Source organism: Allobosea sp. (assembly GCF_017308015.1).
Taxonomy (GTDB): domain Bacteria; phylum Pseudomonadota; class Alphaproteobacteria; order Rhizobiales; family Beijerinckiaceae; genus Allobosea.
Window position 1 is genome coordinate 279,890 of sequence record NZ_JAFKFW010000002.1, and the last position, 56,379, is coordinate 336,268.

Sequence of the window (56,379 nt, forward strand, 5' to 3'; positions counted from 1 at the left end):
CAGCGCTGTGGACTAAGCTATCTCGCCAAGAAGCTCGACCTTGAGGAGGAGGACTGGGACCGCATCCTCTCCGGCGGCGAGCGCCAGCGCATCGCCTTCGCGCGTCTCCTGCTGCAAAAGCCCGATATCATCGTGATGGACGAGGCGACCTCGGCGCTCGACGAGGAGAGCCAGGCCTCATTGCTCAGCCTGTTCGACGACGAGCTTGCCGCCGCGACCCTGATCAGCGTCGGCCATCGGCCAGGGCTGGAGGATTATCACGACCAGAAGATCACGCTGGAGCGCCGGCCGGCGGGCGCACGCATGACGTCGACGCGCTTGCGCAAATCGCTGTGGCGGCTGTTCAGGAGCCGTAGCGCCGCCAATGAGGACGAGCGCCCGGAGGCCTGAGATCAACCTGAGACGGCGGCGCTCGCGAGGAGCGCCGCCTGCCCCGGTCACTTCTTGGCGCGGGCGACGATCTGCGTCGGGTTGACGAAGCGCAGCGCGATCACGAGCCAGATCAGGGTGGTGACCATGTAGATCACCGCCATGGCGTCGATCGACTGCACCGCGCGGACGCCGGCGGCGAAGACCGCGTAGTAGAGCGCGACGACGAGCGTCTGGCTGGTCGGGCCGGCCGTGAGGAAGGTCAGCTCGAACATGGCGAGCGTCCTGACCAGCACCAGCAGCAGCGCCGCGAGGATGCCGGGCATGAGCAGCGGCAGCAGCACATGCACGAAGAGCTTGAAGGTGTTGGCGCCGAAGACGCGCGCCGCCGCCTCGATCTTGGTGTCGATCTGCTCGATGAACGGGATCATCACCAGGATGACGAAGGGCACGGTCGGCACGAGATTGGCGAGCACCACGCCCGACATCTGGCCGGCGAAGCCGGTCTGATAGAGCACCGTCGCCAACGGGATGCCGAAGGTGATCGGCGGCACGAGCAGCGGCAGCAGGAAGAGCAGCATGACGAGCTTCTTGCCCGGGAAGTCACGCCGCGCCAGCGCATAGGCAGCGGGCACGCCGATCAGGCCGGAGAGCGCCACCACCAGGAAGACGATCTGGAAGGTGACGAAGAGCACGTCGTAGAGCTGGAATTCCGACCAGGCGGCCGCATACCAGCGCGTCGTCCAGCCGGCCGGCAGCCAGGTGCCGAGCCAGCGCGTCGAGAAGGAGGAGGTCACCACCGTCGCGATCATCGCGAAGAGATTGACGACGAAGAAGCCGATCAGCGTCCAGTTGGCGGCAGCCCAGAGCTTCGTCGAGAGACGGGTATCCTTGACCATGGGATCAGCCCTTTCCGCCGCCGGCAGGGCCGCGATACAGCATGCCACGCGCGGCCAGGACCACGACGACGATGGCGAGCTGGACCACGCCCATGATCATCGCGACGGCCGAAGCCATGGAGTAGTCGTATTCCTCGAAGGCCGCCTGATAGGCCGCGATCGAGATGACGCGGGTCGGCCCCGAGGGCGCACCGAGCAGCACGGCCGAGGGGAAGACCGAGAAGGCCTGCACGAAGCTCAGGCAGAAGGTGATCGCAAGCCCCGGCAGCAAGAGCGGGAACAGGATGTGCTTGAAGCGCTCCCACGGACCTGCGCCCAGCGTCGCGCCCGCCTGCTCAAGCGCCGGATCGATGCCGGAAAGGTAGGACAACGTCAGAAGGAAGGTGAAGGGGAAGCCGGTTATCACCAGCGAGAGCATCACACCCCAGTAATTATGCAGCAGCTTCACCGGCGAGGAGATGATACCGAAGGTCATCAGGACGCGATTGAACCAGCCCTGCGGCCCGAGATAGTTCAGCAGGCCCTCGGCGACGAGCACGGTGCCGAGCGTGATCGGGATCACCAGGATCGTGGTCAGCAGGCGCTGGTTTTTCATCAGCCGGACGCGGAACGCGATCGGGATCGCCAGCAGGAGCGTCGCGACCGTCACCGGCAAGGCGAGCCAGAGCGTCGTCGCGATCGTCCCGTAGAGGAAGCGGTCGGAGAAGAAGCGCTGGTAGTTGGCGAACATGCCGCCCTGCTTCGGCTCGAAGGAGAGCACGAGCCCGTAGAGGAACGGGTAGATGAACAGCGCCAGCAGAAACAGGATCGCGGGGAGGACGAGCAGCGTCAGCCCGTCCAGTCCGCGCGCCGCCAGCCGCTGCTTCAGCGGAATGGAGGGGGTTTCCGTGCTCACGCCGCCGCTCCATAGACGAGGACGCGGTCGGGATCGGCGGCAAGCGTCACCGCCTCGCCGGGCGCGAGCTTGTCATGGGCGAGGAAAGACAGGTCGGTGCCATCCGCCATCCGGGCGAAACCGACGAATTCGCGGCCGCGGAACTCGGTCGAGACGACCTGTGCCTTGAGGCCGGGCTGACCGGCCGCGACCGGGTGGAGGTCCTCCGGACGGATCGCCAGATAGCCGTCCGCACCGGCGGACACCGCCTCGCGCGCACGGCCCGAGAGCTGGGCATCGCCGACAGCAACGGTCGCCTTGCCGTCTGTGACGGAGGCCACCTTGCCCTTCACCTTGTTGCGGAAGCCCATGAACTCGGCGACGTCGAGATGGTCCGGGCGCATGAACAGGTCTTCCGGCGTGCCGACCTGACGAACCTGGCCGTCACGCAGCACGACGATCCGGTCGGCGAGCGAGAGCGCCTCCTCCTGATCGTGGGTGACGTAGATCGTGGTGGCGCCGAGCGTGTTGTGGATGCGGCGGATCTCGGCGCGCATCTCCAGGCGCAGCTTGGCGTCGAGGTTCGAAAGCGGCTCGTCCATCAGCACCAGCGGCGGCTCGACGACGATGGCGCGCGCGATGGCGACGCGCTGCTGCTGGCCACCCGAAAGCTGGCCGGGCAGTTTCTCGGTCTGGCCCTGCAGACGCACCAGCGCCGCGGCTTCCGCAACGCGCTTGTCGATCTCGGCCTTCGGTACGCCCCGCATCTTCAGGCCGAAGCCGATATTCCTGTTCACGCTCATATGCGGGAACAGCGCATAGCTCTGGAAGACCATGCCGAAACCGCGCTCCTCCGGCCGCAGCGGATCGATGCGCCTGTCGTCGAGCCAGATCCCGCCGCCGGTCGCAGGCAGCAGGCCAGCGATCAGGTTCAGAGTGGTCGACTTGCCGCAGCCGGACGGACCGAGCAGCGCGATGAACTCGCCCTTGCCGATCGTCAGCGAGACGTCCTTGAGCGCGTTATGGGTGCCGAAGTCACGGCTCAGACGGTCGAGCCGGAGCTCGCGGAACGAGGCTGCGTTGATGGTCATGGCTTCCGGATGGATCTGAGAATGGGGTCGAAACGGCCAGCGGCGGTCTTCGGTCCGATGCCGAAGCCCGCCGCCGCAACCAGTCTTACTTCTTCTTGGCGCCGCCGACCTGCTCGTCCCAGATGCGGAAGGCGATCACCATCTTGTCGGGGTCGAGCGGGGTTTCCATCGGGTTGTCGGCGATCAGCTTCTCGTATTCCGGCCGGCCGAACTCGGCGATGGCCTTCTGGCTGGAGGCCGGCGCCATCGAGAGCGGCACGTCCTTCACCGCCGGGCCCGGATAGAAATAGCCCTCGTCATAGGTGTAGGCCTGCTGCGCCGGCGTCAGCATGTGGCGCATCAGATCGAGCAGAACATTGAGCTTCTCGTCCGAAACGCCCTTCGGGATCATCATGTACTGGGCATCGGTAACCCAGTGGAAGCCCTTGAGCGCCTGGACCTTGGCCTCCTTCGGCACGATGCCGAGCACGCGCGGATTGATGTCCCAGCCGGTGGTCGAAACGATGATGTCGCGCGAGCCGTCGCCGAGTTCCTTCATCGTCTGGCCGGTGCCGGCGGGGTAGTACTCGATGTTCTCGCCGAGCTCCTTGAGATAGGCCCAGGTCTTGTCCCAGCCCTTCTCCGGATCCTTCGGGTCCTTGTCGCCGAGCAGATAGGGCAGGCCCATGATCCAGGTGCGGCCGGGGCCGGAATTGGCGGGGCGGCCGTAGAAGAAGCGGTTCTTGTTCTGCTTGGTCCAGGCCAGCAGTTCCTCGGCCGTGGTCGGCACCTGCTTGACGCGATCCGGCATGTATTCGAGCAGCGGGCCGGAGGGATAATAGACCATCGCCATGGCCTGGCCCTGGCCGAGATTATGCATGGCCAGCGCCGGCTTGAGATAGATCTCCTCCGGCTTCGGCAATTCGGCCTGCAGGCGCGGCAGCAGATCGACCCAGAGCTTCTGGTCGATGCCGGCAGAGAGCACGTCCAGGCCGCCGATGACGAGGTCGATATCGAGACGACCGGCGCTCTGCTGGGCCTTGATCTTCGCTGGCAGCTCGGGCGCCGGGGCCTTGGTGAAGACCATGCGCGAAACCGCCTTGGGATTCGCCTTCGGATAGTTCTCCAGCGGCGTCTGGACGAGGGCAAGCGCCCCGCCGACGTCGATGACGCTGATCGTCAGCGGCGAGGCCGGAAGCTTGAGCTGCTGGGCGAAGACGCCCGGCGCATGCACCGCCGCACCGAGTCCGGCGACACCGCCGATGAAATGACGCCGATTGATGCTGTCGTGAGCCATGATTTCTCCTCCAGATGCGGATGCCCGCTTATCGACTTTTTATGTTGCGCCGGTGCAGCCGCCGCAATCCGGTCCCTGCCATCGACCGCGGAAACCTGCCAAGTTGACGCAGCCCCCGGTTGGTCGGTATCCTAGTATACTAGTCGTCGAGAGCTTGGCAATGGCCCACCCTGCAACCCGTCACAGCACAGACCAGATCTACAGCGTTCTGCGCAGCGATGTGATCAGCGGCGCCCTGAAACCGCGCGAAGCGATGTCGGAGGCTCGGATGGCGATGCGCTTCGGCGTCAGCCGCACGCCGGTACGCGAAGCGTTCAAACGACTGGTCGATGAGGGCTTCCTCGTGGCGGTTCCGCAGGTCGGCACCTTCGTCGCGCCGATCGACCTCGCCGCCGTCCATGACAGCCAGTTCGTGCGTGAGACGCTGGAGTGCCGCACCGTGGTTCTGGCTGCGCAGCGCATCGGCGATACCGATTGCAGCCGGCTGGCGGCGCAGGTCGAGGAACAGGCGGAAGCCGTACGGCGCGGGGATCGGTCAGAGATTTTCCGTCTCGACGAGGTGTTCCACGCCGAAATCTCGCGTATCGCGGGCCACCGCGCCGTCTGGAGCATGATCGAAGGCGTAAAGGCCCAGATGGACAGGGTGCGCTGCCTTTCGCTGGAAACGCCGTCCTGGTCCGAAGTGATCCTGAACGAGCACAGGATCATCGCGTCCTGCGTCATGAAGCATGACGAAAGGGGCGCGGAGACTGCGATGCGCGCCCATCTGCGCACCGTCTTCGCGACGATCGACACCATCGCGAAGGACCATGCGGACGCCTTCGACGATTCCCGCCTCGCGTCCGAAACTGCCTGACGCCCGCATCCCCGACCGCGACATCTACAAGGATATCCCACCATGGAACAATGCTGGCGCTGGTTCGGGCCGGATGACGTCGTGACTCTGGCGCAGGCCCGGCAGGCCGGCGCGACCGGCATCGTCAACGCGCTGCACCAGATCCCCTATGGCGTGGTCTGGAGCGTCGAGGAGATCGAGAAACGCCAGGCGATCGTCCGCGCCGACAAGAGCCTAGGCCTGGAATGGAAGGTGGTCGAGAGCCTGCCGATCCATGAGAGCGTCAAGATCGGCGAAGGCGATCTCGAACCGATCTTCGAGAATTACCGCCAGTCAATGCGCAACCTCGCCGCCTGTGGCCTCGAGGTGATCTGCTACAATTTCATGCCGGTGCTGGACTGGACCCGCACCGAGCTGGCCCACAAGCTCCCGGGCGGCGGCACGGCGCTGCGCTTCAACCTGCACGAATATGTCGCGCTCGACCATTTCATGCTGAAGCGCAAGGGCGCCGACGAAGGCCATTCGGCGGAAGTCATGGACAAGGCCAGGGCGTGGTTCGAGACGTCCTCGCAGGCCGATCGCGACCGGCTGCTCTCCAGCGTCATGGCCGGCCTGCCCGGTGCCTTCGACCGCTACGACCTGCCCGGCCTCGCCCGCATTCTCGAGCGCTATGCCGGCATGACCCATGACAAGCTGCGCGCCAACCTGAAGCGCTTTCTCGAGGCGATCATCCCGACCGCCGAAGAGGTCGGCATCCGCATGTGCATCCATCCGGACGACCCGCCGCGCTCGCTCTTCGGCCTGCCGCGCATCTGCTCGACCGAGGGCGACATCGCCTTCATCCTCGATTCGGTCGACTCGCCGTCAAACGGCCTGACCCTGTGTTCGGGCTCGCTCGGCGCGAACCCGAAAAACGACGTTCCGGGGATTGCGCGGCGCTTCGCCGACAAGATCTGGTTCGCGCATCTGCGCAACGTCGCCAAGGACCCCGACGGCTCGTTCATGGAAGCGGAGCATCTCGGCGGCGATACCGACATGGTCGCGCTGGTCGATGCGCTGATGGCCGAGGAGCAGCGCCGGAAGGCTGCCGGCCTTGCCGCCTGGCAGATCCCGATGCGGCCGGACCATGGCCACGAGCTGCTCGACGATGTGGGCAAGGGCAGCTTCCCGGGCTATCCGGCCGTCGGGCGCCTGCGCGGACTCGCGGAGCTCCGCGGCGTGATGACCGCGCTGGCGCAGGTCAAGGGCTACGCGGCCTGAAACGCGAAAGGCGGGCCAAAGCCCGCCTTTGCAAACTATCGAAGCGCTCGCGGCCTCAGTGATCGTGAGAGTGGCCCTTGTGGCCATGCGCGGCGCCGTGTCCGTGACCATGATCGTGATGACCGTGGCCGTGGTGGTCATGCCCGCAACCGCAGCCCTCGCCATGGGCATGCTGCTGCTTGTGATCATGCTCCTGCTTATCGCCATGCGCATGATCGTGACCGTGGGGCGCATGGTCGTGCCCGTGGCTATGGTCATGGTGGTGATGGTCGTGCCCGCAACCGCAATCGTCGCCATGGGCGTGGTGGTGAACTTCCGCCTCCGGCTGGAACGGGCGCTCGACCACCGTCATCGAACAGCCCTGCCCGCGCACCAGTTCGCCAAGCGCTGCATCGTTCGGAACATAGAGGGCATCGGAGGTCATCTCGGCCGGGACGTGATGGCCGCCGAGATGCCAGGCGAGACGAACCAGCCGCAGCGGTTTCTCGGCGCGGATTTCCAGCAGGCTTTCCGGCGCAGCCTTGATCTGAACCAGCGTGCCGTCTTCGAGCTTCAGCGCGTCGCCGTCGTTCAGCACCGTCGCCTTATCGAGGGAGATCGCGAATTCCAGCCCGCCCGTCGCGCGTGCAGTCACGCCATTGATCGCGCGATCGCGATGGCCCAGCGGCAGCGTATCGACGACGCGCTCGGCCTTGACGGCGGCCTTGCGAAGGACGGAGGTGGCGCGAAGCATCGGCGGCGATCCCATGGCTTGAGGCCAAGGCGCCACGCGCCCGAGCCCGGATCGCAGCTTAGTAGCACAAACCGGCGGCCGTGCTACCAAGCCTGGATGTCACAGATGGCCTCAGCGCGGCAGCGCCTTGACCTCGGTGTCGAACTTCTTGAGCAGGCGTGAACGCTCGGCCGGCGAACCCCAGCGCGGGGTGTCGTAGTCGATCAGCTTCATCTCCGAGAATTTCGGCGCATCCGGCGAGAGCAGCGAATTCTTGTTCGACGGGATCGAGTTGATCTTCAGCTTGGCATTGATGTTCTGGGCATCGGGCGAGAGCGTGAAATCGACGAATTTACGCGCGGCCTCAGGGTTCTTGCCGCCCTTGATGATCGAGACCGAGCCGGTCTCGTAGCCAGTGCCCTCGCAAGGAGCGACCGTCTCGATCGGCGCGCCCTGAAGCTTCTGCGTCAGCATGTCGTGGATGAAGGCGATACCGACCGCAGTCTCGCCGAGCGCCGCGGCCTTGACCGGGGCGATACCGGACTTGGTGTACTGGCTGATGTTCTTGTGCAGGCTCTTGAGGAACTCGAAGCCCTTCTCCTCGCCGAGGCGCTGCACCGTGGTCGCCAGGAAGACATAGGCCGTGCCGGAGGAGCTGGGATCGGCGATCTGAACCTCGTCCCGGAGCTTGGGGTCGAGCAGGTCGGCCCAGCATTTCGGCGCAGCGATACCCTTCTTCTTCAGGACTTCGGTGTTGTAGCCGACGCCGAGCGCGCCGAGATAGATGCCGTTGGTGCGGAATTTCGACTGTTCGGCATGGCGCTGTGCCCAGTCATGCAGCTCCGGCAGCTTCGGCGACTTGTACTCGTCGAGCAGGCCTTCATCGGCCGCCTGGAGATGCGGCTCGCCCGGCCCGCCCCACCAGACGTCGCCGCGCGGATTGCTGGCCTCGGCCTTGACCTGGGCATAGACCTCGCCGGTGCTCTTGCGGACCATCGAGACCTTGATACCGGTCGCCTTCTCGAACATCGCCGCGCCCTCGCGGCACTGCTCCTCGAGGATCGAGCAATAGACCGTGACCTGGCCCTGGGCGAAGGCCGGCTGCGCGGCTGCCGTGAGAGCCAAGCCTGCAAACAGCGCGCCGACAGGCGCAAAACGCGAAGCAACCATCATGATCCTCCCGATCGGATTCGTTTGCCGACGAAAAGACCGACGGGAGGACGGGGAGTCAAGCGACGGACGGCTAGGCGCCGCCTTCCGGCTTGGCGGGCGCAGGAGCAGCGAGCACCTCGACCGGCTTCGCGCGCTTCTTTCTGGCCGCAGGCTTCTTGCGCCGCTTCGCTCGCGCTTTCGGCAACTGCGTTTCCTGCAGCATCTCGAGCTGGACCTGCTGGATCTCGGCGAGGCGCTGCCATTGCCGCGTGACGAGGTGGTCCATCTTCTCGTGGAGATGCCGGATTTCGAGTTCGGCCTTGAGGTTGACCTGGTAATCGTTGAGCGAGCGCAGCCGATCCTTCGTTTCCTGTCGCTTCTGGCTCATCATGATGATCGGCGCCTGCACCGCTGCGATGCAGGACAGCACCAGATTCAACAGGATGAAGGGATAGGGATCGAAGGCCCTCGTATCGCCCATCGCCGCATTGATCGCCATCCACACGACCAACACGATCGCGAAGCTGATCAGGAAAGCCCAGGAGCCGCCGAAGCTAGCGAGATTGTCGGAGAAGCGCTCCCCGAGCGTGCGACGCTCCTCGAAATCGTCCTCGGTGTTCTCGGCGATGGTTTCCTGCCGGGCGATGCTTTCGGCGACCTCGCGGTCGAGATCGGAGTATTCGCCATGCTCCTCGCGGAGGATCTCCTCGACATAGCGGGTGCGATAGCGCGCCAATTCCTTCAGGCTGATCAGCGCATGATCGGGCAGATTGGGGAAATCGACACGGATATGGTCGACCAGCGCCGGACGCAGCGTGCCGATCTCGATCAGGTTCCGGCGCGCCATATCCTGGCCGCTGATGGCGCAGATGCCACGCTTCTTGCCGGCCGTGACAGCGGCGTTCATCAGATCAGCCGGGGTCGCGAGAGCGGCCGGCGCCGTTTCCGCGACCCGATCGTCATCCTGTTCCTGTGTCATTCCCTGTCCGTCATCGCGTCTCGCACCTTCCACAGAGTGCACCTGATCCCGGAGCGGATACCAGCATCGGAAAAAGCCGCGCCGATGGCAGCCACCGAAACGAGTTCGCCCGGAGAGGTGGCCGCCTCTCCGGGCTCATGATCCTCGCAGGACAGCGAGGCCATCTCAGGTGATCTTTCAGCCCTTCGGTCTCTCATCCTCGTCGGACGCCTCGGAATCCTCGTCATCCTCCTCGGATCCGTCGGCTTCCTCATCTTCGTCGTCGTCCCCGTCCTCTTCGTCGAGGTCGAGATATTCGTAGCCGAAGACGATCTCTCCCGTTTCCGGATCGAAGGCGCTGGCCGAGGAATCCTCGAAAGCCTCGATCAGCAGTTCGGCATCCTCGGCGCCGCCGACATCGAAGCGGCGCACGGCGTCCTCGCCATCGGCCCGGAGGACGAGTTCGATCGACCACCCCTTGCCCGTGGTGTCATAGATGCATTTCAGACCCTGGATCGCCAGCATGATGCTCTCTCCTGAGCGCGGCAGCGCGCGCCGGGTCAGATGCCCGACGCGCGTGACGACTGCGCGACGCTGGAGAGCCGGAACCCATGAACGCAGCTTTTGCCGTCATGCTCGGGCCTGACCCGAGCATCTCCTGCCGGAGGAGGCTCCAGCGTCCCACTTTCAAGAGATTCTCGGGTCAGGCCCGAGAATGACGCGTGATCGGGACTGCGGAGGGAGCTAGCGGCCAGCCTGCGCGAGGAAGCGTTCGACCTCGTCGCGCTTCGGGGCACCGCTGCGGCCGCCGAAGCGGGTGCATTTGATCGCGGCCGCTGCCGAGGCGAAGCGGATCGCGGTCGGTTCATCCTGTCCTTCAGCGAGCGCGAGCGCAAAAGCACCATGCCAGACATCGCCCGCACCCAGCGTATCGACCGTCTCGACCACGAAAGCCGGGCTGTGCCGGACTTCGCCGCCCTCGACGAAGAGCACGCCCTCCTTGCCGAGCGTGACCGCAAGCCAGGTCGGGACGCCGGCCGCGACCCTGGCGAGGCCGATGCGGGGGTCCTCCTCGCCCGAGATTTCGCGCAGGGCCTGCTGGCTGAAGGCGACGTGGCTGGCCGTGCCGACGAGATCGGGATGCGGCGGCTTGCGATCACCGTCGAGCACGCCGGGCACACCGGCAGCGCGGGCGAGCTTCAGGGCGGCAAGCGCGCCCTCCCCCCAGCGCGTATCGGCCAGCACGGCATCTGCTCCCTCGGGAAGCTCGGCCGGCAGCCAGGCGACGTCCTCCGGCATGGCCGGATCGGAATAGGAGATCACCATGCGCTCGCCTTCGGCGTCGACCAGGATGGCCGAGACGGGCGAGCGCAGCCCCGCGACGCGGCGCGCAAACCCGGCATCGACACCCTCCGATTCGAGATCGGCGACAATCTGGTCGCCGGTCAGATCATCGGCGAGGCGCGTCGCCAGCCAGCAGGCGCCGCCGAGGCGCGCGATCGCGACCGAGGCATTTCCGGCGCAGCCGCCACCGACGACGGCGAGCCCGCGCGAGCGGTATTTCTCGCCGCGCGTCGGCATGGTCTCGACACTGTAGACATAGTCCAGCGTCGCGATACCGAGGCAGAAAACGCCGGCCAAGGCCTCACCAGTTCCCGGTGTTCTGCATGCTTGCCCATGGCTCGGCCTGCGGCTTCGGCTCGCCCTTCTGGAGCAGTTCGATCGAGATGTTGTCGGGCGAACGGATGAAGGCCATGTTGCCGTCGCGCGGCGGGCGATTGATGGTGATGCCGGCCTTCATCAACTTGTCGCAAGTCGCGTAGATATCGTCGACCTCATAAGCGAGATGACCGAAATTGCGGCCCCCGGTATAGGTCTCCGGGTCCCAGTTATAGGTCAGCTCCAGCGTCGGGCTTCCGCGCGAGGCACCGGCCTTCGCTCCCGCCAGATCATCGGAGGCGGCGAGGAAGACCAGCGTGAAACGGCCCTTCTCGTTCTCGATGCGGCGGGTTTCGACCAGCCCGAACTTGTTGACGTAGAAATCCAGCGCCTGATCCAGATCGGTCACGCGCACCATGGTGTGGAGATATCGCATCGTGTTTCCTCGTTGAGGGGCGGCAGGGTTGATCCGTTTCCTAAATCAGGCAAGAGCATCGGCACTCCAGACCAAATCGCCAAGCCATCTGAACAGGACGCGCCATGACGACAACGCAAGACGGGCCGGCGACGGCACCGGCCGAGCGCGCCACGCCCGCCCAGATCGCGCAGATCAAACAGCGCGCCGCGATCCTCTCGGTGATGGCCACGATCCTGCTCACGGCGGCGAAGATCGTCGGCGCCATCATCTCCGGCTCGCTCGCCCTGCTCACCGACGCCCTGCAGGGACTGGTCGATGTCGGCTCGACTCTATTCACCTGGTTCGCCGTACGGGCCTCCGACAAGCCCGCCGACGACGAGCATCATTACGGCCATGGCAAGGTCGAGGCGCTCGCTGCGCTGGTCGAGACCGCGATCCTGTTCACGCTGGCCGGAGCGATCCTGTGGGAGGCCGGCAACCGGCTCTGGACCAATGTCATCGCGCATGTCGAGGTGACACCGCTCGTCATCGGCGTGCTCGTGCTCTCGATGACCGTCGACGCCATTCGCTGGCGCTCCCTGACCAAGGTCGCCAAGGAAACCGGCAGCGAGGCGCTCGCCGGCGAAGCCACGCATTTCTCGGCGGATTTCGTCGGCTCGGCGCTGGTGCTCATCGGGCTGATCGGCGTCTGGTACGGCTTCGAGCGTGCCGATACCGCTGCCGCCTTCGCGATCGCGGCCTATACCGCCTTCTCGGCCTATCGCCTCGCCCGGCGCGTGCTGGACACGCTGATGGATGCCGCGCCCGAAGGTGTCGGCGAGACCCTGCGCGAGGTCGCGCGCGGCGTGCCGGGCGTCGTCGGCATCAACTGGCTGCGCGTGCGCCCGGCCGGCGGACGCGTCCATGGCGAGATCGGCATCAGCGTCTCGCGGACTCTGCCGCTCGACCGCGTCGTGGCGATCAAGGCCCAGCTCGGCGACGCCCTGACGAAGGCCGAGCCCGGCGCTGAAATCACGATCACTGCCGATCCCGTGCAGGTCGACGACGAGACCGCGCTGGAACGCGTGCTGCTGATTGCGCTCAAGCTCAAGATTCCGGTGCACCATGTCACGGTGCACTCGATCGGCGACAAGCTCTCGGTCAGCCTAGACATGGAAGTCGACCAGAGCCTGCCGCTCGGCGATGCCCATGAGATCGCAACCCGGCTGGAAAGCGCGATCCGCGCCGAATTCGGCGGCGAGACCGAGGTCGAGACCCATATCGAACCGATGGAGACCGGCCAGCCTGCCGGCCACAACGCCGCCTGGGAAACCGTCGAGGACATCGGCAAGGCACTCGCGAGCGAGGCCGCGAAGCTCGCCGGACCGATCCACGACATCCACAGCGTGCGCGTGCGCCAGACGGTCAAGGGACTGGTGGTGAACTACCATTGCCGCGTCGATCCCGTGCTGAACGTTGCAGCAGTGCATGACGCGGTCGATGCGATCGAGCGCGCTGTGCGGATCGCCCGCCCGCAGGTCTGCCGGCTGGTGAGCCATGCCGAGCCGGCGGTTCCGGCGGGGAACTGAGTCCACACCGGACGAGGCTTCCGACGGCGCCCAGCAAAGGTTACATACGCTCCCTGACCTTCGACATCAGGGATTCGATGCGCACCGAAGACGCCCCGCTGATCCGCCTCGAGGATTACCGCCCCAGCGACTGGCTGATCGACACGGTCGATCTCGACGTCGGCCTGCATCCACAGAAGACGCGCGTGCGAGCCCTGCTCGCACTGCGGCCCAACCCGGAAGGGCAGCCAGGCGCGCCGCTGAAGCTCGACGGCGACGAGCTCGCGCTGAAGTCGCTCGCCATCGACGGCAAGCCGCTGAACGCATCCGCCTATACGGCGACGCCCCAGGCGCTGACGATCCCCAACCCGCCGGCGCATGATTTCACACTGACGATCGAGACCGAGCTCGACCCTTCCGCCAATACCAAGCTGATGGGGCTCTATCGCTCCTCGCAGGTCTATTGCACGCAGTGCGAGGCGGACGGCTTCCGCCGCATCACCTATTTCCTCGACCGGCCGGACGTCATGAGCGTCTACACCGTCAGGCTCGAAGCGGCGAAGACCGAGGCGCCGGTACTGCTCTCCAACGGCAATCTCGTCGCGGCTGCCGAACTGCCGGGCGGCGACCGGCATTTCGCCGTCTGGCACGATCCGCACCCCAAGCCGGCCTATCTCTTCGCGCTGGTCGGCGGGGCACTCGACCATGTCCGGCAGGACTACGTCACCGCCGATGGCCACAAGGTCGAGCTTGCCGTCTATGTCGAGCCCGGCAAGGCCGATCGCGCCGGCTGGGCGCTGGATTCGCTGGTGCGTTGCATGCGCTGGGACGAGAAGGTCTTCGGCCGCAACTACGACCTCGACGTGTTCAACGTCGTCGCCGTGTCCGATTTCAACATGGGGGCGATGGAGAACAAGGGCCTCAACATCTTCAACGACAAATATGTGCTGGCCGATCCGCAGACCGCGACGGACGGCGACTACGCGTCGATCGAGGCGATCATCGCTCACGAGTATTTCCATAACTGGACCGGCAACCGCATCACCTGCCGCGACTGGTTCCAGCTCTGCCTGAAAGAGGGCCTCACCGTCTTCCGGGACCAGGAATTCTCCGCCGACGAACGCTCGCGCCCGGTGAAGCGCATCGCCGATGTCCGCACCCTGCGTTCGACCCAGTTCTCGGAGGATGCCGGCCCCCTCGCGCATCCGGTCCGGCCGCGCGCCTACAAGGAAATCAACAACTTCTATACACCGACGGTCTATGAGAAGGGCGCGGAAGTCATCCGCATGCTCAAGGTGCTGATCGGCGACGACGCCTTCAAGCGCGGCATGGACCTCTATTTCGAGCGCTGCGACGGCACGGCCGCGACGATCGAGGAATTCCTCGCCTGCTTCGCCGAAACCTCCGGCCAGAATCTCGACCATTTCGCGAGGTGGTACGAGCAGGCGGGCACGCCGACCATCGTCGCCTCCGGCCGCTACGACGCGGCGGCGAAGCGCTACACGCTCGATCTGGCGCAGAGCACGCCGCCGACGCCCGGCCAGCCCGAGAAGCAACCGGTCGTGCTGCCGATCAAGCTCGGCCTCGTCGGGGCCAAGGGCGACCTGCCGTTGAAGACGGCCTCGAACGCCTATGCCGGCGACGGGCTCGTCGTGCTCGACCAGCCGTCCCTGTCGGTGACCTTCGAGGATGTCGCGGAGGCGCCGATCCCCTCGCTGATGCGCGGCTTCTCGGCCCCGGCGCGACTCGATCTCGATCTGTCCGACAGCGACCTGCTGCGGCTGTTCTCGGCCGACAGCGATTCCTTCAACCGCTGGCAGGCCCTGCAGAGTGTTGCGACACGCGCTCTGGTGACCGCAGGCAAGCCCGGTGCCGATGCCGGCATACTCGCCGCAACCGCCGGAAAGCTCGGCGAAGCCTTGCGCGGCTTCCTCAAGGCCGACGGCCTGTCCGACCCGGCCTTCGCGGCGCAGGTGCTGCGCCTGCCTGCGCCGGCCGACATCGCGCGCGAGATCGGTGGGGATGTCGACCCCGATGCGATCTTCGCCGCCCACCGCAAACTGTCGACCGCGATCGGCAAGGCCCTGCTCGGCGAATTGCCGGGCCTGCGCGGGGCTCTCGCCGCAAGCGGCGCCTATCGCCCCGATGCGGCCTCCGCGGGACGGCGGGCGCTGCGCAACGAGTTGCTGGGGCTGGCAGCGCTAGCCGCGCCTGCCGATACCGCCGATCTCTGCGATAAGCAGTTCGCCGATGGCGACAATCTGACCGATCGCCTCGCGGCGCTCGCCGCCATGACACTGATCCCCGGCGAGCGTCGCGATTCCTTGATCGCCCGCTTCGCCGAGACCTATGCGAGCGAGCCGCTGGTGCTCGACAAATGGCTGATGGCGCAGGCGCTGATCGCCGAGCCCGGCACGCTCGACCGGGTCAAGCACCTGATGCAGCACTCCTCCTTCTCGCTCGGCAATCCCAACCGGGTGCGGGCGCTGATCGGCGGCTTCGCGGCGAACCTGACCCAGTTCAACCGGGCCGATGGCGCAGGCTACGACTTCATCGCCGATATCGTCGTCGCGCTCGACAAGACCAATCCGCAAGTCGCCTCGCGGCTGCTCGGTTCGTTCAAAAGCTGGCGCATGCTGGAGCCCGGGCGCAAGCGCCTCGCTCAGGAGGCTTTGACTACCGTCGCGCGCCTGCCGAACCTGTCGCGGGACGTCGCCGACATCGCCGAAAGAGCACTCGCCTGAAAAACTGACGATACATCTCGGCCCTCATTCCACGGAGCGCCGGAAGACGCGCCGAGAAGGATATTCCAGTGCTCTCCGAGACATCCTTCAGGATGCCACCTCTCGGCTCCTGGGGAAGAGAGCCGAGGTGTAAGGCAGCCTGCCGGACAAGGGCAAAGCGGCTCGCTCCAGGATGGTTAACGCCGACCTGTCCAAAAGATTAACGTTTCATTACCCGCGCAGGATTCATCACAACAAGCCCCACAACCTAAAGGAGAATTCGACACTCCTGACTCAACTCAGGGCTAGACAAACCGAGCCCCTCGGATTCAACTGACAGTGATTCGCGGGGATGCGGCACGTCTCCCGATCTTACTGACGGTAAAGTTCCGAAGGGGGACCGGGCATGTCGCGTGCCAACGCGGGCTGCGCACCTGTGCGCGCCGATACGATTCTGGGTGTAGCGCGCTCGCTGACGCACCCTCTGTATCATCGCTTTGAAAGCTTCGAGCCCGCCTTCCGCACCGCAATCCCTGCGTTTGTGGGGATTTTCCTGATCATTCTCGCCGCCGGCGCGCTGATCCAGACGGCGGCCATGCGCGACGACGCCCTCGTCGACGCAGCCGGTGACATGGACCTGGTTTCGGCCCTGGTCGCCCGGGAACTCGATGCGGCCACGCTGGCAGGCAAGGAGCCGGCAGCGGTGCTGGCCGCACTGACCGCGCGCCACCTTGCCGCCCATGGCCGCTTCGTCCATGTCAGCGGCGCCGATGGCCGGGTCATCGCCAGCGAACCGGTGATCGGCCAGACGCAGCGCACGCTCGTCGACTTCCTCGGCCAGACCCAGCCGCTGACCGTGTTCGGCGACCGCGCGGGCGTGATGCGCATCACCCTGCCGAACGGTGCCGACGTCTTCGCCAGCGTCCGCAATCTCTCCGCCCCCCTCGGACAGGTCGCGGTGCTGCAGCCGGTTTCCCGCGCCCTCTCGACCTGGCAGCTCCGCCGCTCCGGGCTGATCATCCTGTTCGGCGCTGCCGGACTTATCCTCGGCGTCACCACGCTTGCTTTCATGCTCCAGTCCAAGCGGGCAAGCGCTGCCGACCAGGACTGCGACTGCGTGCGCGAGCGCATCGACACGGCGCTAAACCGGGGCCATTGCGGCCTCTGGGACTGGGATCTCGCACGCGGCCGAATCTACTGGTCGGATTCGATGTATGCCCTGCTCGGTTACGACCGCACCGGCGAATACATGTCGTTCGGCGAGGTCTCGAGCTTTATCAACCAGGAGGATGTCGACCTCTATGCGCTGGCCGACGCGGTCAGCCGCGGCGAGGCCGACCATCTCGACCGCGAGTTCCGCGTCCGCGCCGCATCAGGCGAATGGATCTGGCTCAAGGCCCGCGCCGAGCTGGTGATCGACCGGCGCACCCGTTCGCGCCATCTCGTCGGAATCGTCGTCGACATCTCCGAGCAGCGCCGCATGGCCGAACGTACCGCGACCTCCGACGCCCGCCTGCGCGACGCCGTCGAGGCGATCTCGGAAGCCTTCGTGCTGTGGGACGCCGACAACCGCCTCGTGCTCTGCAACGCCAAGTACCAACAGCTTCACCAGCTCCCGGCCGACGTTCTGCAGTCCGGGACCTCCTATGACGAAATCATGGAGCTCTCCGCCCAGCCGCAGATCGACCGCGAGCCGATGCGGGTGCAACGCGGCACCGCCGGCGCCTCCTACGAGGCCCGTCTTTCCGATGGCCGCTGGCTGCAGATCAACGGCCGCCGCACCAAGGATGGCGGCTCTGTCTCGGTCGGCACCGACATCACCAAGCTCAAGCAGCAGGAGGAGCGCCTGACCCAGTCCGAGCACCAGCTCCTGATGCATGTCACCGATCTCAAGGCCTCGCGCCAGAAGCTCGAGGCCCAGGCCCAGCAGCTCGCCGATCTCGCCGAGCGCTATCTCGAGCAGAAGGCCTCCGCCGAGAGCGCCAACCGCGCCAAGTCCGAATTCCTCGCCAATATGAGCCATGAGCTGCGCACGCCGCTCAACGCCATCATCGGCTTCTCCGAGATCATGGAGAACGGTCTGTTCGGCCCGCTCGGCGAAAAATACACCGATTACGTTCGCGACATCCGCTCCAGCGGTGGCTACCTGCTCAGCATCATCGACGACATCCTCGACATGTCCCGCATCGAATCCGGCCGCCTCCGCCTGGAAAAGACCGAGATCGCGCTCGGCCCGGTGCTCGACCAAGCATTGCAGAAGGTCCAACCGGAAGTCGAGCGCAAGCAGCTCGTTCTGGCCATCGAAGGCCCGCTCGATACCCATCTGGAGGCAGACCCGCACGCGCTCTACCAGATCCTCGGCAACCTGCTCGACAACGCCGCCAAGTTCACCCCGGAAGGCGGGCGGATCGCGGTCCGCACCCGCCATGTCCCCGGCGCGCTCAACATCTTCATCGAGGATACCGGCATCGGCATCCCCAAGGAGAAGATCGACCGCGTCGGCCGCCCGTTCGAGCAGGTCGAGGGCGATCTGGTCCGCAGCTACAAGGGCTCGGGTCTCGGGCTCGCCATCGCCCGCTCGCTCACCGAGCTGCATGGCGGCTCGCTGCGCCTGCGCTCGGCCATGGGCGCCGGCACCATCGTCATGGTTCATCTGCCGCTCGACGGCGGCGCCAATCGCGTGACCGCTCAGGCGGCGTGAGGCTCCGGCCTCCACCGCCTCGTCATGGTCGGGCCTGACCCGAGAATGACGCCCTTATCCCTTCCGCGCCCCGCCCAAGATGCGCGTGAAGATCGCCCTCACTGCGCCGCGGACCTCGTCCAGCTCCGCCTTCAGGACCTTAGCATCCGGTCGGCCGACCGCTGTCGCGATCCGGCGCAGCACCCGGGGCGGAACGGCCTTGGGATCGAAGGCTTCCTCGACCGTGAAGCGCTGCCAGAGCTGGACGTCACCGATCAGACGATGCGCCTCCAGCAAGGCCGAGGCATCCCCGTCCGAGAGCAGGCCGGCAGCCTTGGCCGCGGCGAAGACCGAGGCCGTATCGTTGACGATCAGGCTGGAGTGCTCGCTGGCATAGGCCAGCAGCAGGAACTGGGCGAGGAAGTCGAGATCGGTGATACCGCCGGCCGCGAGCTTCAGGTCCCAGGGGTCCTTCTCGCCTTTCTCCTTCGCAATGAGGGCACGCATCTCGGCGACCGCCGCCGCGACCTTGGCCGGCTCGCGCTTGCGCGAGAGGATCGTCCGGATCGAGGCTTCCACGCGCTTCGCCAGCCCGGCGTCCCCCGCGACGATGCGGGCACGGGTCAGCGCCATCTCCTCCCAGATCTCGGCCTCGCCGGAATGATAGGCCTCAAAGCTGGCGAACTGGGTCGCGGCCGGGCTCTTGTTGCCGGTCGGCCGAAGACGCATGTCGACCTGATAGAGCGTGCCGCGCCGCGTCGGCACGGTCAGCGCCGCGACCAGACGCTGGGTGAAGCGGACATGCCATGTGACGGGATCGAGACTCCTGGCTCCGTCACTCGGGCCAGCCTCCTCCGGCCGGTCATAGAGCAGGATCAGGTCGAGATCGGATGAAGGTGTGAGTTCGCCGGCGCCGAGCCGACCAAGGCCCAACACCACGGTCTCCGCCCCCTCGATAGCGCCGTGGTCTTCCGTGAAGGACCGGCGCGTATCGGCGAAGGCGACGCGCAGGCAGGCTTCGGCGACGGCGCAATAGGCCTGCCCTGCTCCCTGAGCCGGATAGACGCCGGAGAGCAGCCGCGCACCGACGAGGAAATTCTCCTGCCGGGCCGCGTCGCGCAGACGGTCGAGCCCGTCCTCGACGCTCGGCGGCGGCGCGCCGACATAATTGCGGATGCGGCGCTCCAGCGCCGCGACATCAAGCACCGCCTGGCCGAAAGCGGGATCAATGACGCCGTCGAGCACATGCGGATGCAGGGCGGCAACCTTGGCGAGGCGCGGCGCGCTGCCAAGGATTTCGGCGAAGAGCGTCAGCAGCGAATCATGCGAGCGCAGCAGCGTCAGCAGCTCGACAGCAGCCGGCATCCGGACGAAAGCATTGTCGAGATGGGCGAGCGCTCCATCAGGATCGGCGGTGCGGCCGAGCGCGACGAGCAGAGCCGGCGTCAGTTCCGTCAAAACCTCGCGGGCACGGGCGCTGGTGACGGCAGCGCGGCGACCGAAATGCCAGCCACGCACCGTTTCCGCAGCCGTCGCGCCGTCGCGGAAGCCGAGCTTGCCCAATGTCTCGATCGTCTCGGGATCGGCCTCCGAGCCGGTGAAGCTCAGCGTGCCCGCCTCGGAAGCAAGGCTCGGCCCCTCCTCGAACAGCAGGGCGTAATGTCCCTCGACACACTTTGCATGCGCCGTCAGCGCCTTGCCGAAGGCGGCCGTCGAAGGATAACCGCAGAAGCGGGCGAAGGCTTCGAGCTCGCTCGCCGCTTTCGGCAGTGTCTGCGTCTGCTCGTCGGCCTGCATCTGCAGGCGGTGCTCGATCGTGCGCAGCCAGCGATAGGATTCCGACAGTTCGTCGCGGGCATGCGGGGTGATCCAGCCCTCTGTCGTCAGCTCGACGAGCATGTCGAGCGTGCGCGGACCGCGCAGGGCCGGACGCCGCCCCCCGAAGACAAGCTGCTGGGTCTGGACGAAGAACTCGATCTCGCGGATGCCGCCGCGGCCGAGCTTCACATTGTGGCCGGCGACCGCGATGGTCTCGTGGCCCTTCACCGTCTGGATCTGGCGCTTCATCGCGTGGATGTCGGCGATGGTCGCGAAGTCGAAATATTTGCGCCAGATGAAGGGCGCGAGGTCCTTCAGAAAACGGCGGCCGAGCTCGATATCGCCCGCGATCGGCCGCGCCTTGATCATGGCGGCGCGTTCCCAGTTCTGGCCGACCGTCTCGTAATAGGAATAGGCCGAGGGCAACGAGACCGCGACATGGGTCGAGGCCGGGTCCGGCCGCAGGCGCAGGTCGACGCGGAAGACGTAGCCGTCCGGCGTGCGCTCCTGGATGATGCGGGCGATCTGCTGGGTCAGCTTGACGAAGAAGCTCGTGGGCTCGCCGACACCGGCCGCTTCCGCCGCCTCGGGATCGAAGAAGACGACGATGTCGATATCGGAGGAATAGTTCAGCTCGCCGGCACCGTGCTTGCCAAGCGCCAGCACCACGAGACCCGAGCCCGGGCCGGGATCTGCGGGGTCGACCAGGTTAATCCGGCCGAGATCGGCAGCCTGGCGCAGGACATGGTTCGTGGCGAGGCGCACCGCCATGTCGGCGGTCGCGGTGAGAGCGGCCGTGACGGTCTCGACATCCCAGGCGCCGCCGATATCGGCGAGCGCTATCAACAGCGCCATGGAACGGCGGAAACGGCGCAGTTCGCGAATCAGGTCGCTGGTTTCGTTTCCCTCTGCCCCAGAGGCCGCGATACCCTTCAGCAGCGCGTCGCGTCGAGCCTCCGGCGCTTCCGTCAGGCTGACGAGCAGACCGGCGGGGTCGAAGCGCATGATCTGCGCCAGGAAGGGCGAATGGGCGAGGATGCCGGCGACCAGCGCGGCACTGCGCGGATGCTCGGCCAGATGAGCGCTCAGCGCCTCGGCCGCCGCCTCGTCATGAAGCCGCTCGAGCAGCTCGCGCTTCAGCAGCGCCTCGGCCTTGGCCTTGGCCGGCAGGACCGGCGCCGCCTCGAGCCTGTCACAGAGCCGTTCCGCCATCGTTCATCGTCCTGCCTCAGTGGGTCGGCACGCCAGCAGGGTTTGGCGTCGGTGTCGAGGCAGCAGACTCTGCGAGGGCCGGCGTGTCCACAGGCTTGGGACTTCCGGCCGGCAGGAGGATGACGACACGCAGGCCCGGCGCATTATCCTCCAGCCTGAGCACGCCACCATGCAGGCGCACCACGCCGGCCACCAGAGACAGGCCGAGACCGAAGCCCGGCTTGCTGCGGCTGGTATCGAGCCGGACGAAACGGTCGAAGACCCGGCCGCGATCGGCCTCCGGAATGCCCGGGCCATGATCGGCGACGGAGAGTTCGACCTGATCGCCGGCCTGCCGGGCTGAGACCGCCACGGTGCCCGCGCCACCCTGCTCGGGCGCGCCGTATTTCAGGGCGTTGTCGATCAGATTGTTCAGGGCCTGCCCGATCAGTTCACGATTGCCGCGGATTTTCAGGCTCGGCGCGACCTCGCAGGTCAGCGAAAGCCCCGCTTCCTCGGCCAAGGGCTCGTAGAGCTCAGCAAGGCCGGAGACGATTTCGGAGATGTCGAGCTCGCTCATGTTGTCGCTGACGCGGCCAGCCTCCAGCCGCGCGATCATCAGGAGCGCGTTGAAGACGCGGATCAGGTTGTCCGCCTCCTCGATCGCGCCATCCAGCGCGGCGCGCAACTCATCCGGCGACCTCGCCGTGCGCAGCGCTTCCTCGGCGCGATTGCGCAGGCGAGTGAGCGGCGTCTTCAAGTCATGGGCGATGTTGTCCGTGACCTGCTGCATGCCTGCCATCAATTCGCCGATGCGGTCGAGCATGGCATTGAGGTTGAGCGCCAGACGGTCGAGTTCGTCGCCCGTGCCGGTGATGGCGATGCGGCCCTCGAGGTCACCCTCCATGATGCCATGGGCGGTCTCGCTCATGCCGTCAATGCGCTTCAAAACGCGCCGGGCCACGAACCAGCTCGCGAAGCAGCCGAGAACGAAGACCAGCGCCAGCGACCACCCGGCGGCGCGGCGGATGACGATGCCCAACCGCTCGCGCTCTTCGAGGTCACGACCGACGAGAAGGCGGAACCCCGCAGGCAGCAGGTAGACACGCACGAGCGCATGACTAGGCTTGTCGACCGTTTCACTGGAGCGGGCATATTCGATCTCGCTCTCGCCGGTGCGGTCGAGCGTACCCGGAGGAATCGCCTCGACATTGCCGGCGATGCGCTCGCCGACCGGCGTGGTGACGAGATAGAGCGAGGCACCCGGCGCCCGCGAACGGCGCTCGATGATGTTGACGAGACGCCGGATACCGCCCTGGCGCTGCTGCTCGGCCAGGCCCTGGATCTCGGCATCGATGGTCGAGCGGATCTGGTCGTCGAGCAGGCGCTTGGCGTTCCAGGCGACATAGCCGAGGACGAAGGCGGCGAAGAGCGCGAAGATGACGAGATAGGCCGCCGTCAGCTTGAAGGCTGTCGTGCGGAACAGCGTCGGCAGGAACTTCTGGCGCTTCCGTGGAATGGCGTCAGCGGCTGTCACGGACCATGTATCCCGCGCCGCGGATAGTATGGATCATCGGCGGCTCGAAACCTTTGTCGACCTTGGCGCGCAGGCGGCTGACATGCACGTCAATGACATTGGTCTGGGGGTCGAAATGATAGTCCCAGACGTTCTCCAGCAGCATGGTGCGGGTGACGACCTGGCCGGCATGCTTCATCAGATATTCGAGCAGGCGGAACTCGCGCGGCTGCAGGACGATCTCCTGCCCTTCGCGGGTGACGCGATGTGCCAGCCGGTCGAGCACCAGATCGCCCACACGATAGGTCGTGGGCTCGGATGCCGGCGCGCCACGACGGCGGGCCAGCACCTCGACGCGCGCGAGCAGCTCGGAGAAGGCATAGGGCTTGGGCAGGTAATCGTCGCCGCCGGCGCGCAGGCCCTTCACCCGGTCGTCGACCTGGGCGAGCGCGGAGAGAATCAGGGCCGGGGTGTCGTCCTTCTGCTCGCGCAACGAGCGGATCAGCGAGAGCCCGTCGAGGCGCGGCAGCATGCGGTCGATAACCAGCACGTCGTAACCGCCGCCTTCGGCCATGGCATAGCCTTCCAGCCCGTCCGCGGCATGGTCGGCGACATGGCCGACCTCGCGAAAAGCCTTGGTCAGATAGGCCGCAGCCTCGGCATCATCTTCGACGATCAGGAGTCTCATGAACGGACCCTATCTCAAGAAACGCGAAAACGGCAGGCCGGAGGATACGCATCCGGCCTGCCGCCGCGACGGCAAAGTCCCTGGGCTGGGGCGACAGGAAACCGAGGGACCTGCCAACTCCGATCAGGCCGCCGGCTGGCGGCCGACCTCGAAGGTCACGTCACGAGACTTGCCTTCGCGGAAGACGGTGATCGTGGTCTTGGTGCCCGGCGCAAAGGTCGCGATCTTGCGCGAGAGTTCGCGGGCATCCTTGATCGCCTCGCCATTGACGGCCGTGATGGTGTCACCGCGGCGGATGCCTGCCTTGGCGGCGGGGCCGTCGCCCTGCGCCTCGGCGACGAGCGCGCCCCTGGCTTCCTTCAGACCGATGGCATCGGCCATCTCGGTCGTGACCGGCTGGATCTGGACGCCGATGAAGCCGCGCGCCACCGAGCCATCCTTCTTCAGGGAGTCCACGACCTGACGCACGGTCGAGGCGGGGATGGCGAAGGCGATACCGACATTGCCGCCGGAGGGCGAATAGATCGCGGTGTTGACGCCGACAACCTCGCCCTTCTGGTTGAAGGTCGGGCCACCCGAATTGCCGCGGTTGATCGGCGCATCGATCTGGATGAAGTCGTCATAGGGACCGGAACCGATATCGCGGCCCTGCGCCGAGACGATGCCGGCCGTGACCGTGCCGCCAAGGCCGAAGGGATTGCCGATGGCCAGCACCCAGTCACCGATGCGCGCCTTGGCATCGGCGAGCTGGACATAGGGGTAGTTGCCACTGTCCTTGACCTTGAGCAGCGCGAGATCGGTGCGCGGATCCGTACCGACAACCTTGGCATCGAGCGTCTTGCCGGTGTCGGTGACGAGCTGGACCTCGACCGCATTCTCGACAACGTGGTTATTGGTCACGACGTAGCCGTCCTGGCTGACGAAGAAGCCGGAGCCCTGGGACATGCCCTGGCGCGGCTGCGGCCGGTTCGGGCCGCGACTCTCGCCATACTCCCGGAAGAAACGCCGGAGCTGCGGAGGAATGTCGTCGAGGCTCTGTCCGTCATTGTCGGCGGCAACCTGCGTCTTGACGCGGACGGAAACGACGGCCGGCTTCACCTTGTCGACGAGGTCGGCGAAGGAGGGCAGCGCCGTCTGTGCGCCGGAAAGCTGGATCGGCTGCGCGATGGCATTGTGGTTCTGCATCAGGGCGCTGTCGGCGATGCCGGCAGCGAGGCCGATGCCGAGGATGGCGGTGCCGGCGAGAAGGGCGCCGCGCTTCAGGATGGACTTGCGATTTTCGGTTTGTGTCGTCATGGCGGGAACCTCTTGGAGCGACAGGGTTCTTCCCTGCTCATGACGAGGACCATGACGCCCGCCGCCTTACGCGGCTTTGGCCTGAAGATGACGATTTCGTAAGATTCGACATAAGGCCAAGCCAAGTCGTCTTGACGCCGGGCCGCGCCCCGATGCCCCCTTGGCACCGGGGTTGGAGGACGATGCCGATGCGCATGATCTGGGGAATTTTATTTGTCGCCGCCTGGCTGAACGAGCCGGCTCTCGCGCAGCAAGGCTCGGCCTACGATGCCGGGCTTCGGGTGGCGCAGAGGCGCGGCTATGCCAATGCGGATTGCTACGCGCGCGTCTTCGCGAAACACGCCGTGGTCATCGAGAGACCCGGTGGCGGGCGCGGCTGGCATGCCAGCTCGACCCCGGCTTACAATGCCGAGCAGCGCTCGCGCTGTGGGATCGACCGGCTGGAGGACCTCGCCGCACGTCGCGAGGCAGGGCGCTTCGCTGCGCCCGGCGCCCCCCGCCCGCGAGGCGGCATCCACGGGCTCGGCATGAAGGTCGCGGCCGAGCGCGGATACAGTGGCAGCCAGGCGACATGCTTTGCTCGCGTCTATGCAACCTACGCCTCGCCACAGCCGGCTCCGAGCGGCAAGGTGACCTATGCGATCGCCGGCGCGTCGATGCACGCCTATACGCAGGACCTGTTCCAGCGCTGCGGGATCAGCCGCTAGACCTGTCTTCCGGCCCGAGAAGCGCGGCGAGCCTCGCCCTCTCCTCGGTTGACAGAGCATTCGGTGCGGCCGCGTCGACCAGGCGCTGGCGCGCGCGGCGCCAGAGAAAAGCGATCGCAAGCAGAAGAATGATGAAAGGCGCGCCCCAGAGCAGCAGGGTCTGCGCATTGAGCGGCGGGCGCAGCAGCACGAAATCGCCATAACGCGCGACAACGAAATCGACCACCGCCTTGTCGTTATCGCCGGCGACGAGACGCTCCCGGACGAGGATGCGCAGGTCGCGGGCGAGCGGCGCGTCGGAATCGTCGATCGACTGATTCTGGCAGACGAGGCAGCGCAGTTCGCCGGAAATCGCGCGCGCGCGCTGCTCCAGCGCCGGATTGGGCAAGATCTCGTCGGGCTGCACGGCATGAGCCGCCGGCGCCACCAGCAGCATCAGGCCGAAGATGAGGGCAGTCCGCCGCATCCGCCTCACTCCGCCGGCTGCACGGCACCGGCAGGCGCCGCGCGCTTCGGCGCCGCCAGCCGGAAGCGTCGGTCGGTCAGCGAGAGCCCGCCGCCGAGCGCCATGACCAGAGAGCCGATCCAGATCAGCAGGATCAACGGCTTGTCGTAGAGGCGCACGGCGACGACGCCATCCTGAGCCTCGCCGAGGCTGACATAGGCCTGGCTCAGACCATCGGTCCGGATCCCGGCCTCGGTCGTCGGCATCGCGCGGGCGGTATAGACGCGCTTGGAAGCTTCGACCGGCGTGAGTTCGCGGTCTCCGGCGAAGAGCTGGAAACGGGCGACCTCGGCCCGGAAATTCGGCCCGGTGCGCGGCGACATCCCTTCCAGGACGATCGTGTAGCGGCCGCTCGTCAGGCGCTCGCCGGGTTTCAGGACCGTGATCGCCTCGGTGCTCCAGGCCTGGGCCGCGATGCCGATGATGCTCAGGCCGATACCGGCATGGGCCAGCGCAGTGCCCCAGGCCGAACGAGGCAGACCGCGCGCCCGCGACAGCATTGCTTGCCAGCCGCTGGCGCGGGTCACGATGCGCTCGGCCAGGTCGAAACCGGCGCCGAGAACGAGGAAGACGCCCAAGCCGACGCCGAGCGGCGCCAGAACCGGCCCGCCGCGGGTGAAGAAGAGCAGCGCAAGCGCCGCCAGCACCGCGAGCCCGAAGGCCACGGCATTGCGCTGGGCCGCACCGAGCAAATCGCCGCGTTTCCAGGCCAGCGACTGGCCGATCGGCAGGAGAAGCAGCAGGGGCACCATCACCGGTACGAACGTCGCGTTGTAGAAGGGCGCGCCAACCGAGATCTTGTCGCCGGTGAGCATTTCCAGCAGCAGCGGATAGAGCGTACCGACGAAGACGGTGGCGCAGGCCGTCGCCAGGAAGACGTTGTTGACGACGAGCGCGCTCTCCCGGGAGACCGGCGCGAACAATCCGCCCTGCCGCAGCAGAGGCGCGCGCCAGGCGAAGAGCGCCAGTGATCCTCCGACGAAGAAGATCAGGATGAGCAGAATGAAGAGGCCGCGCGCCGGGTCGGTCGCGAAGGAATGGACCGAGGTCAGCACGCCCGAGCGGACGATGAAGGTGCCGAGCAGCGAGAGCGAGAAGGTCAGGATCGCGAGCAGGATCGTCCACACCTTCAGGGCGTCGCGCTTCTCCATCACCACGGTCGAGTGGATCAGGGCGGTGCCGGCGAGCCAAGGCATGAAAGAGGCGTTCTCGACCGGGTCCCAGAACCACCAGCCGCCCCAGCCGAGTTCGTAATAGGCCCAGTAGGAGCCCATCGCGATGCCGAGCGTCAGGAAGGTCCAGGCCAGCAGCGTCCAAGGGCGGACAGCGCGCGCCCACATCGCGTCTATGCGCCCGTCGATCAGCGCCGCGACCGCGAAAGCGTATGTGATCGAGAAGCCGACATAGCCGATATAGAGCAGCGGCGGATGGATCGCGAGGCCGAGATCCTGCAGGATCGGATTGAGATCCTGCCCCTCGGCCGGCACCGGTGCAAGCCTCTGGAACGGGTTCGAGGTCAGCAATGTGAAGGCGAGGAACGCGACCGCGACGAGCCCCTGCACAGCGAGCGTTCCGGCCCGCAGGCGCGGCGGCAGCGAGCGGCGCGACAGCGCGACCAGCGCCCCGAAGAGCGTCAGGATCAGCACCCAGAGCAGCATCGAGCCTTCGTGATTGCCCCAGACGGAGGTGAATTTGTAGATCAGCGGCTGCGCCGAGTGGGAATTGGCGACGACGTTGCCGACCGAGAAATCCGAACGGACATAGGACGTCACCAGAGCCGCGAATGAGAGCGCTACCAGCGCGAATGAAACCAGAGCCGCGCTGCTGCCGACCGAAGCCAGCGTCCGATCCTGCCGGAACACGCCCCAGAACGGTACCACCGCCTGGATCACGGAGACGCCGAGCGCGAGCGCGAGCGCGTAATGGCCGATCTCGACGATCATGCTTGGCTCATGGTTTTGCCGGCGCCGCGGCCGGGGAGCCGGAGCTCCCTGCCTGCCAGTGCCCCTGCTTCTTCAGCGCGTCGGCGACCTCGCGCGGCATATAGGTCTCATCGTGCTTCGCCAGCACCGAATCGGCCTTGAAGCGCCCGGCGCCTTCGAAGACGCCTTCGGTGACCACGCCCTGCCCTTCGCGGAAAAGGTCGGGCAACAGGCCATCGTAGCCGACCTTGATGGAGGTCTTGCCGTCGGTGACACTGAAGGAGATGCGCTGACCGGCGCCCCGCTGGACGGAACCGGTCTCGACCAGACCGCCGAGGCGCATGCGGGTGCCCGGCAGCACGCCCTTCTCGGCGATCTCGGTCGGACCGTAGAAGAAGACGATGGTGTCACGCATCGCGAAGAGAACGAGGCCCGCCGCGACGAACAGAACCGCACCGGCCGCCGCGATCAGTGTCAGCCTGCGCTGCTTGCGGGTGAAGCGGCGTTTCGCCGGGAGCGGCCGCGTCGGCTGGGCAATCGTCATGGCACGGCCTCCTTCAAGGCCAATTCATCGGCGAGAGCGTCGATCGCCGCAAGCGCATCCTTGTCTTCAGCCAGTCGCTCACGCGCCGTCTTCACGGCCTGCAACGCTGCGGGCTTGTCGCCGAGGACAACCCGGGCGCGGATCAGGCGGCTCCATTCGGTCAACGTGCCCCCTCCGGCACTCAGACGCTCCGACAGCCCCTCGACCATCGCCTTGATCGCCTGCTGGCGTTCGGCCTCGGGCAAGGCCGCAACCGCCTTGCGACCGGCATCGGCCTGCATCCGCTCCAGACGGGCGCGGACAGCGCCGGCCCAGTCGGCATCGGCGGGCGCTTCAGCGAGGAGCTGGGAGAGGGCTGCCTGTGCACCCTCGCCATCACCATCCTGCTCCTTGGCAAGGGCAAGATAATAGCGCGCCCGGGGGTTTTGGGGATCGCGCTTGACGGTTTCGGCAAGCGCCTCACGCGCCGCCGCCGTTACGACACCGCCGGCTTCCATGATGCGGGCTTCGCCGAGCCCGGCGTAAAGCTCGGGGCCGGGCTTTCCGGAGCGGATGGCGGCGGCGAAGGCTTTCGCGGCCTCGTCATAGCGGCCCTGGCGCAGATAGATCGGCGCGAGCAGCGACCAGCCTTTCGCATCGCCCGGGTTGGCGGCGAGATGCGCTTCCATGCGCGCGAGCACGATGGCGAAATCCTGCTGCTGTCCGGCCTTCTCCAGTCGCGCCGCCAGCGGCTGATCAGGCTGGCCAGGAGAGCCGTAGAGGCCGTAGATCAGGAGGGCGAGCAGCGGAACGACCGAGAGCATCAGGGCCGAACTCGCCCGGCGACGGCGCAGGGAAGGTTCGGTTTCTCCGGCCGGACCGGTTTCATCGCCAGCCGCACGCAGGAGGCGCCGGGCGGCTTCCGTGCGGGCGGCCTGGGCTTCCTCTTCGCCGATCAGCTTGCGCGCGAGATCGCGATCGATCTCCTTGAGCTGAGACCGGTAGAGACTGCGGGCGTCGGCGACGTCGGCGAACCCTTGCGCCCGGCCACGGCTGAGCGGCCAGAGCAAGGCGAAAACCGCCGCCCCCGTCATCGCTGCGAAAATGGCCCAGATCATCATGCGGCGTTCTTAGCCAATCGTCGGCTCGGGTTCATGGTGACAAAGGGTCACGCGGCAAAGAATTCCTTTAAACCGAAGGCAGTTCCAGCCGCGCCCGCAAGCCGCCGAGCGGCGAGCGGTGCAAGGTCAGGCCACCGCCATAGAGCTTGGCGAGGTCGACGACGATGGAGAGGCCGAGGCCGGAGCCCGGCGTGGTCTCATCGAGCCGGCGGCCACGCTTCAGCACCTCTACCATGGCTTCTGCCGGCAGGCCGGGACCGTCATCGTCGATCAGCAGCGCGATCCGCTCGGTATCGGCCACCTTCTCGCCGGCGAGCGAAACCTCCACCGTCGACCCCGCCCATTTGAAGGCATTATCGAGCAGATTGCCGAGCATCTCCTCCAGATCCTGCTTCTCGCCGCGGAAGCGCAGGCCCGGCGGGATCGCCTGCGAGCCGGAGATGCCCCTGCCCTGCGAGATCTTGGTGAAGGTGCGCAGCAATGCATCGAGCGACGGCGCGATCTCGGTGACGCCGCCGAGCGCGCCGGAAAGCGCAGCCGCCCGAGCTCTGTCGAGATAATACTGGACCTGATCGCGCATGATCGCGGCCTGGGCGCGGACGGTTTGAGGCAATTGGCCGTCGCCGCTCGTGCCGGCCTCGTTCATCATCACGCTGAGCGGCGTCTTGAGCGCATGCGCGAGATTGCCGACCTGGGTGCGGGCACGGTCGAGGATTTCGTGATTGGCGTCGATGAGCTGGTTGAGCTCGCTGGCGAGCGGCGCGAGATCGGGTGGATACTGCCCGACGATCCGTGGGCTCTCACCTGTCCTGACCGCGCCAACAGCGGAGCGCAGGCGGACCAACGGACGCAGGCCGAAGCGCACCTGCGCGAGCGTCGAGGCGACCAGGGCGATGCCGAGCAACAGAAAGGTCATCGCCAGCGCGAAGCGGAAATCCTGGATATCGCCCTCGATCTCGTCGGCGGGCGCTGCAACCGCGACGGTGAAGCGCCCATCCTCGCCGACATCGATCTCACGCTCCAGGACGCGCAGCCGGCGATCGTCGGGGCCCGAGACATAGCTCTCACGCAAGCCGCGACTGTTCGGCGTGATCGACTGGTCGAGCAACCTGGGCAACTGCCCGCCGACCAGCGAGCGCGAAGCACGGACGTTGGGGCGCTCGCCGTCGAGCCTGGTGATCTGCCAATACCAGCCGGTGAGCGGCAGGTCGAAGCGCGGCTCCCCGAGATCGCCGACGGTCTGGCGCTCGGTTTCCGGAGGCGCAGCAAGATCCGCGACCAGCTGCTTGATATAGACCGACAACCGCTCGTCGAAGCCGCGCTCAGCCGAACGGCGGTAGAACGTGGTAAGACCGACGCCGGCCAGCACAAGGATGAGCACGCAGCAGACGGCCGCCGAGAAGAACAGCCGCGTTCCCAGCGAGTAGCGATGGGATCTGAGCGGCATCGCCCGCGATCAGACCTTTTCCGGAGAGGCGGCAATATAGCCGAGCCCCCGGACGGTCTCGATCACTTCGACGCCGAGCTTCTTGCGCAGACGGCCGACGAAGACCTCGATCGTGTTCGAATCGCGGTCGAAATCCTGATCGTAGAGATGCTCGACCAGTTCGGTCCGCGACACGACCCGTCCCTGATGATGCATCAGATAGGACAGCAGGCGGTATTCGTGCGAAGTGAGCTTGACCGGATTGCCGTCGACGACGACGCGGCTCGCACGGGTGTCGAGCCGAACGGGACCGCAGACCAATTCCGAGGTCGCATGGCCGGCGGCGCGGCGCAGCAGGGCACGGACGCGCGCCAGCAATTCCTCGATATGGAAGGGCTTGACGACGTAGTCGTCGGCACCGGCATCGAAACCGCTGACCTTGTCGCTCCAGCGATCGCGCGCGGTCAGGATCAGCACCGGCATGGTTTTGCCGGCCCGGCGCCAGCCCTGCAGCACGGCAACGCCGTCGACCTTCGGCAGGCCGAGATCGAGGATCACCGCATCGTAGGGTTCGGACTCGCCGAGATACAGGCCTTCTTCGCCGTCGAAAGCCTTGTCGACGGCATAGCCGGCGTTCTCGAGCGCGGTCACGATCTGGCGGTTGAGGTCCTTGTCGTCCTCGACGACGAGCAATCTCACGGTGGGCGCTCTCCAGTTGGTGGTAGCCGCGATGCGATCAGCGGATGGTGGCAATCTTGCCGGATTGTCCTTCCAGCGTCACCCTCGCAACGCGACCGTCACGCTTCAACGTCGTCACCACATAGACGAATTCCTCGCCCTGGCGACAGAGCCTGATGCGGACGACCTCGCCCGGAGCGGCATGGCGGGCATGGCGCGAGGCTTCCGCCGGCTGCATGACACGCCCTTCGGCAACCGCATCGCGCGTCTCTTCGGAAGACAGGCAGGAAATCGGCGTCGCGTCGTCGACGCGGATGACCGGCATCGGCGAAGACGCAACAAGCGCAAAAGCAAGGATCGGTTCGACCAGCATCGTCGGCATCGCTAGTCCCATCCGCCTGAATGCGCCATGAATGCATCGCCTCGTTCACAAGCTACACTAGATCAGCGCACCGAAATCCGTCCACGCCATTCGCGGCCGCGCCCGACCGTGGCGCTGAGCTGGCGAAGCGACAGCCCGATTTCCTGCTGCGGCGCCCCGAAATCAGCGAGTTCCTGCGCCGCCGGATAGGTCCATTCCGGAACGTTCACGATTTCGGTACGAAGCAGCGCGTCACCAGCGAGCACGCTGAGTTCATAACGCTCTCCCTCTTCTCCAAGAGGAACCTCCACCAGATCCCAGGAATCACCGTCGATTCGCGTCCGCCGGATCCAGTCGAAGACGATGCCGGCGCCGGACCTCACCCCCTTCGGTCGGACAGGCGAGAGCGGGACGAGCGCCTCCCCGGTGATCGGGGCCGCGAATTCCACCATCGTGGCATCGCCGACATCGTCGCGAGCTGGCCCGACACGATAACGCCGCGTCCGGCCGAGATCGGCCAGATCGGCGGTCAGGGAAACCGACGCGCCATCGAGCACGACGACACGGGAACCGGCCGGAAGCGTACGCGCTGCTACGGCTTCGCTGCCGCCGATCCCACGCAGCAGCCCCGCCAGGCGGAACTGCTGCGGTCCGGTCAGCTCGACGTGAGACACCGTCACGATCTCGATCGCCCCATCCGCACCGACCAGGGCCAGAGCATTCGCGCCGGCCAATGCTGCTTCCGGTGAGACGGAGGACAAGACGCCGCCGCGCAACCGGACGTCCAGAACGGCATGTCGGTCCGTTCGCCAGAGCGGTCCCGCCGGCAGCGCCGTCAACGTCTCACCGACGATCGAGGGAACCTCGACAAGACCGTCCAGCGCGAACAGCCCGGCCTCGTCGGCACGCCAGATCGCAAGGCCACCCGGCCAGGGCACGGCGAACGCAGCGAGCGCCAGCAAGGGTGGAGGCTGCACCGTGGCGATCGGCAGGGCCAACGGCACGGCCAGCGGGCGCCCGGGCAACGCGGGAGGCGTTCGCGGCGGACGTGTGCCGCCGCTCGTTCCCGTCGTCATGTAGATCGCCGGCTCGACGGCACGCGCGCTGATCTTCCGCGTCGGGCCGTCCGCGATGCGGGTGACGCGAAACAGGCGGTTGCCGGCTTTGGTCGGGACGGACAGGACATCGCCGGGCTCGATCGCGATGCAGCGTGGGGAAAGCTCGCATTCAAGCGTCTCGCGCCCTGCCCAGGCTTCCTGCAGGCGCTGGTCCGCCAGCCGTCGCCCTTCAGCAGAGCGGGTCACGATCGCGGTTTCGACTGCGACCTCGCGCCGGGCCGCGCCGGCCAGACGGCGCGAGCGTGCGGCAGCGCTGCGATAACCGGCATCGCTGTCGCTGAAGCCGAGGCGCAGTTCGAGCGGCAGTTCCGTCTCCTGGCTGCGCCGCAGCGTGAAGGGCTCGCCATCGCGATCGGGAACCAGATCATCCGGGCCGAGGAGACGCGAGACCTTACCACCCCTCCCCTCGATCCGCAGAGTCCCCGCGCTCATGACTGCGTCGAAGCCGGAGCTTTGGGCCAGCGGCTCCAGCGCCTGCCGCGCCGACATGGGGCGATCCAGCACATAGCCATCGACGAAGCCATCGACGGCGATCCGGTCGGCCGTTGGCAAGCCGAAATCGACCAGCAGCTTGGCGATCAGCCGATCGACCGGCGTGCCTTCCAGGCGCCCGTTCAGCCAATGGCCAGTCTCGAAATTCGCTCCGTCGGCCCAGATGCCGGAAAGGTCCGGAAAGGCAGGGAAAGGCCGCGTATCCCAAGTCCAGACGAAGATCCTGTTGGGATCGACCATGCGGATGCCGCTAACCGGGTGGACCGGGTTGCGCGCCGCATCGAAGCCCGCCCGCGCCGGATCGAAGCCGGAGATGATCGCCTCCAACCCCCGCGCCTGTACAAGATCGTCGCGCGCACCGCTCGAAAACGGCGGATGGCCGCCCTCTTCCGATTTGGGATCGGGAAACATGTTGGGCGCATTGGCGCCCTTGTCTACGGCGGGCACGCCGGTTTCCGTCAGCCAGATCGGCTTCGCGCCCGGCACGAACGATGTCGCTGTCGTCTCGATGCCGCCCACGCGGCGGATGTGGGCCTGGCTCCACCAGCCCCATAGGTCCTTGGGCCGGAAGACCCACGGCTTGCCATAGGCGCCGTCGGTGATCGGCAGGCGCGCCTGCGCGGCCCGGCCGCCCTCGTCGGCATAGTACCAGTCATAGGCTTCGCCCGCGGTCAGGCGCTGCCGCAGATAGGCGAGATCGGCCGGGCCGCGTGCGGTTGCCGCGTCGGCATGGCTGCCGGAATCGCGCCAGTCCGAGAGCGGTGGATAGAAATCGATGCCGATCGCGCCGATGGCGGGAGAGGCCCAAAGCGGATCGAGCGGGAAATCGACGATATCGCCGCCGGCGCGGACATCGGCGCCATATTCGGTCCAGTCGGCAGCATAGGTCGCCAACGCGGCGGGCAGCATCGCCTTGACGTCCTGCGCGATGGCGACGAGGTGGTCGACCATCGGATAGCCGGCCGCTGCGCGCAGATGCGTCAGCCCAACCATCTCGGAGCCGATGACGAAGCCCTCGACGCCGCCGGCCGCCTGTGCCAGCGCAGCGCAGTGCATGACGAGCCGACGATAGGACCACTCGTCCGGCTTGGCGCAGACGACACCGGAGTCCGCCACTGCCATATCGGCCGGCGTAACCGTACCAACGAAAGACGCGACCTGTGCCGCGAGGGCACTACTGCCTTCCGGGCTTCCCGGCTCGCCTGGCGCCGGGTCACAGGTGATGCGGCCACGCCAGGGATAGCGGGACTGGCTCGTTGCGCCCGAATAGGGATCAGGCAGCGCATTGCCAGCCGGGATATCCATCATCACGAAGGGATAGAGCACGACCTCCAGCCCGTAATCGAAACGCAGCCGCCGTATCAGCGCGACAACGCTCTCGTCCGAGGGCGTGCCGCCGAATGCCGGCCGGCCGCCAACCTGGCTGACGACGCGCGCCGAGGGGCGCGACACCCCGGCGACCGACCACTGCGCCCCGACCGTCGGCTTGTGCGGAATCTCGATGCGCGGCGCGACGCTGCAGGCCCCGGCGCGCAGATCGTCGCCGAACCAGGACACGACCAGCGATACGCGGCGCAGATTGGGGCAGAGCGCCACGAGATGGCCGAGTGCGGTATCGACGTCGCCGCCGCCATAGAGCTGGTGGCGCGTAAGGCTTTCGGTGACCCCGGCCTCCGGCTCGTGGCTGACCGGGCGGACGTCATAGACGAACTCGCCGGCGCCGGGCGTCAGCGCCACCGCGCGGATCATGCCGCCTAGCCCCTCCACGGCGCGCACGACCTCGAAATCGAACTGCGGCAAGCGGTTGCCGTAGTCGGCCAACGGAAAGCGCTCTAACACGACATAGGCGAGCCCGCGGTAGGCCGGGGCCTCACCCGCCTCCTTCGCCACGATCAGCGGGTCGGGCTCCTGCGTCTCGTAGCCGTGATGCACGCGCATCTGCACGGTCCGGACATCGAGCTCGCGCCCATCGACCCAGATCCGCCGGATGAAGGCGATCGGCCCCTCGCATAGGCCGATCGCGAGGTTGGCATGGTAGCTATAGGTCGTCTCGAAGGTTTTCTTGGAGCGGCCACCGCCCTTGCCGCCGCTCTTGGTGCGCGTGATCGAGACCGTGACTTCCTCCTCGAAGCGCGTCGCCCAGATCAGTTGCCCGCCAAGGCGCGCGCGACCGTAAAGGCGCGGAATCGCGGCGCCCTCCGTCGCGGCAAGGCCGTTGACCTCCTTGAGGCGCGGGCCGTCGACGATCTTGTTCCCGCCACCAGAATTGCCGAGCCAGGCCTGATCGATGCTGGCGCCGGCGAGCCCGCCGAGCGCCTGGCCGATGACGCCGCCGACCGGCCCGCCCAGGGCCGACCCGAGAGCAGCACCGGCAACCTGGAGAAGAAGCGTCGCCATCAGTCGGTCACTCCCGGAAAGGAAAAGGCATGGCTGAGATGACGCCGCCACCACGGCGTGAACGCGACCTCGGCAACGGCGGCGCCGTCATGGGCATGGATGATGCTGCCGGGCCCCGCGAGAATGGCGCAGTGCTTGGCCGGCAGATGCTCCCGCCAACGGAAGAGCAGCACATCGCCGGCTTGCGCCTCCGACACTGCGATCGGCAGCAGATGCCGCGAGGCTGCCAGCGCCAGCGTCTCCTGCCGCAGGCTTTCTGCCCAGTTAGGCGAATAGGGCGGCGGCTGTTCGGGCTCGGCCCCGCAGAGATCGCGCCAGACGCCGCGCACCAGCCCGAGGCAGTCGCAGCCGATACCGCATAACGAGGCCTGATGATGATAGGGCGTGCCCAGCCAGAGCCGCGCGGCGTCGACAATCTCGTCGCGCCTCATCGGAACAGGCTCCCGCCATCGAGCCCGCCGTCGCCGGGACGGACGCCGCCAATGATGAAATCGGTCGTCGGCATATGCGGGAAGCCGCGGAAATTGACGCCATTGCCAAATTTGGCACGACAGGTCGCGAAGCTCTTGTCGCAGCCCGGCGTGACCCTGAAGCTATCGCCGGCGGTAATCGGCGCAGCCGGCGCCTGCCAGAGCTGGAACAGCGCCTGCGCACCCTCGCGGCCATGTCGCTTCACCTCGGTGGCGAAGCCCGCATTCGCACCGCTGGTGAAGATCAGCCGGCCGCCGGTGAAGTGGCCATCGGCATAGGATTCCATGCCCTCGGCCGACAGCGAGAGGCGGCCGTCGCTCTCGACGACATCGGCTTCCGCCGCGACGAGTGCCAGGCCGCAACGCGCATCGCCGAGATCGGCCGAGCAGGAGCGCATGTAGAGACGGCCGCGCTCTTCGTCGAACGCCTTGGCAAAGCTGCGGATTTCGGCCGTGAAGCTCACCTCGCCACGCTTGATCTCGCCGACGAAGCCCTCCTCCAGCAGCACGCGCTGGTCAGGGGCGGCCCAATTCACCAGCCAGATGCGGACGCGGGCATCATCATAGGACCCGCGCGCCAGATCGCTCTCGTTCAATCCAAAAGCGGCGAAGGCGCCGGCGACCTCGCCGCCACCGATGGCGAAGCCCAGCTCCGCCGCGCTTTCCGCCGCTTCGAGGCCGGTCGTCGCCGCGAAGTCGAGGCCGTCGAAGGACAACGGACGGTCGTGATCGGTGAAACCGAGCACGAGCCCGTCGCGTCGCGTCAGGCTCCAGCAATGGCACAGCGTCGTGGCACCGGCTTCGATATGGGCGGCGAGGCCCGATGGAATGTCACGCATGGAGCAAGCCTCAGGGGATGATCTCGACCACGGGAACGCGCGGGATCTCGCCAGCCGCAAAGGCGGAGAGATCGACCTCGATCGCATCCGTGTCGAAGCGAACAGGCACGTCGAAGGTGAAGCCGGCGGTCAGGACGGCAGCCGGTGGCGGAATCGACTCCGCGGCGATGGTGACCTGCCCGGTCGAGAGGTCGCAGGAGAAGGCGCTGCCCGCCAACTCTACCCCATCCAAAGCGATCCGGACCGTTCCGTCGCAGGGCTTGGTGATCTCCCGGCTATAGGAGGAGGCACCTGCTCCGTAGACCTTGCAGAGCTGGAAGATGGCAGTGATGCCGTCTCCCACTCCGATGACCTGATCGGTCGTGGCAGGCTCCCGCGAGGGCGAGCAACTTTTCCAGTCGAGCTGGTCGCGCCAGCGGAAGCCATAAAGGCGTCCGCGGCGCTCCTCGAAGAAGCTCACCACCGCCGACAGGGCGTCGAGATTGCGGATACCGAGCCCGGCATCGTAGCGGCGGCGCGAATGCGCCCAGCGGCTGTTGCGCACCTCCCGCCCGGAGGCGAGCGTCACGATCTGCGTCTGGCGCTCCGGCCCGCCGCGCGCACCGCGCGCGACATCGAGCGGGAAGCGGACCTCATGGAAATCCGGCACGCTTTCGCTCCCTCACAGCGCCCGTCGCCCACGCGCAACCGCGCGGGCTATGGCGGCGGAGATCTGTGCCTCCGAACGGCGGAAGCTGTCGGCATCGGGCGTCGAGACCTGTACGACGATATTGAGCGGCCGCCCCTGCCCGCCACCGGCGCGCACGCCGAGGCGCCCGTCCGGCCCTCGAGAGAGCGGCATGATCGCCTCGGCGCCGCGCTCGCCCATCAGGCCAAGCCCGCGCCCGGTCGGAAAATAGGAGGGCGAGGCGACGATGCCGCCCTCGGCGAAAGGCGCGACCGGAATGCCGCCGCCGGAGCCTCCGAGGCCGATGCCTCCGAACAGACCGGTCAGGCCCTTGATGCTGCTCCCGAGCAGGCTCGACAGACCAGTCTGCAACGGCTTCAGCGCCGTCTTGAGCAGGCTGTCCGTCATCGAGCGGCCGACGCTGCGCAGTACGTCCTCGAAGCGCTTGCCCTCGACAACGCCGCGCGAGAAGGCGCTGACGATCGATTTGCCGAAGCTCTCCGACGAGCGACTGAGCGACTGGGTCAACCGGTCCATTGTCCTCAGGTCCGAGAGTCGTCCTCCCGACTCGATGCCGTCATCATCCGTCATGACATCTCCTCGATAAGTTGATTGGAATTGCCGCATCACGCGTCAGGAAAGGCGCTCATCAGCGCCGCAAGCGCCGGACGCTCCTGGGCAGAACCACGGGACTGATCCTGATGAGCCCGCAACGCGGCCGCGATCTCCCGCGGCGTCGCGGCCCAGAAGCGATCAGGCGACCAGGCCAGCCGGCCGAGGCCGAAGGCCATCACCTCGCCCCAGGGAAAAGCCGCCGGCGCGCCTATGCCGGCGGCTGCGGAGGGCGGGCTGCGTCGTCCTCCCCGAAAGTCGCCTCGAGCAGTGCGATCGCCGCCTTGATCGCGCCGCTCAGACCGCCGTCGAAGGAGAGTTCGGCGACATCCTCGTCACGGATCACCCGGCCCGCACCGCGCAGGCCGGCGGCGATGATACGGATGATGTCGCGGGCGGAGAGCCTGCCCTCGACGAAACGCTCGCCCAGCGCCGGGAGGCTGTCGACGGCGAAGGCCTGTTCGAGCTCGGCAAGCGCACCAAGCGTCAGGCGCATCGGCAGGGTTTCACCGGAGACCAGGAGCGCGGTCTCGCCGCGATGACGATTGACCATGGCCACGTCCTCAGAGCGCCGCGAAGGCCAGAAGCCCGGCGGATTCCAGCGACAGATCGAAGGTGACCTCGCCGGCATGGTCGCCGCGGTACTCCAGACCCGTGAGCTGGAACGGCCCCGCGATCGTGCCGAAATCGGGCACGACGATCTGCCAGTCGCGGATCGTCCCGTCGAAGAACGTCTGGCGGACAAGGGTGTCGGAGGCGTCGTCCTTGAAGATGCCGGCGCCGCTGATGCTGGCGCGGCGAACCCCGGCGCCGGCCAGCAATTCGCGCCAGCGCCCGGCCGATTCCGAATGCGTCACGTCGACGGTCTCGGCGTTGAAGGCGATCTGTCGCGCCCTCAGGCCCGCAACCGTGACGAAGCCGCCGGCACCATCCCCCGCCTTGAGCAGCAGGTCCTTGCCTTTCTGTGCCGCCATGCGGCTCCTCCTTTTCGACTAGAGCGTTTCAGTGGCGGCGCGAAAACGGATCGTCACCTGCGGCAGTCCATTGCGGGTCTCGCGAGCGAGCCGGCTCGACAGCCAGCGCAGATTGACGAGTGCATGCCCGTCCAGGGCGAGATCGACCTGATCGAGCGCCGCGACGATCAGGCCGGCTGCCTCCAGAGCCTGGCGCGACGAGCCGCTCTGCGCAGCCCAGACGACGAGCGAGAATTCCTGCTCGCAGCCCCGGTCGCTGCCGGTCGACCAATCGCGCGCCTCGACCTCGCCATGAACGACGTAGAGGCCGCGCGCCGCACGCGGCGGCTCATCGAAAACGCGGTCGGAGCCGATCAGCGCGGTGAGTGCCGCATTTGCAGAGAGATGCGCCTGCACAGCGGCGCGAAGGGCGAGGATGGCATCGCTCATGGCGTCACCTCCTCGGCGAGGCAGATCAACCGCCGGCGCGCACCATCGGGATCGGCGGCAGAGCGGATATCGAACAGGCGATCGCCGTCACGCAGGCGCCGGCCGGCATCGACATCGCAGCGCCAACGCATGGTGATGCGATAGTTGCGCGACTGTTCCGGCCTCCCTTGGCGCCAGGCTTCAGTGCCGGAAATCCATTCGACCTGCCCCCAGAGTGCTGCCACGGTCTCGAAAACCTGCGTCGCGCCGCCGAGACCGTCCGGCGTGGCCACCGGCTGCTCCAGCACGAGCCGCCGCCGCATCCGGCCGATAGCGGAAGGTTCCTGCGTCATGCTCAGAGCCTCCCGCGGCGAAACGGTGCGACCAGCGCGGCAATCGCCGAGGGCAATGCCTGCGCATCGCGCCCGGCGACATCACCACGTTGTTCGAACCAGCGGGCCGCGAGGCGCAGCACCGCCTGCCGCAGCGGTGCCGGGACGGCCGCAGCCGTTGCCCCGAAGCCGACGGCGACGTCGATCTCGATTGCACCATGGGGCCGTCCGATCTCGGGTACCTCGCCCGTCAGGCGGATGACCGGCGGGTCGGCGGCCTTGTCGAGTGTCAGCGAGGCAGCCGCGACGGCCTGCGCCGCGCCCAGCACGTCATAGACGCGCGCCACGTCGATCCGCAGCAACGGCGAGAGCGGCAGGCGGATATCGCCGCCCGCCGGCCAACGGTCGAGCACGATGCGCCAGGGCTGCTCGATCAGGCAGCGGCCCGATGTCGCCTCGATCATCAGCCGAGCGGCCGTGATCAAGGTGGCGAGCAAGGCGTCCTCATCGGTCTGGTCGAGGCGCAGGAATTGGCGGGCTTCAGCGAGCGTCACCGGCTCGATCGCCGGCGGGCCCAGGGCAAGCGGCGTCATGAGCGCTCCCTTCATTCGTTCGATTTGCGTAGGGTTCGACCGCGAAACCGTGGTCGAGAGGGTTCATCTGCGGCGCCGGGCGCGCTATTCAGCGCCCTCTCGGAGAGGAGCACCCGATGCCCATCGCCAACCGGATCGCCGCCATCGGTCTCGCCTGTGCTGCAGCGAGCATCGCCAGCCTGCCGGTACGAGCCGTAATCGCCGGACAGGAAGGCGGACCGGCTGTCGGCTCGACCCTGATGGTGCTCAATGCACGCGGCGGGGTCTGCACCGGGATCGTCTTGTCTGCGCGCGCCATCCTGACCGCAGCGCATTGCGCAGCCGGCGGCGCGGAACTGCGCGTTCACTGGCGCGAGGGTGGCGAGCCCGTCCTCGTCACGCCCGCATCTGTCGCGCTGCATCCGGAATTCGACGCCGGCGCGATCCGGAGCCGCCGCCGCACGATCGACCTCGCGCTGATCCGCCTGGCGGAGCCCCTGCCCGGCCGCTTCAGTGCCGCGAATCTCGTCGATGGCCCTCTGCCGCGCGCCGGCAGCGGCGTCACGATCGCCGGCTATGGCGTTTCCCGCGAGGGCGAGGCTCGCAGCACCGGTACCTATCGCTCGGCAGCGCTGACGACCGTCGAGCCTTACGGACCCGGCCGCATCCTGCTCTGGGCCGCAGATGGAGTCGGCGGCGGCAAGCGCCCCGGCGCAGGGGCCTGCCAAGGCGATTCCGGCGGGCCGATCTTCGGCGACCACGGCATCGTCGCAGTGACGAGCTGGTCGACCGGACCGGCCGGACGCCAATGCGGCCTGCTCAGCCAGGGCGTGCTGGTCGCGCCGCAGCGCCGCTGGATCGATTCCACCCTGTCGCCATGGGGCGAAAGCGCCCGCTGGACACGCGGCCGCTGACGGAGGGGCTGGACTGTATCGCGCCACAGCCTAGATTGATCGGCCAGTCCATTGGTTCGTTTCATGATCTCGCGCTCGCCACTTGTTCTTGCCTGCTTCCTCGCCGTCGGCGCCGCTCCTCCTGCATTCGCCGTGGTCGGCGGCGTCGATTCGCGCGATGCACTCGGCGCCCGCGCCTCGACCGTTCGGGTCGAAACCAGCCGCGGCGAGCTCTGTTCGGGAGCGGTGATCGCCCCCGAAATCATTCTCACCGCAGCGCATTGCCTTATGGGTGGCGGCTCGATCAGCGTCGTCAGCCTGGACACCCGCTTCCGGGCGCGCCGGCAGATCGTGGTCGCCGTACTGCCGCACCCGAGCTTCGTGCCGGGAACGACGCCGCGCACCCAGCCCGGGACCGATCTCGCATTGCTACGCCTGGCGCAGCCGCTGCCGCGCGATATCGAGCCTTTGACGCTCGGTAGCGGCCTCTGGCAGGGCGAGACCATCACGATGGCCGGCTATGGGCTCTCGGCGGAGAACAACAAGCGCACGGCCCGGCGCCTTCGCGAGACGCAGCTCGTGAATGCCGGCAACTACACCACGCAGAACACGGTCAAGGTCGCCGTCGATGCCGAAAATCGCGGCGAGACGTCGGGCGCCGGCGCCTGCCGCGGCGACTCCGGCGGGCCGGTGCTGCGAGGCGACTCCCGCTCGCGCGATCTCGTCGGCATCGTCAGCTGGTCGAGCGGTCCCTTGAAGACGCAGGCGAAGCGGATCTGCGGCGGGTTCACTGCGATCACGCCGGTCAGCGAGTATCGCAGCTGGATCACCGAAGGCAGCGCGCGGCTGCGCGCGCTCGGCAGCGAAGCGCCGCCGGAGCAGGCTGCAGAACCGCGCGCCGCCTTCAGTTGGTGGTTTTCACGCTGAGCGGGATCAGACCGCGAATTTCAGCCCCTTGATCGCGGCGAAATCCTGGACGCCGCCGCCGACGCGCTTGGTCGTGTAGAACAGCACGTAGGGCTTGGCGGAGTAGGGATCGCGCAGGATGCGCACGCCCGCCCGGTCGACGACGAGATAGCCGCGCCGGAAATCGCCGAAAGCGATCGAGACCGCATTGTTGGCGATATTCGGCATGTCCTCCGCCTCGACCAACGGGAAGCCGAGCAGCGTCGCCGGAGCACCGGCCGAAGCGGGCGGCTGCCAGAGATAGTTGCCCGTCGAGTCCTTGAACTTGCGGACGGTTCCTTGCGTCTTCCGGTTCATCACGAAGGAGGCGTTCTGGCGGAAGCCGGCCTTCAGCGCGTAGACGAGATCGACCAGGACGTCGGACGGGTTCGAAGCCGGAAAGGCGCCAGCCACACCGGTGTTGAGCACGCCGATATTGCCCCAGCTCCAGCTCGCATCGGCGACCGTCGGGTAGGCCAGGAAGCCCTTGGGCTTGTCGACGCCGTCGCCATTGACGAAGGCCGCACCCTCCTGCTCGGCGAAGGCGCTCTCGACCTCCTCGGCGATCCACTGGTCGATATCGACGATGGCGTCGTCGAGCAGGGTCTGCGTCGCCGCCGGCATGGCATAGAGCTCCATGGCCGGGAAGGAGAGCTCGGCCAGGGTCGGCGAAGCACCTTGCGGCCGTGCTGCCGTCTCGGAAACCCAGCCGGAAGCCGGCCCCGTGGTCGAGAAGGCCTTCTTGTAGGTGCCGGACGAGATCGTGCGGACCGTGGCCAGCGAACGGATAGGCGAGACATTGGCAAGGCGGCGCAGGATCTCGCCCTCGACGGTCGCCGGGGCGAGATAGCCACCATCCGGGCCGGAGCCGGCGGAGAGCGCCTTGGATTCCAGACGCTTCAGCCCGCCGGCCTCGCCGGTCCGGACGTAAGCTCCGAAGGCGGCCTTGTGCTCAGCGGTCAGCGGATCGCGGGCACCATCCTGGCCGAGTGCCGGGCGGGCGCGGTCCAGCGTCAGCCGGTCGATGCGGCGCATGGTGTCGTCGAGCGCCGCGTCCATGCGGACGAGCTTCTCCTCGGTCAGCGGATCGACGCCCTGGCGCGCTTCCAGCCCGGCGAGGCGCTCCTCGTTGGTGGCGCGATAGCTCTCCAGCGTGTACCGCAGGTCCTCGAAAGCCAGCGCGAGATCGCCGCCGGCGGCCTTGGTCTCGGGCGCGGTGTTGGGATGGCTCATAGTCTCTCCTCGGGGTGATCTTCAGATGAAGGCGGAAGGCCGGGTCGCCTTCACGGCGGCGATCCGGGCCTGGGGCAGCATCGGGAAGGTCACGACCGAGACCTCCCAGAGATCGATGCGTTCGAGCCGGCGCAGGCCGGTTCGCGGTTCGGTGCGGGCCTTCTCGCGGCGAAAGCCGATCGACAGTCCATCGATCGCGCCGTCGCGCATCAGCGCATGGATCTCGCGAGCCCGCGCAACGGCCAGCGACAGCCGGCCGCGCACGAACAGGCCGCGGCTGTCCTCGATCAGGCTTGACCAGCGGCCAATCGGCTCGGCCGGATCATGCTGCCAGAGCATCTTCACGCCGGACGGCCCGCGCCTTTGTAGGCTCTCCCGGAAGGCGCCGGGTTCGACGATGTCCTTGCCGAGATCGGGGATGCGGAAGAGGCTGGCATAACCTTCGAAGATGCCGTCCAGCCCGATCCGGGCTGGCTGAAGCGGCAGCAGTTTGGATTCGAGCGAGGCGCGGGCCGGACTGCGCGGCATCATCGCTCCCCCTCCGCACCGTCCCGGCCACCCTTCGTCCGTTCGCCCTCGAGTTTGGCGAGCTGGCGGACGAAGCGGCTGAAGGTCTCGACGGGCGCGCCGCTGCGTGACGCCCTGCCCGAGCGGGCTGGCGCGGGAGCCTTGGGCGGCGGCTTGGCCGCGCCGTTTCTGCCTTTCATGACGGGTCCCCCTCATGGCGTGCGTTGAAGCGGTTGAGCTCGCGGACGAAATCGTCGAAGCGGCGGTTGGCGGCGGTCAGCTCGCGCAGGACGAGCCAGGCCAGCCCCGAAGCGCTCGCCGCCCAGAGCAGCAGGCCGAGATGGCCGACATCGGCGCGACCGACGAAGGCCGCGACGATCTGTTCGAGCATGTTCATGAAGCCTCCTTCCCGGAGGCGCGCCGGCCGTAGCCGACCGCCTCGCGCTTCTCGTCCTCGTCGAGGAAGGTCGCAGCACCGAGCCGGCGCCAAAGCGATTCCCGCTCGTCGGCCAGCGCCTCGATCGCATCGAGATCGGGCTCCAGAACGAGTTCGTCGCCGAAGGCCGGGCCGAGCCATTGCGCCAGCGATTGCGCCGTGCGGCGCACCAGCGGAATGACCGTCTGGCGCCAGAGCGCGCGGTTGGCCTCGGCGAAATTGGCGTGGGTGTTGTCGCCGGGCAGGCCGAGCAGCAAAGGCGGTACGCCGAAGGCAAGCGCGATCTCGCGAGCGGCGACGCCCTTGGCGGCGACGAAGTCCAGCTCCGCTGGCGTCAACGACAGCGGCTTCCAGTCCAGGCCACCTTCAAGCAGCAGCGGGCGGCCGGCATTGCGGGCACCCTGGAACGTGTCCTCCAGTTCCTGCTTCAGGCGCTCGAACTGCGCCTCGGTCAACGTCGCGCCTTCCGGCCCGTCATAGACAAGCGCGCCGGAAGGGCGTGCTGCGTTGTCGAGCAGGGCCTTGTGCCAGCTCCCGGCGGCATTGTGGATGTCGAGCGACACCGCCGCCGGCTCGATCGGCGACAGGCCGTAATGGTCGTCGACGGGATGGAACAATGTCAGGTGCAGGATCGGCGGCAGGCCGCCCTCGTCCTGCCGGAAGCGAACCGTGTCGCCACCGACCGTGTAGTCATAGGCCTCCGGCCAGCCGTCGCGGCCGGGTACGACGCGCATCCGGTCGGGCCGCAGCGCATAAAGTTCACGCGGCTCGCGGCCGGCGCTGACCGCCTCGACATAGGCATTGCCGGCAACGAGGAGGTGCCCGACCAGCATCTCGCGGAAGGCGATGCCGCCCTGGCGCGGATTGGGCCGCTCGATCAGGGCGAGTGCCGGATGCTCCGGCACTTCGCGAGAGCCGACCTTGGCGATCAGCGGCGTCTGCGCCGCCGCTTCCGCGATCAGGCGGATGCAGCGATGCACGACCGGGTTGCGCTCATAGCCCTCCCGCGAGAGCGCGACATAATCGCGAGGCGTCCAGACGGCGCGCCCCGCCTCGTGCAGCGCGATCAACGGCCCGACGCGCGAGCGCTTCTGGCCCGGCGCGGCTCGGCCGCGCAGGCTGCGAAGAAAATCGAACATGGATATCTCGCTGTTGGAGCGTGAAACGGCGTGCCGTCATGGTCGGGCTTGACCCGAGCATCTCGGAAACCAGTGCCTTCTCGTCCCGAGTTTCTCGGGGCGGCGCTTTGCACCGCCCGAGAATGACGGCCGAGCTACATTCCCCGCACCCGCGGCCGGGCCTTCGGTGCGAGCATCAGATGGGTCAGCGCCCAGACCAACGCGTCGAGCCGATCCGGCGAACGGCCGGTTTCGAGGCCGCGCGGCCCGAAGGCGCACATCTCGTCTTCGAGCGCGGGAAAAGCCCCGGCATGCCGCACCCGCGCTTGCGCATAGAGCGCGGCGACAGGCTCGGCGCGGAGGTATTTGCCGCGCGTCGCCCGCACGGAGATCACGGGCACGCCGGCATCGACCTCGCGGATGATGCTCTCGACCATCTCGCCGCCTTGATTGACCTCGACGACCAGCGCATCCGCCTCATGGCGCCGATAGAGCGCGACCGCCCTTTCCGCCCATTCCTGCGGCCGCGCGCCGGCCAAGGTCGCATCCTCCAGCACATGGCCGATGCCGTCATGATCGACGCCGGCAACGACCAGACCGCAGCGATCGGCCCGCTGCGAGGAGGTGGCGGGCGGGTCGACGGCGACCGCGATGCGGGCGAGCGCCGGCTTCTCGCGCTCGCGGGCCGCCTCGATCATTGCCCGCGTCCAGAGCGCGTCCGGGCTTTCCTCGACGATCTCGCCGTCGAGTTCCTGGCGGCCGAGCCGCGTGCCGCCATAGGTCTGCGTGACCGTCCGGACGAATTCGGCTGCGAGGTTGTAGCGGTTGTCCTGCGTCCGCGCCCGGCTAACCGCGACATGCGGCTCGACCAGCAGGCGCTTCACCAGGGGGAGCGGGCGCGGCGTCGTCGTCACGATCTGGCGTGGATTGTCGCCAAGGCGCAGGCCGAATTGCAGCATGTCCCAGCACTCCTGAAGGTTAGGCCATTTCGCCAGTTCGTCGGACCAAGCCGCCCCGAATTGCGGGCCGCGCAGCGCTTCCGGATCCTCGGCCGTGAAGACCTGCGCGATCGCGCCGTTCGTCCATTGCAGGCGGCGCAACGAGGGCTGCCAGGTCGGCCGCTCCCAACGCGTATGGATCGAAAGCAATCCGGAGACGCCCTCGATCATGACGTCGCGAACCTGCGCCTGCGTTTCGCCGACAAGGGCGATCCGCTCCACCCGCATCTCCGCATAGGGCGGATGGCCGAGCGCCATGCCCTTGACCCATTCGGCACCGGTGCGGGTCTTTCCGGCGCCGCGCCCGCCCAACACCAGCCAGATCGGCTTCAGCGGCTCGGGCGGCAATTGGTCGGGACGTGCCCAGATCTCCCAGGTATTTCGAATGATCTCGACGTCATCCGGCGCCGCCGTCGGTATCAGCTTCTTGAGAATTCTCACCCGCGTCCTGAGCGGCAAGGGCTTCAAGACGTCGAGCAAGATCCTGACGGAGCTGTGCGACATGTCGCAGATCGTCGACAGCGGAAGGCTCATCCGTATGCTTGTCCTTCCTTGATACCGGCGGCTCCTCAATCGCGACCAGCTCGCGCACGGTGCGGGCGAGGACCGCCAACGCCTTGGCGTCGGCTTCGCTGGCGGTCGTCCCCTTCGGCAGGTCGGCGAGGTGCTCCTCATGCGTGTCGATCTGGCGCTTGGCGGCGCGCCAGAGCTGGCCGACCACCGCCTTGCGCGAGATCGCTTTCCGTTTCGACTTCGGCCCGGCGGCCGGCTGTGGGGTTGTCTCGTCCTCTTCGGCCATCGCGTCCTTCCCGATGACAGGCACGAAAAAGCCGCCGGCTGGAGAGCGCGGCGGCTTCGTTCGGGCAGATTTCGTGAGCGTTCCCGATCTCTACCGGATCAGCGTCACGATGTCAAGGATAAAATTCCTACAACCCTAAGAGGCATCAACCAGCGAGGTCAAACCTGCTCCTTCTCGATCCACTTGTAGGTCGCAGCCGGCACATAGTTCTTCATCCGGTCGAGCAGCGTCGCGGGCTCGGTATCGGTCATGGCCATCGCCCGATGGTTCTGCTTGAGGAACCCCGCCTCGACGGTGCGATCGAGGAAGGTCGCGAGCGGGTCGTAGAAGCCGGCGACGTTCAGAAGGCCGAGCGGCTTCGCATGGATGCCGAGCTGGCCCCAGGTCCAGATCTCGAACAGCTCCTCGAAGGTGCCGATGCCTCCGGGCATCGCGATGAAGCCATCCGAGAGCTCGGCCATGCGCGCCTTGCGGGCGTGCATGGTGTCGACGACCTCGAGCCGGGTCAGCCCGACATGGCCGACCTCCTTGTTCTTCAGCGCCTGGGGGATGACGCCATGGACCTCGCCGCCCGCCTCCATCGCCGCATTGGCGACGATGCCCATCAGGCCGACAGCGCCGCCGCCATAGACCAGCGTCAGGCCGCGCCGGGCGACCTCGGCGCCCATGGCGCGTGCGCCCGCTGCATAGACGGGGTCATTGCCGGGATTGGAACCGCAGAAGACGCAGACGGATTTCATGAACCGAGGGCCTGCAGGATCCGGGCCCAGGAACGCTGGCCCTTATGGAAGGACGACAGGTCGTACTTTTCGTTAGGCGAATGGACTCGGTCATCGTCGAGACCGAAACCGACGAAAAGCGTGTCGATGCCGAGCGTGCGCTTGAAATCGCCACCGACGGGGATCGAGCCGCCACTGCCGATCGAGACGACACGGCCGCCCCATTCGTCGGCGAGCGCGACGCGCGCCTTCTGGAGCACCGGCGAATCCACCGGCACCGCCAGCGCCGGCGAGCCGGAATGGCTGATGAACTCGGCGGTCACATCCTCGGGCAGGCGCTCGCGGATGAACTGGTGGAAGGCGGCGGCGATCTTCGCCGGGTCCTGGTCACCCACGAGGCGGAACGAGACCTTAGCCGAGGCCTTGCCCGGGATGACCGTCTTGCTGCCCTCGCCGGTATAGCCGCCCCAGATGCCGTTGACGTCGCAGGTCGGGCGCGACTGGATCTGCTCGATGAGCATCCGGCCCTTCTCGCCGACGGAATGCTTCAAGCCGATCTGGCCGAGGAATTCCTTTTCCGTCAGGTTGAGATCGGCCCATTCCGCCTTCTGGGCATTGGTCGGCTCGTGCACGCCCTCGTAGAAGCCGGGGATGGTGATGCGGCCGGTCTCATCATGGATCTCGCCGAGGATGCGCGCGAGGATATGGATCGGGTTCGCAGCCGCGCCGCCGAACAGGCCGGAATGCAGGTCGCGATCTGCCGCCGTGAGGGTGACTTCCTGATAGACCATGCCGCGCAGGGTCGAGGTGATCAGCGGAGTCTCGCGGTCCCACATGCCGGTGTCGCAGACCAGCGCATAATCCGCTTTCAGCTCGGCGGCATTGGCCTTGATGTAGCCGGGCAGGTTGACCGAGCCCGACTCTTCCTCGCCCTCGACGAGGATCGTCAGGCCGATCGGCAGGTCGCCGGTCTCGGCCAGCGTCGCGCGCACAGCCTCGATGAAGGTCATCACCTGGCCCTTATCGTCGCAGGCGCCGCGGGCCGAGATGATCTTGCGGCCGGGTTCCAGTTCGCGGACCACCGGCTTGAACGGATCGGTATCCCAGAGGCTGACGGGGTCGACCGGCTGGACGTCGTAATGACCGTAGAACAGCGCATGCGGCGCGCCGGGCTTCGGCCGGTGGGCGAGAACGACCGGATGGCCGCCAGTTTCACGCAGTTCGGCCTTGAACCCGAGCGTTTCAAGATCGGCCCGGAGCCATTCGGCGGCAGCGCGCGTCTGGACATTGAAGGCCGGGTCGGTGCCGATCGAGGGTATTTCGAGCCAGCTGGAGAGGCGGTCAAGCGAGGCGTCGAGCCCGTCGTCCAAGCGGGCGAGAATGGCGGGGAGCTTATTCATGGCAGCCATCGGTTGCGATTCAGGTGATGCCATCATGGCAAGCCCCGCCCGACGCGTCAGCCCATATTCGTACATGCCGGGCAGGCCCGCGCCGAGCCGCCCGGCTTCAATTGCCAATCATTTGCAATTACGTTGACAGCGCCACGATGAGGCGATACCTCTTATTGCAATCAAGTGGCAGCAAGGCAGCGCCATGTCGCAGGGCACTCCCGAATCCTCGTCGATTTGGCTTCGATCGCGAGGCGAGCCGTCCCTGACGGACGTATTCCGCACCATCAAGGTGACGCCGACCTCATCGAGCTGGCGCAAGTTCCTCGCCTTCTTCGGGCCGGGCTATCTCGTCGCCGTCGGCTACATGGACCCCGGCAACTGGGCAACCTCGCTCGCCGGCGGCGCCCAGTACGGCTACGCTCTGCTCGTCGTCGCGCTGGTCTCGAATCTGATGGCGATCATCCTGCAGTCGCTCTGCGCGCGGCTTGCCATCGCCTCCGGCCGCGATCTCGCTCAGGCCTGCCGCGACGCCTATCCGCCCTATATGGCCTGGCCGCTGTGGCTGCTCGCGGAGCTTGCGATCTGCGCGACCGACCTCGCCGAGGTGATCGGCACCGCGATCGGCCTCAATCTGCTCTTCGGCATCCCGCTGGAGATTGGCGTGCTGATCACCGCCTTCGACGTCTTTATCATCCTCTGGCTGCAGACGCGCGGCTTCCGCTGGATCGAGGCCTTCATCATCACGCTGCTCGGCGTCATCGCACTGTGTTTCGGCATCCAGATCGCGCTCGCCGATCCGAACTGGGGCGAGGTCATCCGCGGCTTCGCTCCGACGACGGAGATCGTGACCAACCCTAACATGCTCTACATCGCGCTCGGCATCATCGGCGCGACCGTGATGCCGCATAATCTCTACCTGCATTCCGGCATCGTGCAGACCCGCGCCTTTGGCGAAACGCTGCCGGAGAAGCGCGAGGCGCTGAAATTCGCGACGATCGACTCCACCGTCGCGCTGTGCTTCGCGCTCCTCATCAACGCCTCGATCCTGATCCTGGCCGCCGCCACCTTTCACAAAGCCGGGCACACCGACGTCGCCGAACTCGGCAAGGCGCAGGAACTGCTGCAGCCATTGCTCGGCGCCTCGATCGCGCCCTCGCTCTTCGCCATCGCCCTGCTCTGCTGTGGCCTGAACTCCACCGTGACCGCGACCATGGCCGGCCAGATCGTGATGGAAGGCTTCCTGCGCATCCGCCTGCCGGCCTGGATGCGGCGGCTGGTGACCCGCCTCGTCGCGATCGTCCCGGCGATCGCGGTCACCTTGATCTATGGCGAGAGCCAGACGGCGAAGCTGCTGATCTTGAGCCAGGTCGTGCTCAGCCTGCAACTGCCCTTCGCGGTGGTGCCGCTGGTGATGTTCACGGCCTCGAAGCAGAAGATGGGTGCGCTCGTCGCTCCGCGCTGGCTCAGCCTGACCGCGGGCATCATCGCCGCGATCATCATCGTGCTGAACCTCAAGCTGATCTACGATTTCGCGACGGGGGCTTGAGCCCTCCCAGAGTTCTCGATGCGTTCAGGAAAAGTGCGAACAGCCGGGGAAACCCTCTCCTGCAAGGCGAGGGGCAGGGGTGACGTGTAGGTCCTTGGGCCCGCGAGGCGCGAAGCTAACGGCAGCAGCGGTCAGGTCGTAGCCATGGTGTCCAACGGCCTACCCCTCACCCTGCCCTCTCCCTCCGGGAGAGGGTTCCCAGCGCTGACGCCGCCTATGCGTTACCGCTTCCCGGACATCGACCCCAGAATGCCACGCAGGATGGCGGTGCCGACCTGCCGGCCGATCGAGGTCGCGGCCGAGCGAGCCGCCGAGGTGATAATCTTCTCGGTCATGCTCTGCGGCAGCGGGCCGCCGCGCGAGCCTGGCCCGGTCTTCGGGCGCTGCTGGGGAGCGCCACCGCCGAGCCAGCCGCCGATCGTGTCGAGGATACCGCCGCCTCCGCCGCCATTCGTCGACGCCTCGATCGGCGTCCCGTCCGGATTGAGGTTCTTGCGCTTCAGCAGCACTTCATAGGCCGACTCGCGGTCGATCATGGTGTCGTACTTGCCCTTCTCGGGCGAGGCGTCGATCGCCTGCTGGCGCTGCTGCGGCGTACAGGGGCCGACCTGCGCCATCGGCGGCGCGATCAGCGCGCGCTCGACCATTTCCGGCGAGCCCTTGCCTTCCAGCATCGAGATCAGCGCCTCGCCGACGGCGAGCTGGCTGATCACCTCCTCGGTCTTGATCTTCGGATTCTGGCGGAAGGTCTCGGCGGCGGCACGCACCGCCTTCTGGTCCCGCGGCGTGAACGCCCGCAGCGCATGCTGGACGCGGTTGCCGAGCTGCGCCAGCACTGTATCGGGGATATCGAGCGGGTTTTGCGTGACGAAATAGACGCCGACGCCCTTCGAGCGGATCAGGCGGACGACCTGCTCGACCGCCGTCAGCAGTGCCTTGGGCGCGCCGTTGAAGAGCAGATGCGCCTCGTCGAAAAAGAAGACGAGTTTGGGCTTGTCGAGATCGCCGACCTCCGGCAGTTGCTCGAACAGCTCCGAGAGCAGCCAGAGCAGGAAGGTCGCGTAAAGCCGCGGATTGTTCATCAGCTTGTCGGCGGCGAGGATGTTGACGATGCCGCGGCCGTCGCGATCCGTCTTCATCAGGTCGTTGATGTCGAGCGCCGGCTCGCCGAAGAAGAGGTCACCCTTCTGGTTCTCCAGGACGAGCAACGCGCGCTGGATCGTGCCGACCGTCGCCGAGGTGACGTTGCCGTATTTGGTGGTCAGCTCCTGCGCGTTCTCGGCGATGAAGGTCAGGATCGCGCGCAGGTCCTTGAGGTCGAGCAGCAGCAGCTTCTGCTCGTCGGCGATGCGGAAGGCGATGTTGAGCACGCCTTCCTGCGTGTCGTTGAGGTCGAGCAGGCGGGCCAGCAGCAGCGGTCCCATCTCGGAAATGGTGGCGCGGACCGGATGGCCCTGCTCGCCGAACACGTCCCAGAAGACGGTGGTGAACTGATCCGGCTCGTACTTGATGCCGAGTTCCTTGGCCCGGTTGACGAAGGGCGGCTTGGAATCGCCGGGCGCGACGATGCCGGAAAGATCGCCCTTGATATCGGCTGCAAAGACCGGGACGCCGTTGCGGGCGAAGCCTTCGGCCATCACCTGCAGCGTCACCGTCTTGCCGGTGCCGGTCGCGCCCGTCACCAGTCCATGGCGATTGGCGAGCTTCAGCAGCAGGTTTTCAGGCTTGCCGCTCTTGCCGATCAGAATCGCGCCATCATCCGCCATTGAAATTCGCCCATCAGGTTTCGTGCCGGTCCGGCAAGGGTGTAACCAAACGACGCAGAAGGCGGAAGCCCGGGGCCGTTGGAAATCAGATCGTAAACATGTAAACTATTTTTCGAAGGCTTCGTGGCGAAGCCGTTTGGCGAGGGGTTTGGGTTCCATGGAAGAATTGCTCACGCGCGTGGCGGCTGCTGCCGGCATCAATGAAGAGCTCGCCCGCAAGGGTGTCGGCATCATCCTCGCCTTCCTGCAGAAGGAAGGTCCGGCCACCGAGATCGGCCAGCTGATGGCGGCGCTGCCGGGCGCGCAGGCGCTGGCCGATGCCGAAGGCGGCGCCAAGGGCGGCATGCTCGGCGCGATCGGCGGGCTGATGGGCGGAGGCGGCGGCGTGATGGCGCTCGGCGGCCAGCTCATGAGCGCCGGTCTCTCGATGGGCCAGATCCAGAGCGTCTCGAAGGAAATGTTCGCTGTGGGTCGCGAGAAGGCCGGTGAGGACGCGATGGGCGCCATCGTCGGCGCGATCCCGGGTCTCGGCCAGTTCGTCTGATCTCGGCCGCATTCTTCAACGCCGCGGCGCTGTCTCACGATAGCGCTGCGGCGTTTTTGTATTCACGCACCCGCCTTGCGACGAAGTAGGGATGGCGGTGCGCGCGCACCCATGGCAATCAGCGCTCCACGGCTGCACATTATGCGGAAGAGGAGTATCGGCGCGCATGAACTCGGCTGCCCCATCCGACCTTCCCTATCTCGACGCCTTCGCGGCGCCGTCGCATGACGCGTGGCGCGCGGCGGTCGACAAGGTCCTGAAAGGCGCCGATTTCGAGAAGAAGCTCGTCGGCCGCACCGCTGACGGCATCCGCATCGAGCCGCTCTATCCTGCCGCCGCCGCGCCTGCTCGTGCCCTGCGCGCCGAGACCGGGCGCTGGCATGTCGCCGCCCGGCTCGATCATCCGCAACCCGACGCAGCGCGGACGCTGGCTCTCGCCGATCTGGAGGGCGGCGCCGACACGCTCACGATCAGCTTCGCCGGGGCACTGGCGGCGCGCGGCTACGGCCTCGTCGCCGACGATGTCGCGACGCTCGATGCCGCGCTCCAGGGCGTGATGCTGGACCTGATCCGCCTGCGCCTCGATCCCGCCCCGCAAGGCCGCATCAACGCCTTGCTGCTCGCCGCCCTGATCGAGAAGCGCGGCCATGCGGCCAGCGAGGTCTCCGTCTCTTTCGGCCTCGATCCGATCGGCGTCTTCGCCGGCCGCGGCTCGCTCGCGGCCGCATGGCCCGAGCTTGGTCGCCGGCTCGCGGCCACCATCCGCACTCTGAAGGAACGCGGCTTCGCCGGGCCGTTCATAGAGATCGACAGCCGCCCCTACCACGAAGCCGGCGCCAGCGAGGCGCAGGAGCTCGGCGCGGTGCTCGCCACGGCAGTCGCCTATCTGCGCACGCTGGAAGCGCAGGGGATGAGCCTGTCAGAGGCGCGTGATGCGCTGGCCTTCACGCTGGTCGCCGATACCGACGAGTTCCTGACGGTGGCGAAATTCCGGGCCGCCCGCCTGCTCTGGAACCGCATTCAGCAAGCCTGCGGCCTGGTGCCGAAACCGGCCCGTATCCATGCCGAGACCGCCTGGCGCTCGCTGACGAAGCGCGACCCGAACGTCAACCTGCTGCGCGGCACCGTCGCTGCGTTCGCGGCCGGGGTCGGCGGCGCCGATTCGATCGCGGTCCAGCCCTTCACCGCCGCGCTCGGCCTGCCGGATGCCTTCGCACGCCGCGTCGCCCGCAATACCCAGCTCATCCTGCTCGAAGAGAGCAATCTCTGGCGCGTCGCCGATCCTGCCGCGGGCGCGGGCGGCTTCGAGGCGCTGACGCAGACGCTCTGCGAGCAGGGCTGGCTGGCCTTCCAGGAGATCGAGCGGCAGCGCAGCGGCGATCTATCCGGTATCGTCGCCTCCCTGGTCGAGGGCCATCTCCAGAAGACGCTCGTCGAACAGCGCACCGCCCGCGCCAAGGCGGTGGCGACGCGGCGCGAACCGATCACCGGCACCAGCGAATTCCCGAATATCCGCGAGGAAACCGCCAAGGTACTCGCCATCTCGCCGGTCAAGCTCGACGGCAAGCGCGTTCAAGGCAGCCTTGCCGAGCGCAACCAGGGCGAGATCATCCGCTCCTTCGTCGATGGCGCCGGTCGGGCCGATGCGTTGGCTGCGCCTGCCGCGGGCCTGCGCGCGGAGCCCCTGCCTTCGCTCCGTCTGGCAGAGCCGTTCGAGGCGCTGCGCGACAAGGCCGATGCCCAGCCGAAGCGCCCGGTCGTCTTTCTGGCGACGCTCGGCCCGATCGCCGATTTCACAGCGCGGGCCGGCTTCGCCCGCAACCTGTTCGAATCCGGCGGTTTGGCGGCGCCAAGCGGCGACGGCTTTGCCAGGGATGGTGCGACCGATCTCGATACGCTTGTGGGCGCCTTCCGCGCCTCGGGCGCGAAACTCGCCTGCCTTTGCGGCTCGGACGCGGCCTATGCCGCCGAGGGCGCGGCGGCAGCCGAGGCGCTCGCCGAGGCCGGCGCAACTGTCTGGCTCGCCGGGCGCCCGGCCGAGCCCGAAGCCTTGAATAAGGCCGGCGTCGCCACGTTCATCTATATGGGCTGCGACGTGGTCGCGACGCTAGCGCAAGCGCAGGCCATAGCAGGCGCCTGACCGGAGACAAGAGTTTGACTGCCATCGCCCTCACCATCGCCGGCTCGGATTCAAGCGGCGGCGCCGGCATCCAGGCCGATCTCAAGACCTTCGCGGCTCATCAGGTCTATGGCGCCAGCGTCATCGTCGCACTGACTGCGCAGAATACCAGGGGCGTCAGCGCCATCCATGCCGTACCGCGCGATTTCGTCGCCCAGCAGATGGACGCTGTGTTCGAGGATCTCGATGTCGGCTCGGTTAAGATCGGCATGCTCGCGA

55 protein-coding genes (2 of these 55 only partly in view) are annotated in these 56,379 nt (G+C 67.1%); 13 read left to right on the forward strand and 42 right to left on the reverse strand.

Annotated features, from left to right (window positions below):
- Positions 1-390 carry the 3' portion of an ABC transporter ATP-binding protein/permease gene (locus J0I42_RS01385; RefSeq protein WP_291652046.1) on the forward strand. Its footprint begins 1,431 nt before the window's first position, so only the last 390 of its 1,821 coding nucleotides appear in the window; the start codon falls outside the window, past its left edge; it ends in the stop codon at positions 388-390.
- Between the two features lie 47 nt (positions 391-437).
- Here J0I42_RS01385 and J0I42_RS01390 read toward each other — a convergent pair whose 3' ends face one another.
- From J0I42_RS01390 to J0I42_RS01405, 4 genes are all read right to left on the reverse strand, one after another.
- Positions 438-1,268, reverse strand: a complete 831-nt coding sequence (locus J0I42_RS01390) for an ABC transporter permease (RefSeq protein ID WP_291652049.1) — start codon at positions 1,266-1,268, stop codon at positions 438-440.
- Between the two features lie 4 nt (positions 1,269-1,272).
- Entirely contained in the window at positions 1,273-2,163 is an 891-nt protein-coding gene (locus J0I42_RS01395; protein ID WP_291652050.1) for an ABC transporter permease, read from the reverse strand.
- Positions 2,160-3,227: an ABC transporter ATP-binding protein gene (locus J0I42_RS01400; protein WP_291652656.1), complete on the reverse strand. Its 1,068-nt coding sequence runs from the start codon at positions 3,225-3,227 to the stop codon at positions 2,160-2,162. Before J0I42_RS01400 ends, J0I42_RS01395 begins: the two co-directional genes overlap by 4 nt.
- A 91-nt stretch (positions 3,228-3,318) precedes the next feature.
- A complete protein-coding gene (locus J0I42_RS01405; protein ID WP_291652052.1) occupies positions 3,319-4,509 on the reverse strand; it encodes an extracellular solute-binding protein in 1,191 nt (396 codons plus the stop codon).
- 160 nt (positions 4,510-4,669) lie between these two features.
- Here J0I42_RS01405 and J0I42_RS01410 point away from each other — a divergent pair, with 160 nt between their 5' ends.
- Entirely contained in the window at positions 4,670-5,365 is a 696-nt protein-coding gene (locus J0I42_RS01410; RefSeq protein WP_291652054.1) for a GntR family transcriptional regulator, read from the forward strand.
- Between the two features lie 42 nt (positions 5,366-5,407).
- On the forward strand, positions 5,408-6,604 hold the full coding sequence (uxuA, locus tag J0I42_RS01415; RefSeq protein WP_291652056.1) for a mannonate dehydratase: 1,197 nt from the start codon (positions 5,408-5,410) through the stop codon (positions 6,602-6,604).
- A gap of 55 nt (positions 6,605-6,659) precedes the next feature.
- Here the strand turns inward: uxuA and J0I42_RS01420 are convergent, their stop codons facing one another.
- The 6 genes from J0I42_RS01420 to J0I42_RS01445 form a co-directional block, all read right to left on the reverse strand.
- Positions 6,660-7,337: an urease accessory protein UreE gene (locus tag J0I42_RS01420; RefSeq protein ID WP_291652058.1), complete on the reverse strand. Its 678-nt coding sequence runs from the start codon at positions 7,335-7,337 to the stop codon at positions 6,660-6,662.
- 111 nt (positions 7,338-7,448) lie between these two features.
- Positions 7,449-8,486, reverse strand: a complete 1,038-nt coding sequence (locus J0I42_RS01425; protein WP_291652658.1) for an ABC transporter substrate-binding protein — start codon at positions 8,484-8,486, stop codon at positions 7,449-7,451.
- Between the two features lie 73 nt (positions 8,487-8,559).
- Positions 8,560-9,375, reverse strand: a complete 816-nt coding sequence (locus J0I42_RS01430; RefSeq protein WP_291652660.1) for a DUF1003 domain-containing protein — start codon at positions 9,373-9,375, stop codon at positions 8,560-8,562.
- A gap of 249 nt (positions 9,376-9,624) precedes the next feature.
- A complete protein-coding gene (locus J0I42_RS01435; protein WP_291652060.1) occupies positions 9,625-9,951 on the reverse strand; it encodes a hypothetical protein in 327 nt (108 codons plus the stop codon).
- A 219-nt stretch (positions 9,952-10,170) separates the two neighbouring features.
- Positions 10,171-11,067 (reverse strand): PfkB family carbohydrate kinase, encoded by an 897-nt coding sequence (locus tag J0I42_RS01440; protein ID WP_291652062.1) that lies wholly within the window; start codon positions 11,065-11,067, stop codon positions 10,171-10,173.
- A 4-nt stretch (positions 11,068-11,071) separates the two neighbouring features.
- Entirely contained in the window at positions 11,072-11,521 is a 450-nt protein-coding gene (locus tag J0I42_RS01445) for a VOC family protein (protein WP_291652064.1), read from the reverse strand.
- Between the two features lie 104 nt (positions 11,522-11,625).
- Here J0I42_RS01445 and J0I42_RS01450 point away from each other — a divergent pair, with 104 nt between their 5' ends.
- The 3 genes from J0I42_RS01450 (at position 11,626) to J0I42_RS01460 (ending at position 18,474) form a co-directional block, all read left to right on the forward strand.
- Positions 11,626-13,071: a cation diffusion facilitator family transporter gene (locus tag J0I42_RS01450; protein WP_291652066.1), complete on the forward strand. Its 1,446-nt coding sequence runs from the start codon at positions 11,626-11,628 to the stop codon at positions 13,069-13,071.
- Positions 13,072-13,148: 77 nt separating this feature from the next.
- On the forward strand, positions 13,149-15,794 hold the full coding sequence (pepN, locus tag J0I42_RS01455; RefSeq protein ID WP_291652068.1) for an aminopeptidase N: 2,646 nt from the start codon (positions 13,149-13,151) through the stop codon (positions 15,792-15,794).
- A 385-nt stretch (positions 15,795-16,179) separates the two neighbouring features.
- A complete protein-coding gene (locus J0I42_RS01460) occupies positions 16,180-18,474 on the forward strand; it encodes a PAS domain-containing sensor histidine kinase (protein WP_291652070.1) in 2,295 nt (764 codons plus the stop codon).
- Positions 18,475-18,528: 54 nt separating this feature from the next.
- On the opposite strand, the gene J0I42_RS01465 is transcribed toward J0I42_RS01460, so the two are convergent.
- From J0I42_RS01465 to J0I42_RS01480, 4 genes are all read right to left on the reverse strand, one after another.
- On the reverse strand, positions 18,529-21,483 hold the full coding sequence (locus tag J0I42_RS01465) for a bifunctional [glutamine synthetase] adenylyltransferase/[glutamine synthetase]-adenylyl-L-tyrosine phosphorylase (RefSeq protein WP_291652072.1): 2,955 nt from the start codon (positions 21,481-21,483) through the stop codon (positions 18,529-18,531).
- A gap of 16 nt (positions 21,484-21,499) precedes the next feature.
- Positions 21,500-22,999 carry a HAMP domain-containing sensor histidine kinase gene (locus J0I42_RS01470; protein ID WP_291652073.1) on the reverse strand — a complete coding sequence of 500 codons (1,500 nt, stop codon included), beginning with the start codon at positions 22,997-22,999 and terminating at the stop codon, positions 21,500-21,502.
- A complete protein-coding gene (locus J0I42_RS01475; RefSeq protein ID WP_291652074.1) occupies positions 22,986-23,666 on the reverse strand; it encodes a response regulator transcription factor in 681 nt (226 codons plus the stop codon). Before J0I42_RS01475 ends, J0I42_RS01470 begins: the two co-directional genes overlap by 14 nt.
- 123 nt (positions 23,667-23,789) lie before the next feature.
- Positions 23,790-24,962 carry a trypsin-like peptidase domain-containing protein gene (locus J0I42_RS01480; RefSeq protein WP_465247623.1) on the reverse strand — a complete coding sequence of 391 codons (1,173 nt, stop codon included), beginning with the start codon at positions 24,960-24,962 and terminating at the stop codon, positions 23,790-23,792.
- A 188-nt stretch (positions 24,963-25,150) separates the two neighbouring features.
- Between J0I42_RS01480 and J0I42_RS01485 the strand changes: the two genes are divergently transcribed.
- A complete protein-coding gene (locus tag J0I42_RS01485) occupies positions 25,151-25,669 on the forward strand; it encodes a hypothetical protein (protein ID WP_291652076.1) in 519 nt (172 codons plus the stop codon).
- On the opposite strand, the gene J0I42_RS01490 is transcribed toward J0I42_RS01485, so the two are convergent.
- From J0I42_RS01490 to J0I42_RS01575, 18 genes are all read right to left on the reverse strand, one after another.
- Positions 25,659-26,135: a cytochrome c-type biogenesis protein gene (locus tag J0I42_RS01490; RefSeq protein WP_291652078.1), complete on the reverse strand. Its 477-nt coding sequence runs from the start codon at positions 26,133-26,135 to the stop codon at positions 25,659-25,661. The two genes, J0I42_RS01485 and J0I42_RS01490, sit on opposite strands and share 11 nt — an antisense overlap.
- 5 nt (positions 26,136-26,140) lie before the next feature.
- On the reverse strand, positions 26,141-28,117 hold the full coding sequence (locus J0I42_RS01495; protein ID WP_291652080.1) for a heme lyase CcmF/NrfE family subunit: 1,977 nt from the start codon (positions 28,115-28,117) through the stop codon (positions 26,141-26,143).
- Between the two features lie 7 nt (positions 28,118-28,124).
- Entirely contained in the window at positions 28,125-28,640 is a 516-nt protein-coding gene (gene ccmE, locus J0I42_RS01500) for a cytochrome c maturation protein CcmE (RefSeq protein ID WP_291652082.1), read from the reverse strand.
- Positions 28,637-29,740: a c-type cytochrome biogenesis protein CcmI gene (gene ccmI, locus J0I42_RS01505; RefSeq protein ID WP_291652084.1), complete on the reverse strand. Its 1,104-nt coding sequence runs from the start codon at positions 29,738-29,740 to the stop codon at positions 28,637-28,639. Before ccmI ends, ccmE begins: the two co-directional genes overlap by 4 nt.
- Before the next feature lie 67 nt (positions 29,741-29,807).
- Entirely contained in the window at positions 29,808-31,187 is a 1,380-nt protein-coding gene (locus J0I42_RS01510; protein WP_291652086.1) for a sensor histidine kinase, read from the reverse strand.
- 9 nt (positions 31,188-31,196) lie between these two features.
- A complete protein-coding gene (locus J0I42_RS01515; RefSeq protein WP_291652088.1) occupies positions 31,197-31,865 on the reverse strand; it encodes a response regulator transcription factor in 669 nt (222 codons plus the stop codon).
- A 37-nt stretch (positions 31,866-31,902) separates the two neighbouring features.
- Positions 31,903-32,226 (reverse strand): PepSY domain-containing protein, encoded by a 324-nt coding sequence (locus J0I42_RS01520; protein WP_291652090.1) that lies wholly within the window; start codon positions 32,224-32,226, stop codon positions 31,903-31,905.
- A 62-nt stretch (positions 32,227-32,288) separates the two neighbouring features.
- The gene (locus tag J0I42_RS01525; RefSeq protein WP_291652091.1) at positions 32,289-36,212 is read right to left on the reverse strand and encodes a baseplate multidomain protein megatron; all 3,924 of its coding nucleotides are present in this window, start codon (positions 36,210-36,212) and stop codon (positions 32,289-32,291) included.
- Complete coding sequence (locus J0I42_RS01530) at positions 36,212-36,643, reverse strand: NlpC/P60 family protein (RefSeq protein WP_291652093.1); 432 nt, start codon at positions 36,641-36,643, stop codon at positions 36,212-36,214. The genes J0I42_RS01525 and J0I42_RS01530 overlap by 1 nt, the downstream gene beginning before the upstream one ends.
- Entirely contained in the window at positions 36,640-37,521 is an 882-nt protein-coding gene (locus J0I42_RS01535) for a DUF2163 domain-containing protein (protein WP_291652095.1), read from the reverse strand. The genes J0I42_RS01530 and J0I42_RS01535 overlap by 4 nt, the downstream gene beginning before the upstream one ends.
- Before the next feature lie 10 nt (positions 37,522-37,531).
- A complete protein-coding gene (locus J0I42_RS01540; RefSeq protein ID WP_291652097.1) occupies positions 37,532-38,170 on the reverse strand; it encodes a DUF2460 domain-containing protein in 639 nt (212 codons plus the stop codon).
- A 12-nt stretch (positions 38,171-38,182) separates the two neighbouring features.
- Complete coding sequence (locus J0I42_RS01545; RefSeq protein ID WP_291652099.1) at positions 38,183-38,779, reverse strand: phage tail tape measure protein; 597 nt, start codon at positions 38,777-38,779, stop codon at positions 38,183-38,185.
- Positions 38,780-38,814: 35 nt separating this feature from the next.
- Entirely contained in the window at positions 38,815-39,015 is a 201-nt protein-coding gene (locus tag J0I42_RS01550; RefSeq protein WP_291652662.1) for a phage tail assembly chaperone, read from the reverse strand.
- A complete protein-coding gene (locus J0I42_RS01555) occupies positions 39,012-39,353 on the reverse strand; it encodes a gene transfer agent family protein (RefSeq protein WP_291652101.1) in 342 nt (113 codons plus the stop codon). Before J0I42_RS01555 ends, J0I42_RS01550 begins: the two co-directional genes overlap by 4 nt.
- A 10-nt stretch (positions 39,354-39,363) precedes the next feature.
- A complete protein-coding gene (locus tag J0I42_RS01560) occupies positions 39,364-39,774 on the reverse strand; it encodes a phage major tail protein, TP901-1 family (protein ID WP_291652102.1) in 411 nt (136 codons plus the stop codon).
- Positions 39,775-39,792: 18 nt separating this feature from the next.
- Positions 39,793-40,203 (reverse strand): DUF3168 domain-containing protein, encoded by a 411-nt coding sequence (locus J0I42_RS01565; RefSeq protein ID WP_291652104.1) that lies wholly within the window; start codon positions 40,201-40,203, stop codon positions 39,793-39,795.
- Positions 40,200-40,535, reverse strand: coding sequence for a phage head closure protein (locus J0I42_RS01570; protein WP_291652106.1), 336 nt, complete (start codon positions 40,533-40,535; stop codon positions 40,200-40,202). The genes J0I42_RS01565 and J0I42_RS01570 overlap by 4 nt, the downstream gene beginning before the upstream one ends.
- Positions 40,536-40,537: 2 nt before the next feature.
- Complete coding sequence (locus J0I42_RS01575; RefSeq protein WP_291652108.1) at positions 40,538-41,107, reverse strand: head-tail connector protein; 570 nt, start codon at positions 41,105-41,107, stop codon at positions 40,538-40,540.
- Between the two features lie 116 nt (positions 41,108-41,223).
- Here J0I42_RS01575 and J0I42_RS01580 point away from each other — a divergent pair, with 116 nt between their 5' ends.
- Both J0I42_RS01580 and J0I42_RS01585 read left to right on the forward strand, forming a co-directional pair.
- On the forward strand, positions 41,224-42,000 hold the full coding sequence (locus J0I42_RS01580) for a S1 family peptidase (protein WP_291652110.1): 777 nt from the start codon (positions 41,224-41,226) through the stop codon (positions 41,998-42,000).
- Between the two features lie 63 nt (positions 42,001-42,063).
- On the forward strand, positions 42,064-42,906 hold the full coding sequence (locus J0I42_RS01585) for a S1 family peptidase (protein ID WP_291652112.1): 843 nt from the start codon (positions 42,064-42,066) through the stop codon (positions 42,904-42,906).
- A 6-nt stretch (positions 42,907-42,912) separates the two neighbouring features.
- Here the strand turns inward: J0I42_RS01585 and J0I42_RS01590 are convergent, their stop codons facing one another.
- The 9 genes from J0I42_RS01590 to J0I42_RS01630 all read right to left on the reverse strand — a co-directional run bounded on the left by J0I42_RS01590 (position 42,913) and on the right by J0I42_RS01630 (position 50,134).
- A complete protein-coding gene (locus J0I42_RS01590) occupies positions 42,913-44,157 on the reverse strand; it encodes a phage major capsid protein (protein WP_291652114.1) in 1,245 nt (414 codons plus the stop codon).
- Positions 44,158-44,178: 21 nt separating this feature from the next.
- Entirely contained in the window at positions 44,179-44,688 is a 510-nt protein-coding gene (locus J0I42_RS01595; RefSeq protein WP_465247624.1) for an HK97 family phage prohead protease, read from the reverse strand.
- A complete protein-coding gene (locus J0I42_RS01600; protein WP_291652116.1) occupies positions 44,685-44,864 on the reverse strand; it encodes a hypothetical protein in 180 nt (59 codons plus the stop codon). Before J0I42_RS01600 ends, J0I42_RS01595 begins: the two co-directional genes overlap by 4 nt.
- Positions 44,861-45,061, reverse strand: coding sequence for a hypothetical protein (locus J0I42_RS01605; RefSeq protein ID WP_199087591.1), 201 nt, complete (start codon positions 45,059-45,061; stop codon positions 44,861-44,863). Before J0I42_RS01605 ends, J0I42_RS01600 begins: the two co-directional genes overlap by 4 nt.
- On the reverse strand, positions 45,058-46,239 hold the full coding sequence (locus J0I42_RS01610) for a phage portal protein (protein ID WP_291652119.1): 1,182 nt from the start codon (positions 46,237-46,239) through the stop codon (positions 45,058-45,060). The genes J0I42_RS01605 and J0I42_RS01610 overlap by 4 nt, the downstream gene beginning before the upstream one ends.
- A gap of 134 nt (positions 46,240-46,373) precedes the next feature.
- On the reverse strand, positions 46,374-47,651 hold the full coding sequence (locus tag J0I42_RS01615) for a DNA-packaging protein (protein WP_291652665.1): 1,278 nt from the start codon (positions 47,649-47,651) through the stop codon (positions 46,374-46,376).
- Entirely contained in the window at positions 47,614-48,015 is a 402-nt protein-coding gene (locus tag J0I42_RS01620; protein ID WP_291652121.1) for a hypothetical protein, read from the reverse strand. The genes J0I42_RS01615 and J0I42_RS01620 overlap by 38 nt, the downstream gene beginning before the upstream one ends.
- Positions 48,016-48,173: 158 nt before the next feature.
- On the reverse strand, positions 48,174-48,755 hold the full coding sequence (locus J0I42_RS01625; RefSeq protein WP_291652123.1) for an LOG family protein: 582 nt from the start codon (positions 48,753-48,755) through the stop codon (positions 48,174-48,176).
- A complete protein-coding gene (locus tag J0I42_RS01630; protein ID WP_291652125.1) occupies positions 48,752-50,134 on the reverse strand; it encodes a M20/M25/M40 family metallo-hydrolase in 1,383 nt (460 codons plus the stop codon). Before J0I42_RS01630 ends, J0I42_RS01625 begins: the two co-directional genes overlap by 4 nt.
- A 193-nt stretch (positions 50,135-50,327) precedes the next feature.
- Between J0I42_RS01630 and J0I42_RS01635 the strand changes: the two genes are divergently transcribed.
- Positions 50,328-51,671 (forward strand): Nramp family divalent metal transporter, encoded by a 1,344-nt coding sequence (locus J0I42_RS01635; RefSeq protein WP_291652127.1) that lies wholly within the window; start codon positions 50,328-50,330, stop codon positions 51,669-51,671.
- A 221-nt stretch (positions 51,672-51,892) separates the two neighbouring features.
- Here J0I42_RS01635 and J0I42_RS01640 read toward each other — a convergent pair whose 3' ends face one another.
- Positions 51,893-53,437: a helicase HerA-like domain-containing protein gene (locus J0I42_RS01640; RefSeq protein WP_291652129.1), complete on the reverse strand. Its 1,545-nt coding sequence runs from the start codon at positions 53,435-53,437 to the stop codon at positions 51,893-51,895.
- A 157-nt stretch (positions 53,438-53,594) separates the two neighbouring features.
- Here J0I42_RS01640 and J0I42_RS01645 point away from each other — a divergent pair, with 157 nt between their 5' ends.
- The 3 genes from J0I42_RS01645 to thiD form a co-directional block, all read left to right on the forward strand.
- On the forward strand, positions 53,595-53,981 hold the full coding sequence (locus tag J0I42_RS01645) for a DUF2267 domain-containing protein (protein WP_291652131.1): 387 nt from the start codon (positions 53,595-53,597) through the stop codon (positions 53,979-53,981).
- Positions 53,982-54,147: 166 nt separating this feature from the next.
- Entirely contained in the window at positions 54,148-56,121 is a 1,974-nt protein-coding gene (locus J0I42_RS01650) for a methylmalonyl-CoA mutase family protein (RefSeq protein ID WP_291652133.1), read from the forward strand.
- Between the two features lie 14 nt (positions 56,122-56,135).
- Positions 56,136-56,379, forward strand: the 5' end (the start) of a protein-coding gene (gene thiD / locus J0I42_RS01655) for a bifunctional hydroxymethylpyrimidine kinase/phosphomethylpyrimidine kinase (protein ID WP_291652135.1). Its footprint extends 581 nt past the window's final position; only the first 244 of its 825 coding nucleotides appear in the window; it begins with the start codon at positions 56,136-56,138; its stop codon lies beyond the right edge, outside the window.

Excerpts from the sequence above, each read along its gene's own strand:
- J0I42_RS01390 (WP_291652049.1), bottom strand. The coding sequence starts at position 1,268 with ATGGTCAAGGATACCCGTCTCTCGACGAAGCTCTGGGCTGCCGCCAAC.
- J0I42_RS01405 (WP_291652052.1), bottom strand. The coding sequence starts at position 4,509 with ATGGCTCACGACAGCATCAATCGGCGTCATTTCATCGGCGGTGTCGCC.
- J0I42_RS01410 (WP_291652054.1), top strand. The coding sequence starts at position 4,670 with ATGGCCCACCCTGCAACCCGTCACAGCACAGACCAGATCTACAGCGTT.
- uxuA (WP_291652056.1), top strand. The coding sequence starts at position 5,408 with ATGGAACAATGCTGGCGCTGGTTCGGGCCGGATGACGTCGTGACTCTG.
- J0I42_RS01420 (WP_291652058.1), bottom strand. The coding sequence starts at position 7,337 with ATGCTTCGCGCCACCTCCGTCCTTCGCAAGGCCGCCGTCAAGGCCGAG.
- J0I42_RS01425 (WP_291652658.1), bottom strand. The coding sequence starts at position 8,486 with ATGGTTGCTTCGCGTTTTGCGCCTGTCGGCGCGCTGTTTGCAGGCTTG.
- J0I42_RS01430 (WP_291652660.1), bottom strand. The coding sequence starts at position 9,375 with ATGAACGCCGCTGTCACGGCCGGCAAGAAGCGTGGCATCTGCGCCATC.
- J0I42_RS01435 (WP_291652060.1), bottom strand. The coding sequence starts at position 9,951 with ATGCTGGCGATCCAGGGTCTGAAATGCATCTATGACACCACGGGCAAG.
- J0I42_RS01445 (WP_291652064.1), bottom strand. The coding sequence starts at position 11,521 with ATGCGATATCTCCACACCATGGTGCGCGTGACCGATCTGGATCAGGCG.
- J0I42_RS01450 (WP_291652066.1), top strand. The coding sequence starts at position 11,626 with ATGACGACAACGCAAGACGGGCCGGCGACGGCACCGGCCGAGCGCGCC.
- pepN (WP_291652068.1), top strand. The coding sequence starts at position 13,149 with ATGCGCACCGAAGACGCCCCGCTGATCCGCCTCGAGGATTACCGCCCC.
- J0I42_RS01460 (WP_291652070.1), top strand. The coding sequence starts at position 16,180 with ATGTCGCGTGCCAACGCGGGCTGCGCACCTGTGCGCGCCGATACGATT.
- J0I42_RS01465 (WP_291652072.1), bottom strand. The coding sequence starts at position 21,483 with ATGGCGGAACGGCTCTGTGACAGGCTCGAGGCGGCGCCGGTCCTGCCG.
- J0I42_RS01475 (WP_291652074.1), bottom strand. The coding sequence starts at position 23,666 with ATGAGACTCCTGATCGTCGAAGATGATGCCGAGGCTGCGGCCTATCTG.
- J0I42_RS01480 (WP_465247623.1), bottom strand. The coding sequence starts at position 24,962 with ATGACGACACAAACCGAAAATCGCAAGTCCATCCTGAAGCGCGGCGCC.
- J0I42_RS01485 (WP_291652076.1), top strand. The coding sequence starts at position 25,151 with ATGCGCATGATCTGGGGAATTTTATTTGTCGCCGCCTGGCTGAACGAG.
- J0I42_RS01490 (WP_291652078.1), bottom strand. The coding sequence starts at position 26,135 with ATGCGGCGGACTGCCCTCATCTTCGGCCTGATGCTGCTGGTGGCGCCG.
- J0I42_RS01495 (WP_291652080.1), bottom strand. The coding sequence starts at position 28,117 with ATGATCGTCGAGATCGGCCATTACGCGCTCGCGCTCGCGCTCGGCGTC.
- ccmE (WP_291652082.1), bottom strand. The coding sequence starts at position 28,640 with ATGACGATTGCCCAGCCGACGCGGCCGCTCCCGGCGAAACGCCGCTTC.
- ccmI (WP_291652084.1), bottom strand. The coding sequence starts at position 29,740 with ATGATGATCTGGGCCATTTTCGCAGCGATGACGGGGGCGGCGGTTTTC.
- J0I42_RS01510 (WP_291652086.1), bottom strand. The coding sequence starts at position 31,187 with ATGCCGCTCAGATCCCATCGCTACTCGCTGGGAACGCGGCTGTTCTTC.
- J0I42_RS01520 (WP_291652090.1), bottom strand. The coding sequence starts at position 32,226 with ATGCCGACGATGCTGGTCGAACCGATCCTTGCTTTTGCGCTTGTTGCG.
- J0I42_RS01525 (WP_291652091.1), bottom strand. The coding sequence starts at position 36,212 with ATGGCGACGCTTCTTCTCCAGGTTGCCGGTGCTGCTCTCGGGTCGGCC.
- J0I42_RS01530 (WP_291652093.1), bottom strand. The coding sequence starts at position 36,643 with ATGAGGCGCGACGAGATTGTCGACGCCGCGCGGCTCTGGCTGGGCACG.
- J0I42_RS01535 (WP_291652095.1), bottom strand. The coding sequence starts at position 37,521 with ATGCGTGACATTCCATCGGGCCTCGCCGCCCATATCGAAGCCGGTGCC.
- J0I42_RS01545 (WP_291652099.1), bottom strand. The coding sequence starts at position 38,779 with ATGACGGATGATGACGGCATCGAGTCGGGAGGACGACTCTCGGACCTG.
- J0I42_RS01555 (WP_291652101.1), bottom strand. The coding sequence starts at position 39,353 with ATGGTCAATCGTCATCGCGGCGAGACCGCGCTCCTGGTCTCCGGTGAA.
- J0I42_RS01560 (WP_291652102.1), bottom strand. The coding sequence starts at position 39,774 with ATGGCGGCACAGAAAGGCAAGGACCTGCTGCTCAAGGCGGGGGATGGT.
- J0I42_RS01565 (WP_291652104.1), bottom strand. The coding sequence starts at position 40,203 with ATGAGCGATGCCATCCTCGCCCTTCGCGCCGCTGTGCAGGCGCATCTC.
- J0I42_RS01570 (WP_291652106.1), bottom strand. The coding sequence starts at position 40,535 with ATGACGCAGGAACCTTCCGCTATCGGCCGGATGCGGCGGCGGCTCGTG.
- J0I42_RS01575 (WP_291652108.1), bottom strand. The coding sequence starts at position 41,107 with ATGACGCCGCTTGCCCTGGGCCCGCCGGCGATCGAGCCGGTGACGCTC.
- J0I42_RS01580 (WP_291652110.1), top strand. The coding sequence starts at position 41,224 with ATGCCCATCGCCAACCGGATCGCCGCCATCGGTCTCGCCTGTGCTGCA.
- J0I42_RS01585 (WP_291652112.1), top strand. The coding sequence starts at position 42,064 with ATGATCTCGCGCTCGCCACTTGTTCTTGCCTGCTTCCTCGCCGTCGGC.
- J0I42_RS01590 (WP_291652114.1), bottom strand. The coding sequence starts at position 44,157 with ATGAGCCATCCCAACACCGCGCCCGAGACCAAGGCCGCCGGCGGCGAT.
- J0I42_RS01595 (WP_465247624.1), bottom strand. The coding sequence starts at position 44,688 with ATGATGCCGCGCAGTCCGGCCCGCGCCTCGCTCGAATCCAAACTGCTG.
- J0I42_RS01600 (WP_291652116.1), bottom strand. The coding sequence starts at position 44,864 with ATGAAAGGCAGAAACGGCGCGGCCAAGCCGCCGCCCAAGGCTCCCGCG.
- J0I42_RS01605 (WP_199087591.1), bottom strand. The coding sequence starts at position 45,061 with ATGAACATGCTCGAACAGATCGTCGCGGCCTTCGTCGGTCGCGCCGAT.
- J0I42_RS01610 (WP_291652119.1), bottom strand. The coding sequence starts at position 46,239 with ATGTTCGATTTTCTTCGCAGCCTGCGCGGCCGAGCCGCGCCGGGCCAG.
- J0I42_RS01620 (WP_291652121.1), bottom strand. The coding sequence starts at position 48,015 with ATGGCCGAAGAGGACGAGACAACCCCACAGCCGGCCGCCGGGCCGAAG.
- J0I42_RS01625 (WP_291652123.1), bottom strand. The coding sequence starts at position 48,755 with ATGAAATCCGTCTGCGTCTTCTGCGGTTCCAATCCCGGCAATGACCCC.
- J0I42_RS01630 (WP_291652125.1), bottom strand. The coding sequence starts at position 50,134 with ATGAATAAGCTCCCCGCCATTCTCGCCCGCTTGGACGACGGGCTCGAC.
- J0I42_RS01635 (WP_291652127.1), top strand. The coding sequence starts at position 50,328 with ATGTCGCAGGGCACTCCCGAATCCTCGTCGATTTGGCTTCGATCGCGA.
- J0I42_RS01640 (WP_291652129.1), bottom strand. The coding sequence starts at position 53,437 with ATGGCGGATGATGGCGCGATTCTGATCGGCAAGAGCGGCAAGCCTGAA.
- J0I42_RS01645 (WP_291652131.1), top strand. The coding sequence starts at position 53,595 with ATGGAAGAATTGCTCACGCGCGTGGCGGCTGCTGCCGGCATCAATGAA.
- J0I42_RS01650 (WP_291652133.1), top strand. The coding sequence starts at position 54,148 with ATGAACTCGGCTGCCCCATCCGACCTTCCCTATCTCGACGCCTTCGCG.